General features: G+C 67.1%; 39 protein-coding genes, 1 tRNA gene and 1 riboswitch. Of the genes, 30 read left to right on the forward strand and 10 right to left on the reverse strand.

Features of this window, described 5'->3' with window-relative positions:
• Positions 1 to 916, reverse strand: a 916-nt coding sequence (locus QM569_RS09505; RefSeq protein WP_414986989.1) for a FecCD family ABC transporter permease, incomplete at its 3' end; no start/stop codon positions are given.
• A 32-nt stretch (positions 917 to 948) separates the two neighbouring features.
• A complete protein-coding gene (locus tag QM569_RS09510) occupies positions 949 to 1,977 on the reverse strand; it encodes an ABC transporter substrate-binding protein (RefSeq protein ID WP_414986990.1) in 1,029 nt (342 codons plus the stop codon).
• A 134-nt stretch (positions 1,978 to 2,111) separates the two neighbouring features.
• A riboswitch (cobalamin riboswitch) is annotated at positions 2,112 to 2,295 on the reverse strand.
• A gap of 68 nt (positions 2,296 to 2,363) precedes the next feature.
• Between QM569_RS09510 and QM569_RS09515 the strand changes: the two genes are divergently transcribed.
• The 4 genes from QM569_RS09515 (at position 2,364) to QM569_RS09530 (ending at position 5,091) form a co-directional block, all read left to right on the forward strand.
• The gene (locus tag QM569_RS09515; protein WP_414986991.1) at positions 2,364 to 2,879 is read left to right on the forward strand and encodes a GNAT family N-acetyltransferase; all 516 of its coding nucleotides are present in this window, start codon (positions 2,364 to 2,366) and stop codon (positions 2,877 to 2,879) included.
• Positions 2,880 to 2,955: 76 nt separating this feature from the next.
• Positions 2,956 to 3,306: a hypothetical protein gene (locus QM569_RS09520; protein WP_414986992.1), complete on the forward strand. Its 351-nt coding sequence runs from the start codon at positions 2,956 to 2,958 to the stop codon at positions 3,304 to 3,306.
• Between the two features lie 40 nt (positions 3,307 to 3,346).
• On the forward strand, positions 3,347 to 4,300 hold the full coding sequence (locus QM569_RS09525) for a homoserine kinase (RefSeq protein WP_414986993.1): 954 nt from the start codon (positions 3,347 to 3,349) through the stop codon (positions 4,298 to 4,300).
• Positions 4,297 to 5,091: a BPSS1780 family membrane protein gene (locus QM569_RS09530; protein ID WP_414986994.1), complete on the forward strand. Its 795-nt coding sequence runs from the start codon at positions 4,297 to 4,299 to the stop codon at positions 5,089 to 5,091. Before QM569_RS09525 ends, QM569_RS09530 begins: the two co-directional genes overlap by 4 nt.
• 2 nt (positions 5,092 to 5,093) lie before the next feature.
• Here the strand turns inward: QM569_RS09530 and QM569_RS09535 are convergent, their stop codons facing one another.
• Positions 5,094 to 6,746: a hypothetical protein gene (locus tag QM569_RS09535; RefSeq protein WP_414986995.1), complete on the reverse strand. Its 1,653-nt coding sequence runs from the start codon at positions 6,744 to 6,746 to the stop codon at positions 5,094 to 5,096.
• Positions 6,747 to 6,961: 215 nt separating this feature from the next.
• Between QM569_RS09535 and QM569_RS09540 the strand changes: the two genes are divergently transcribed.
• The 7 genes from QM569_RS09540 to QM569_RS09570 all read left to right on the forward strand — a co-directional run bounded on the left by QM569_RS09540 (position 6,962) and on the right by QM569_RS09570 (position 15,725).
• Positions 6,962 to 8,404 (forward strand): alkaline phosphatase, encoded by a 1,443-nt coding sequence (locus tag QM569_RS09540; RefSeq protein ID WP_414986996.1) that lies wholly within the window; start codon positions 6,962 to 6,964, stop codon positions 8,402 to 8,404.
• A 17-nt stretch (positions 8,405 to 8,421) separates the two neighbouring features.
• The gene (locus tag QM569_RS09545) at positions 8,422 to 9,897 is read left to right on the forward strand and encodes an alkaline phosphatase (RefSeq protein ID WP_414986997.1); all 1,476 of its coding nucleotides are present in this window, start codon (positions 8,422 to 8,424) and stop codon (positions 9,895 to 9,897) included.
• 142 nt (positions 9,898 to 10,039) lie between these two features.
• Positions 10,040 to 10,774, forward strand: a complete 735-nt coding sequence (locus QM569_RS09550; protein WP_414986998.1) for a hypothetical protein — start codon at positions 10,040 to 10,042, stop codon at positions 10,772 to 10,774.
• A gap of 128 nt (positions 10,775 to 10,902) precedes the next feature.
• Positions 10,903 to 12,108 carry an imelysin family protein gene (locus QM569_RS09555; protein WP_414986999.1) on the forward strand — a complete coding sequence of 402 codons (1,206 nt, stop codon included), beginning with the start codon at positions 10,903 to 10,905 and terminating at the stop codon, positions 12,106 to 12,108.
• An 11-nt stretch (positions 12,109 to 12,119) separates the two neighbouring features.
• Entirely contained in the window at positions 12,120 to 13,568 is a 1,449-nt protein-coding gene (locus QM569_RS09560; RefSeq protein WP_414987000.1) for a di-heme oxidoredictase family protein, read from the forward strand.
• Positions 13,565 to 14,635, forward strand: coding sequence for an imelysin family protein (locus QM569_RS09565; protein WP_414987001.1), 1,071 nt, complete (start codon positions 13,565 to 13,567; stop codon positions 14,633 to 14,635). The genes QM569_RS09560 and QM569_RS09565 overlap by 4 nt, the downstream gene beginning before the upstream one ends.
• Positions 14,619 to 15,725: a DUF1513 domain-containing protein gene (locus tag QM569_RS09570; RefSeq protein WP_414987002.1), complete on the forward strand. Its 1,107-nt coding sequence runs from the start codon at positions 14,619 to 14,621 to the stop codon at positions 15,723 to 15,725. The genes QM569_RS09565 and QM569_RS09570 overlap by 17 nt, the downstream gene beginning before the upstream one ends.
• Before the next feature lie 103 nt (positions 15,726 to 15,828).
• Here the strand turns inward: QM569_RS09570 and QM569_RS09575 are convergent, their stop codons facing one another.
• A complete protein-coding gene (locus QM569_RS09575; RefSeq protein ID WP_414987003.1) occupies positions 15,829 to 18,225 on the reverse strand; it encodes a UvrD-helicase domain-containing protein in 2,397 nt (798 codons plus the stop codon).
• A 162-nt stretch (positions 18,226 to 18,387) separates the two neighbouring features.
• Between QM569_RS09575 and QM569_RS09580 the strand changes: the two genes are divergently transcribed.
• A complete protein-coding gene (locus QM569_RS09580) occupies positions 18,388 to 19,365 on the forward strand; it encodes a GMP reductase (protein ID WP_414987004.1) in 978 nt (325 codons plus the stop codon).
• Between the two features lie 3 nt (positions 19,366 to 19,368).
• Here the strand turns inward: QM569_RS09580 and QM569_RS09585 are convergent, their stop codons facing one another.
• A complete protein-coding gene (locus QM569_RS09585) occupies positions 19,369 to 20,253 on the reverse strand; it encodes an alpha/beta hydrolase (protein WP_414987025.1) in 885 nt (294 codons plus the stop codon).
• A gap of 104 nt (positions 20,254 to 20,357) precedes the next feature.
• Between QM569_RS09585 and QM569_RS09590 the strand changes: the two genes are divergently transcribed.
• The 3 genes from QM569_RS09590 to QM569_RS09600 all read left to right on the forward strand — a co-directional run bounded on the left by QM569_RS09590 (position 20,358) and on the right by QM569_RS09600 (position 22,690).
• A complete protein-coding gene (locus QM569_RS09590; RefSeq protein ID WP_414987026.1) occupies positions 20,358 to 21,260 on the forward strand; it encodes an NAD(P)-dependent oxidoreductase in 903 nt (300 codons plus the stop codon).
• A 73-nt stretch (positions 21,261 to 21,333) separates the two neighbouring features.
• Positions 21,334 to 21,409, forward strand: a tRNA-Lys gene (locus QM569_RS09595).
• A gap of 63 nt (positions 21,410 to 21,472) precedes the next feature.
• Positions 21,473 to 22,690, forward strand: a complete 1,218-nt coding sequence (locus QM569_RS09600) for a multidrug effflux MFS transporter (RefSeq protein WP_414987005.1) — start codon at positions 21,473 to 21,475, stop codon at positions 22,688 to 22,690.
• Between the two features lie 15 nt (positions 22,691 to 22,705).
• Here QM569_RS09600 and QM569_RS09605 read toward each other — a convergent pair whose 3' ends face one another.
• The 3 genes from QM569_RS09605 to orn all read right to left on the reverse strand — a co-directional run bounded on the left by QM569_RS09605 (position 22,706) and on the right by orn (position 26,765).
• Positions 22,706 to 24,202, reverse strand: a complete 1,497-nt coding sequence (locus tag QM569_RS09605) for a diguanylate cyclase domain-containing protein (protein ID WP_414987006.1) — start codon at positions 24,200 to 24,202, stop codon at positions 22,706 to 22,708.
• A 63-nt stretch (positions 24,203 to 24,265) separates the two neighbouring features.
• On the reverse strand, positions 24,266 to 25,957 hold the full coding sequence (locus tag QM569_RS09610; protein WP_414987007.1) for a DEAD/DEAH box helicase: 1,692 nt from the start codon (positions 25,955 to 25,957) through the stop codon (positions 24,266 to 24,268).
• A gap of 241 nt (positions 25,958 to 26,198) precedes the next feature.
• Positions 26,199 to 26,765, reverse strand: a complete 567-nt coding sequence (gene orn, locus QM569_RS09615) for an oligoribonuclease (protein ID WP_414987008.1) — start codon at positions 26,763 to 26,765, stop codon at positions 26,199 to 26,201.
• Positions 26,766 to 26,802: 37 nt separating this feature from the next.
• On the opposite strand from orn, the gene QM569_RS09620 reads away from it, so the two are divergent.
• The 4 genes from QM569_RS09620 to QM569_RS09635 are packed head-to-tail and all read left to right on the forward strand — an operon-like array spanning position 26,803 to position 29,797.
• Complete coding sequence (locus tag QM569_RS09620; protein ID WP_414987009.1) at positions 26,803 to 28,083, forward strand: M48 family metallopeptidase; 1,281 nt, start codon at positions 26,803 to 26,805, stop codon at positions 28,081 to 28,083.
• Entirely contained in the window at positions 28,080 to 28,418 is a 339-nt protein-coding gene (locus QM569_RS09625) for a 4a-hydroxytetrahydrobiopterin dehydratase (protein WP_414987010.1), read from the forward strand. Before QM569_RS09620 ends, QM569_RS09625 begins: the two co-directional genes overlap by 4 nt.
• The gene (gene rsgA, locus QM569_RS09630) at positions 28,418 to 29,347 is read left to right on the forward strand and encodes a ribosome small subunit-dependent GTPase A (protein WP_414987011.1); all 930 of its coding nucleotides are present in this window, start codon (positions 28,418 to 28,420) and stop codon (positions 29,345 to 29,347) included. Before QM569_RS09625 ends, rsgA begins: the two co-directional genes overlap by 1 nt.
• Positions 29,348 to 29,374: 27 nt before the next feature.
• Positions 29,375 to 29,797, forward strand: coding sequence for a VOC family protein (locus QM569_RS09635; RefSeq protein ID WP_414987012.1), 423 nt, complete (start codon positions 29,375 to 29,377; stop codon positions 29,795 to 29,797).
• 75 nt (positions 29,798 to 29,872) lie between these two features.
• On the opposite strand, the gene QM569_RS09640 is transcribed toward QM569_RS09635, so the two are convergent.
• Positions 29,873 to 30,812 (reverse strand): IS630 family transposase gene (locus QM569_RS09640; protein WP_414987013.1). Its coding sequence is split into 2 segments (ribosomal slippage): positions 29,873 to 30,481 and positions 30,483 to 30,812, totalling 939 coding nucleotides; the frame shifts between segments, so codons are not numbered across the junction.
• 376 nt (positions 30,813 to 31,188) lie between these two features.
• On the opposite strand from QM569_RS09640, the gene QM569_RS09645 reads away from it, so the two are divergent.
• Genes QM569_RS09645 through QM569_RS09665 form a run of 5 tightly spaced genes read left to right on the forward strand, consistent with a single transcriptional unit; the run spans position 31,189 to position 35,943 of the window.
• Positions 31,189 to 32,589, forward strand: a complete 1,401-nt coding sequence (locus QM569_RS09645; RefSeq protein WP_414987014.1) for a PLP-dependent aminotransferase family protein — start codon at positions 31,189 to 31,191, stop codon at positions 32,587 to 32,589.
• Positions 32,590 to 32,606: 17 nt separating this feature from the next.
• Positions 32,607 to 32,858, forward strand: coding sequence for a putative toxin-antitoxin system toxin component, PIN family (locus QM569_RS09650; RefSeq protein WP_414987015.1), 252 nt, complete (start codon positions 32,607 to 32,609; stop codon positions 32,856 to 32,858).
• A 1-nt stretch (position 32,859) separates the two neighbouring features.
• Entirely contained in the window at positions 32,860 to 33,096 is a 237-nt protein-coding gene (locus QM569_RS09655) for a hypothetical protein (RefSeq protein ID WP_414987016.1), read from the forward strand.
• 59 nt (positions 33,097 to 33,155) lie between these two features.
• Positions 33,156 to 34,232 carry a hypothetical protein gene (locus QM569_RS09660; RefSeq protein WP_414987017.1) on the forward strand — a complete coding sequence of 359 codons (1,077 nt, stop codon included), beginning with the start codon at positions 33,156 to 33,158 and terminating at the stop codon, positions 34,230 to 34,232.
• A gap of 25 nt (positions 34,233 to 34,257) precedes the next feature.
• Positions 34,258 to 35,943, forward strand: coding sequence for an SEL1-like repeat protein (locus QM569_RS09665; protein WP_414987018.1), 1,686 nt, complete (start codon positions 34,258 to 34,260; stop codon positions 35,941 to 35,943).
• Between the two features lie 26 nt (positions 35,944 to 35,969).
• Here the strand turns inward: QM569_RS09665 and serA are convergent, their stop codons facing one another.
• Positions 35,970 to 37,202, reverse strand: a complete 1,233-nt coding sequence (gene serA / locus QM569_RS09670) for a phosphoglycerate dehydrogenase (RefSeq protein WP_414987019.1) — start codon at positions 37,200 to 37,202, stop codon at positions 35,970 to 35,972.
• Positions 37,203 to 37,477: 275 nt separating this feature from the next.
• Here serA and ugpB point away from each other — a divergent pair, with 275 nt between their 5' ends.
• The 6 genes from ugpB to QM569_RS09700 form a co-directional block, all read left to right on the forward strand.
• Positions 37,478 to 38,794: a sn-glycerol-3-phosphate ABC transporter substrate-binding protein UgpB gene (ugpB, locus tag QM569_RS09675; protein ID WP_414987020.1), complete on the forward strand. Its 1,317-nt coding sequence runs from the start codon at positions 37,478 to 37,480 to the stop codon at positions 38,792 to 38,794.
• 68 nt (positions 38,795 to 38,862) lie between these two features.
• Positions 38,863 to 39,744, forward strand: coding sequence for a sn-glycerol-3-phosphate ABC transporter permease UgpA (ugpA, locus tag QM569_RS09680; protein WP_414987021.1), 882 nt, complete (start codon positions 38,863 to 38,865; stop codon positions 39,742 to 39,744).
• 2 nt (positions 39,745 to 39,746) lie between these two features.
• On the forward strand, positions 39,747 to 40,598 hold the full coding sequence (gene ugpE / locus QM569_RS09685; RefSeq protein ID WP_414987022.1) for a sn-glycerol-3-phosphate ABC transporter permease UgpE: 852 nt from the start codon (positions 39,747 to 39,749) through the stop codon (positions 40,596 to 40,598).
• Between the two features lie 63 nt (positions 40,599 to 40,661).
• The gene (gene ugpC / locus QM569_RS09690) at positions 40,662 to 41,666 is read left to right on the forward strand and encodes a sn-glycerol-3-phosphate ABC transporter ATP-binding protein UgpC (RefSeq protein WP_414987023.1); all 1,005 of its coding nucleotides are present in this window, start codon (positions 40,662 to 40,664) and stop codon (positions 41,664 to 41,666) included.
• A gap of 74 nt (positions 41,667 to 41,740) precedes the next feature.
• Positions 41,741 to 42,487: a glycerophosphodiester phosphodiesterase gene (ugpQ, locus tag QM569_RS09695; RefSeq protein ID WP_414987027.1), complete on the forward strand. Its 747-nt coding sequence runs from the start codon at positions 41,741 to 41,743 to the stop codon at positions 42,485 to 42,487.
• 36 nt (positions 42,488 to 42,523) lie between these two features.
• The coding region (locus QM569_RS09700) for a DUF3772 domain-containing protein (RefSeq protein WP_414987024.1) at positions 42,524 to 43,151 on the forward strand (628 nt) is incomplete at its 3' end.

Here is a 43,151-nt window from a genome sequence, read left to right on the forward strand (position 1 = left end):
CCGCCGCGATCAGGAACACCGCGCCGATCAGCGCGCTGGCCGGCAGCAGCCGCTGGTGGCGCACGCCGACCAGAAAGCGCGCCGCGTGCGGAATCACCAGTCCGACGAAGCCGATGGCGCCGACGATCGAGACCATCACCGCCGTGGCCAGCGCCGCCGTCAGCAGCAAGGCTAGTTGCACGCGCCGCACCGGCACGCCCAGCGCCAGGGCCGACTCGGCGCCGAAGGTGAAGGCGTCGAGCGCCCGCGTGTGCAGCAGGCAGATGGCCAGTGCCGCGCAAGCCACGCCAGCGGCCAGGGCCGTGTCGGGCCAGCGCACGCCGCTCAGGTTGCCCAGCAGCCAGAACATGATGCCGCGCGCCTGCTCGGCGCTGCCCGACTTGGTGATGATCAGCGAGGTCAGCGCGTTGAACAGCTGCGATCCGGCGATCCCGGCCAGCACGATCTGCCCGCTGTTGCGCAGCCCCCCGCCGCCTGCGGCGTGCGCCAGCAGGGCGACGAGCGCGAACGCGCACAGCGCGCCGAAGAAGGCGCCCGTGGTCATGGACAGCGCGCCCGCGCCCAGCCCGGCCACGGTGACCAGCACCGCGCCCGTGGATGCACCCGCCGAGATGCCCAGCAGGTAGGGCTCGGCCAGCGCATTGCGCAGCAGCGACTGCAGCACCACGCCAGAAATCGCCAACCCCGCGCCGCAACTGGCCGCCACCAGCGCGCGCGGCAGCCGGTAGTTCCAGACGATGCCCTGGTCGATAGGGCTCACCGCGTGGCCCGCGTCCCACAGCTTGTTGGACAGCGCCTCGTACACCAGGCGCAACGGGATTGGCGTCTCGCCGATGGCAATGCCCAGCAACACTGCCACCAGCAGCACCGCCAGCGCGGCAGCCAACCGCCCGCCGATGCGCAAGGCAATGCGCATGGCCGTGTGGCTGCCGGGGGCGGGACCGCAGCTCACTTGGCGGCGGCCTGGAGCTTGAGCACGGCGTCTGCGATCTGCTCCATGCCGTCCACCATGCGGATCGAGCCTTGCAGCGCGTCGGCGTCCACGATGACGATGCGGTTGTTCTTCACCGCGTCCATGTGCTTGGTCACCGGGTCGGACTTCAGGAATTCCAGCTTCTTCACGTGGTCATCCGCCGGGAAGCGGCGGCGGTCCATGCGCGCGATGAGCAGCACCGAGGGATTGGCCTTGGCGATGGTCTCCCAGCCCACGGTGGGCCACTCCTCCGCCGAAGTGACCACATTGCGCAGGCCCAGCGTCTGCATCATGGTGCCTGCCACGCCCTTGGCGCCCGCCATGTAGGGGTCGATGGCCAGGTCGGCGCTGGAGAACCACAGCGCAGCGCTCAAGTCCTTCAGGCCCGTGGCCTTGACCTTGGCGACGGCCTGGGCCTGGCGCTCGGTCAGGTCCTTGACCAGCGCCTCGCCCCTGGCTTCGACGTTGAAGATCTGCGCCAGCTGGCGCACGCTCTTGTACAGCGCATTCACGTCGTACTTGGCGGTGCGCGTGCCGTCGGCGCCGCTCAGGTTGTCCTTGCCCTCGCAGTCGGACGGCATGGCGTAGGTGGCGATGCCCAGGTCATGGAACTGCTCGCGCTTGCCGACCACGCCTTCCTTGCCCACCATCCACTCGAACTGCGACACCACCAACTGCGGGCGCTTGCCGATCACGGCCTCGAAGCTGGGGTCGTTGTCCGCCAGGCGCGGCACCTTGTCGTTGACGGCCTTGAACCGGGGCTGCACGGGGTTGAACCACAGCGCCGTGCCCGCCACCTTGTCGCCCAGGCCCAGGGCGTACAGCATCTCGGTGCCCGCCTGGCCGATGGTGACGACCGAGGTCGGCGCCTGTTTGAAGGTCTGCTGGTAGCCGCAGTTCTCCACGGTCAGCGGGTAGCTGGTGGCATGGGCCAGGGGCGCTGCGCAGAAAGCGGCGGCCAGCAGGGCCGGGAGGGCAAGGCGGAGTGTGGTGCGGGCGGGCATGAAGTCGTCTTTCGAAAAACGCCGACGACATGCGGAAAGAAACCGGCAGCCCGCGTGCAGCCGCGCCGACAAGGTTGCGGCCCGGCTGGCTTGCGTGAAGCCGTTCACTTTCCGGACACCCCGCCGGCAATGAAATGAGAAAGGTGCGCCAAGGCAGGTCTCCTGACTGGCAATTCATCGCGGGGCTTCACCTTCCCGGAAAACATTCCAGTGGTCACTCGAAGCCTGCTCGTTGCCTACAGTTGCGGGGGCAGTTCCATTTCGTGGATTCCCTGGAAAGCTGGCCCAGGGCCAGCTTCCTTCCTTGCGGAGCCAAAGCGCCGCCAATGTAACCGAGGACCTTCATCTCCGTCAAAACCCAGCGGTGGAATCGCTACAGTCGCCCCATGCGCGGCGACATCCCACCGGTCTCCATTCACGGCGTTGACGTGCTCGATGCCGAAGTGCTCGGCTTTCTGCTGCAGGCCCGCGCCGCCCTGTTCGCGGGCCGCATGGACCTGGACGCCATGCCGCCGGACCTGCGCCACTTCGCCCAAAGCTACGGCACCGCGCCGGGCCGCATGCTGGTCGCCCGTGGCGCAGAGGGCCGCGTGGTGGGCAGCATCGCCTGCCGCGCCTATGACCACCGCTTTGCCCACCTGCACTATCCCAACGGCGGCGTGGTCGAAGTCGTGCGCCTGTACGTGGCCCCCGGGCAGCGCCGCCAGGGCCTGGCCCGCAGGCTGTTCCTGACCCTGAAGGCCCATGCCCTGGCACAGGGCGTGAACACGCTGTATCTGCACACCCACCCGTTCCTGCCCGGCGCCATCGATTTCTGGAGGGCGATGGGCTTCAGGCTGCTGTGCGTGGACGATGATCCGCCGTGGCGGACCACGCACATGGAATGGGTGGCGCGAGCGTGATCCGCCCCCTGCCGGGCCATGCCCGCGCCCGGTCGGTGGGTTCACGCCTTCCGGGGCGCCCCGGTAAAATCGCCGCATGCGCGCATCCCACCTCCTCCTGCTGCTGGCCCTGGCCTGCGGCCCTGCCCTGGCCCAGAATACAAGCCAAAATGCCCCGCAGCCCTTATTGGACAAGCGCGAGCAGCTATCAAATGATGAGCAGCGCAGCACCCAGCGCGTAGAGCGCATCCAGATCGAAGACGCGGGCAGCCGTGTCGATGAACTGCGCGTGGGCGGCCAGACGCGCAGCATCGCCGTGCAGCCCAAGACCGGCAGCCTGCCCGCCTACGAGGTGCAGCCGCCCGACGGCGCGCGCAGCCGCGCGGGCAGCAACAACGGTGCCGAGACCACCACCGCGCCGCGCGTGTGGAACGTCCTCAAGTTCTAACCAACCCTTCCCCCCGGGGCGCGCTGGCGCCCGTCCAGCCATGGCCGTTTTCACCGAAGTCTCCAACTCCGAGGCGCAGGACTTGCTGCACCGCCTGCAACTGGGCGAGCTGATCGAGCTGCGCGGCATCCAGGGCGGCATCGAGAACACCAACTACTTCCTCACCAGCAGCCAGGGCGAGTACGTGCTGACGCTGTTCGAGCGCCTGACAGCCGAGCAGCTGCCCTTCTACCTGCACCTGATGAAGCACCTGGCGCACGGCGGCATCCCCGTGCCCGACCCGCAGGCGGACGCCAATGGCGACATCCTGCTGACCGTGTGCGGCAAGCCTGCCGCCGTGGTCAACAAGCTGGCCGGCAGGAGCCAGCTCGCGCCCCAGGGCACGCACTGCGCCGCCGTGGGCGCCATGCTGGCGCGCATGCACCTGGCGGGGCGCGACTACGACCGCCGCCAGCCCAACCTGCGCGGCCTGCCGTGGTGGAACGAGACGGTGCCCGTGGTGCTGCCGCACATCGACGCCGCGCAGGGCGCGCTGCTGCGCTCCGAACTGGCCTACCAGAACCACGTGGCCGCCAGCAGCGCCTACGCCGCGCTGCCGCGCGGGCCGGTGCATGCGGACCTGTTCCGCGACAACGTGATGTTCGAGGGCGAGGAGCTGACGGGCTTCTTCGACTTCTACTTCGCGGGTGTGGACACCTGGCTGTTCGACCTGGCCGTGTGCCTGAACGACTGGTGCATCGACTTGGCGCAGGGCACGCACGATGCCGGGCGCGCCCGGTGCATGCTCGACGCCTACCAGACCGTGCGCCCGCTCACTGCGCCCGAGCGCGAGCTGCTGCCTGCGATGCTGCGCGCGGGCGCGCTGCGCTTTTGGATCTCGCGGCTGTGGGATTTCCATCTGCCGCGCGAGGCCAGCATGCTCACCCCGCACGACCCCACCCACTTCGAGCGCGTGCTGCGCGAGCGCGTCGCGCACCCGGTGCTGTTGCCATGAAACTGCGCATCGTCCCCGCCCGCACGGGCATGGCCTGGGTGCGGCTCGGCATTCAGGCGTTCTGGCGCCAGCCGCTGGCGCTGGCGGCGCTGTTCTTCATGGCCATGGCGGCCATGTCGCTGGCCACCATGATCCCGCTGGTCGGTCGTGCCGTGGCGCTGGCGCTGCTGCCCTCGGCCACGCTGGCGATGATGTTGGCGGCGGCGCAGGCCGCACAGGGGCGCTTTCCCACGCCCGCCGTGCTGCTGGCGGCCCTGCGCAACGGGCGGTGGCGGCTGCGCGACATGCTCACGCTGGGCGTGATGTACGCCGTGGGCTTCCTCGCCGTCATGGGCCTGTCGGCCCTGGTGGACGGCGGGCAGTTCGCCCAGGTCTATCTGGGCGGCGCGCAGCTGACGCGCGAGATGGCCGAGCAGCCCGCCTTCCAGGGCGCGATGTGGCTGTCCATGCTGCTGCACCTGCCGCTGTCGCTGCTGTTCTGGCACGCGCCGGGACTCATGCACTGGCACGGCGTGCCGCCGGTGAAGGCGCTGTTCTTCAGCATCGTGGCCTGCGTGCGCAACTTCGGCGCCTTCTTCGTCTATGGGCTGGGCTGGACGGGGGTGTTCCTGGTCGGCGGCATGGCCCTGACGCTGGTGTCGGCGCTGCTGGGCACCGAGGTGGCGAGCGCCATCATGCTGGGCACGGCGATGATGCTGGCGGCCATGTTCTTCACCTCGGTGGTGTTCAGCTTCCGTGACTGCTTCGAGCCGCCGTCCGCTTCCGCCGGGGCAGGCGGCACCCTGGAATAGCTTCAGTCCGCACCCGCGCGCCATACGCGCCCGAGCGCGGCCAGCTTGCCGCGCCAGGTCTGGCGCCGGTCGGACAGCGCGTCGATGAAGTCCGACAAGCGCTGCGACTTGACGAGCGTGTAGAACGTCAGCAGGGTAAAGAACACGCCCACGGCGGCGAACATGGCCAGCTTGCGCCACCACGGCGCGCCCGCCTCGTCCAGCAGGTTCATGCCCAGAAAGCCCGTGGTGACCGAACCGATCAGCCCGAACAGCGTGACCACGGTCAGCCGCATCACGGTGTTGGCCTGGCGGCGCAGGCTGTCGGTTTCGAGGTAGTCGTTCATGTCGGCGATGCGGTCGCGCACCTCGTGGTAGAGCGCGTCGGTGTCCAGGTGCTGCGCGCACAGCGCCCACAGCGCGCGCACCTGCGCCTGGTCGGAGATCTGGTGGAACCAGTAGCGGTGCGTGAAGCGCAGGAACCGCTCGAACGCGGCGCGGATGGAGCGCTTGAAGCCCTTGACGCTCTGCACGTCACGGATGTCCAGGTGCTGCAGCGCCTCGACGAGCTGGGCCGAGAACATCAGCAGCGCGGCCTTCTGGAAGTGCGCTATCACAAACAGCAGGAAGTGCTGGTGCCTGAACTGCGCCAGCACGCCGCGCAGCGGGCAGCGAAAGAACTCCGAGCGCGCATCGCCCACCACGACGAGGGCATGGCCGCTGCACAGGTAGCGCGTGTAGGGCGCGGCGCCGCCGGGGGCCCAGAAGCGGTCGTAGCAGTAGCGCTGCTCGAAGCCGTCCAGGTGCTGTTCGGCGAACGGCAGGTCGCCTTCGGCGCCGCCCGGGCCGGTGACCAGCCCCAGGCGCACGAATTCGGCGCGCGACAGGCGCTCGGGCCCGTCCACCGCCAGGTAGGCCATCATGGGCATGCGGTGGTATTCGATCTGCCGGTAGCGCAGCTGCCCTGACGCGCCGGAATGGTCGCTGACCAGCGGCTGCATCACGTAGTCCCAGTGGCTGGCCACCCTCGGCGCGCGATGTTCGGACACGTGGGCCAGGAAGACCTCGCGCTGCTGCGCGTCGGATGCGGCCAGCACCGCGCCCTGCGCGTCCAGCCATTCGACGCTGTGCATGCTGTGCAGCGCGGCGCCGTCGGGCTTCCAGCCTCCGGGGTAGGCGCGGCCAAAGCGGTAGAGCTGGTCGTGTACCTGCGCCAGCGTGAGGTTGTCGGCGCCGACCTCGACGTTCAGGATGACCACGTCCACGTCGTAGAAGAAGTACAGGTCGATGTGCGCCACCTGCAGCGTGACGGGCGCCGCGCCCGCGCGGGCCACCACGCGCAGCGCGGCGATGTCGCTGCGGCGGAACACGCGCATGGGCGAGTCGGCACCGTGCTCGGCGCGGGCGCCCGTGCGGCCCTCTCCGTACAGAAAGCGCTGCACGTAGGGCAAAAAGCTCACGAACTCGTTGTAATGCCGCTCCTGAAAGCGCCCGCCCCCGCCGCCGTATTCGTCCACCACCTCGCGCCAGGGCGATGCGTCTTCGCCCATGGCCTGCAGCACCTGCCACGGCGGGGCGGTGTCGGGGCCGCGCTGGTCGGGGCGCATCAGGCGCACGGGCCAGAGCAATACCTGGCGCAGGTGGCGGACGGTGGGGGCGTCGTCGGTGCGTGTCATGGCAAGGCGCGGCTGTGGAGTTACCGGTCAGTGTAGGGCGATCCTGGCGCGGTGCGTCTGCTATTGATTACATAGCTGAACCCCTTTGATGGACGTGCGCTGGATGCCAAAAAGGCATTGAAGAGCAACGAAACCGTCACAGTGCCGTCACGGCGCCGTCACGCGCGGCTCCTAGATTCATCGGGTTCCCACCAACGACCCAAGAGGGCAATTCCATGAAACTGAAACTGTTGTGCGCGGCGCTGGCAGGCGCATCGGTGCTGGTCACGGCCTGCGGAGGCAGCGGCGGCCACAGCACGCCCGATACGCCCGCCATTTCCACCCCCAGCAAGAACGTGATCTTCTTCCTGGGCGACGGCATGGGCATCACCACGCTGACGGCTGCGCGCATCTACAGCGTGGGCGAAGACGGCGAGCTGACCATCGACCAGCTGCCCGAAACGGCCTTCGTCCACACCTACTCCAACGACGGCCAGGTGACGGACAGCGCGCCCTCGATGGCCGCCTACATGACCGGCGTGAAGATGAACAACGAGGTCATCTCCATGTCCGCCGACACCCAGGCCACCGACGCCGACGGCAAGCCCTACCACGTGAAGTACGACAGCACCTGCCCCACCACCAACGGCGCGCCCGTGGAGACGCTGCTGGAGCAGATGAAGGCCAAGGGCTACGGCACCGGCGTGGTGACGACCACGCGCGTGACGCACGCCACGCCCGCCGCCACCTATGCGCACGTGTGCCACCGCGACGCCGAAAACACCATCGCCGCCGCCCTGGTGCCCGGCGGCGCGGGCTACAACGCCAGGCTGGGCGACGGCGTGGACGTGGTCTTCGGCGGTGGCACGAGCTACTTCACGCCCACCTCCGCCGCAGGCGGCAAGCGCAACGACGGGCGCGACCTGATCGACGAGCTGAAGAAGGCCAGGTACAGCTTCGCCGCGAACAAGGCGGAGTTCGACAAGCTGCCCGCGGACGGCAGCACCAAGATCGCGGGCCTTTTCACCAAGGACCACATGGCCTACGACCTGGACCGCGACGCCAGCAAGGAGCCCAGCCTGGCCGAGATGACCGGCAAGGCCATCGACGCGCTGGCCGCGAAGAAGAAGGGCTTCTTCCTGATGGTGGAGGGCGGGCGCATCGACCACGCGCTGCACGCCACCAACGCCCGCCGCGCGCTGCAGGACACCGTGGCCTTCGACAACGCCATCCAGGCCGCGCTGGACAGGATGCAGGCCATAGACCCCGGCCTGAAGAACACGCTGGTCGTCGTCACCGCCGACCATGACCACACGCTGCAGATGAACGGCTACGCCAAGGTCACCGGCAAGACCGCGCCGGGCAACCCCGGCGTGCTGGGCCTGGTCAAGGACTACGTGAAGGGCCAGCCTTCCAAGGATGTGGATGGCAACCCCTACACCGTGCTGGGCTTCGGCAACGGCCCCGGCCACAAGGCCACGCGCGGCGCCATCAGCGATGCCGAGCTGGAAAGCGCCGACTACCTGCAGGAGTCCGTGGTGCCCATGCCCGCAGGCGGCGAGACGCACGGCGGCGGCGACGTGTTCCTGGGCGCGACCGGCCTGGGCGCGGACAACTTCAGCGGCGTGCTGACCAACAACGAAGTCTTCGGCCTCATCAAGAAGTCCATCGGCCTGTGAACCAAGGAACCCACACCATGAACACCACCCTCCGCAAGACCGCACTGGCCATGGCGCTGCTCGCATCGGGCGCGGCCCAGGCGCAGCAGGCCAAGAACGTCATTTTCTTCCTGGGCGACGGCATGGGCCCCGTCACCGTGACCGCCGCGCGCATCTACAAGGGCGAGAAGGAAATCGCCGCAGGCAACGCCAACAAGCTCGTCACCAGCGAGCGCGCCAGGCTCGCCATGCAGTCGCTGCCCTACGCCGCGCGCATCAAGACCTTCTCGCGCGACGCGCAGACCACCGACAGCGCCCCGTCGATGGCCGCGTACATGACCGGCGTGAAGATGAACAACGAGGTCATCTCCATGAGCGCCGAGACATCGGCCTACAAGAGCGACGGATCGCAGTACGTCAGCGGCGAGGACACCACCTGCCCCGCCACGGGCAACGGCACGCCCGCCGTCACGCTGCTGGAGCTGTCCAAGGCCAAAGGCCGCTCGGTGGGCGCGGTCTCGACCACGCGCGTGGGCCACGCCACGCCCGCCACCACCTACGCCCACGTCTGCAACCGCAACGCCTACAACACCATCGCCGAGCAGTCCGTGGACGCGGGCCTGAACGTGCTGATGGGCGGCGGCCAGCGCAACTACCTGCCCAAGCCGCTCAACCCGTCCAGCAAGCGCTCGGACACGCGCAACCTGGTGCAGGAGATGCAGGCCAAGGGCTACACCTACGTCAGCCGTGGCAGCGAACTGGCCGCGCTCGACACCAGCCGCACCGACAAGCTGCTGGGCCTGTTCGCGCAAAGCGAGATGGCCTACGAGCTGGACCGCGTGAACCAGAAGCTCGACCAGCCCAGCCTGAGCGACATGGCCACCAAGGCGCTCGATGTGCTCAGCCGCAACGACAAGGGCTTCTTCCTGATGGTCGAGGGCGGCCGCATCGACCACGCGCTGCACGGCACCAACGCCAAGCGCGCGCTGGAGGACACGCTGGCCTTGGACAAGGCCATCGAGAACGTGCGCGCCTACATGGAGAAGAAAGACCCGGGCCTCCAGAACACGCTGATCGTGGTGACGGCCGACCACGACCACTCCATCGCCTTCAACGGCTACACCAGGATCGGCTCGCCCATCCTGGGCAAGGCCATCAACTACCAGACCGGCACGCCCGCCCTGGCCGCCGACGGCAAGCCCTACACCACGCTGGTGTTCGGCAACGGCGGCCGCCCCACCACGGCAGCCGCCACCCAGGTCAACGACGAAGACGGCGGCAAGCCCTGGGTCGCCCCCGCCCGTGGCGCGGGCCGCGAAGACCTCACCCACGTGGACACCACGCAGGACAACTTTTTGCAGGAGGTGAACATCAACCTGGGCGCGCCCGGCTCCGAAACCCACGGCGGCGGCGACGTGATGCTGTTCGCGGGCGGCGCGGGCGCACGGCTGTTCAAGGGCACGATGGACAACACCAAGGTGTTCGGCAAGGTGAAGGAAGCCGCTGGATTGTGAACACCCCCCTGAGCCGCTTCGCGTCTGCCCGCGCCTGGGCAGCGCCCGCAGCGTGCGCAGCTCTCAGAATGAAATTTAAGTGAAATTGGCCGCTAGCGCTTATGCAGCAAGCGCTGGCAGCTATTGTTTTAGTAGTATTACCATGAAGCAATACTCCCCTCTCCTGCTGGCCGCCGCCCTGTGGCTGCCGCTGGCCGCGCCCGCGCAAGACACAGCGGGCAAAGTGCAGGCCGCCACCGCTGCCATGAAAGCCGCCCCGCCCGTGGACCTGCGCGTGACCTACCACACCCGCACCATTGGCCGCGACGGCGTGCTGCGCCAGACCACGCACACGAACCGCGTGTACCGCCGCCCCGGCATGGTGTGGACGGAGCGCGAACTGCCCGCCGCCCTGCTGCACCGCCAGGGCCACGGCCACAGCCATGAACATCCGCACGACCACGGCCACGCCCACGACGAGGCCCACGGCGCCCCCCTGCGCGTGAGCCGCAGCGACGACGGCCAGGAGAAGGTCGAGGTCGTCCTGAACGGCATGCGCCGCGTGATCGAGGTGGACCGCGCGCACCACGGCAACGTGGGCTACGGCGGGTCGTGGGACACGCAATACTGGCTGGTGCCGCCCGCCGCGCTGGCCCGCATGGAGCGCGTGGGCCCGCCCAAGGCCGGGGTGCAGCGCTATCGCAGCGTGAAGGACGAAGCCACCACCACCGTGGACTGGGACGTGGCGGGCCAGTACCCGCACAGGATAGCCCGCGCCGACGACCACGGCACCGAGTCCACGCAGGTCACCGTGACGCGCCTGCCCGCCCCGGCGGTGGCGCCGTGGAAGGCCAGCGAGTCGTTCGAGCGCGGCGATTATTCGGACCTGCTGGATTGACCTATTCCCTGCGGCCAGGCAGGTAATAACAATCACTCGCATCCATATAATCGCAGCGGCCAGCGCCCGGGGCATTCCGGGGCTGGCCGCTTTTTTTGCCCGTGCAACCACCGCAGGAGAGAACCCGCATGAGACAGCCCGCCCTTGCCCCCGCCGCCATCCTTGCCGTGGCCCTGCTGACCGCAGGCGCCCTCGCGCCGCAAGCCCTGGCCCAGACGCCCGGCGCGGCGGCCACGGCGGCAAGCCCCGCCACCGCCAATGCAGTGGCCGCGCACTACGGCGCGCTGGTGCATGCCAACTACGAAGACGCCCTGAACGCCGCCCGCGCCCTGCAGGCCGCCATCCAGGCGTTCACCGCCAAGCCGTCCGCCGAAGCCTTGTCCGAGGCGCGCAAGCAATGGCTGGCGGCGCGCGAGTTCTACGGCCAGACCGAGGCTTTCCGCTTCTACGGCGGCCCCATCGACGACGACAACGGCCCCGAAGGCCGCATCAACGCCTGGCCCATGGACGAGTCCTTCGTCGATGGCGTGCAGGGCAAGCCGGGCGCGGGCCTCATCAACAACCGCAAGTTCGCCATCACCAAGAAGTCCCTGTCGGGGCAGAACGAGCGCGGCGGCGAGGAGAACATCGCCACCGGCTGGCACGCCATCGAATTTTTGCTGTGGGGCCAGGACCTGTCCGAAACAGGGCCGGGCGACCGCAGCTTCGAGGACTTCGTGGACGGCAAGAAGCCCAACGCCGACCGCCGGCGCCAGTACCTGAACGTGGTGACGGAGCTGCTGATCGACGACCTGACCACGCTGGTCAAAGCCTGGGCGCCCGACGCCAAAAACAACTACCGCGCCAGGTTCGCCAAGGGCGGGCAGGAGTCGGTGCGCAAGATCTTCGTGGGCCTGGGCTCGCTCTCGCGCGGCGAACTGGCGGGCGAGCGGCTGGAAGTGGCGCTCAACAGCCAGGACCAGGAGGACGAGCACTCGTGCTTCTCCGACAACACGCACCGCGACGCCGTGACCAACGCGCGCGGCATCCAGAACGTGTGGCTGGGCGAGTACAAGCGGGCCGATGGCAGCGTGGTCAAGGGCCCGTCGCTGCGCGACCTGGTGGCCGCAAAAGACGCCGCCCTGGCCGACAAGACCACGCGGCAGATCGCCGCATCGGTGGCCGCCGCCGAAGCCATCCAGGCCCCGTTCGACCGCGAAATCATCGGCGGCAAGGACGCCCCGGGCCGCCAGCGCATCCAGAAGACCATCGACAGCCTGACCAGCCAAGCCAAGGACCTGGTGGCCGCTGCCAACGCCGTGGGCATCACCAAGCTGACGCTGGTGCAGCCCTGATGCCGGCCGCCATGCCAGCCACACGCAGCCTGCGGGCTGCGGCAGCCAGCATCGGCCTGCTCGCCCTGGGCACCCTGGCGGCAGCCCCCCAGCCCGACCCGCTGGGCGAGAAGGTAGGGGGCGAGACGACCGTGTTCGCCACCGGCCGCAACGCCTTCTCGTTCCCCGCCGCCAACCTGACGGACGCGGAACGCACGCGCTTTACCATCGGCAACTCGTTCTTCCGCCGCAACTGGGTGGAAGCGCCCGCGTCCACCCAGGCCCGCGACGGCCTGGGGCCGCACTTCATCGCGCGCTCGTGCGGCGGCTGCCACGTGCAGGACGGGCGCGGCGAGCCGCCTGCCATCTTCAACCGCCTGGGCGAAACGAAAGACCCGACGGTGGCGCTGCTGATGCGCCTGTCCATCCCCGGCACCGACGCACACGGCGGCCCAAAGCACGAGCCCGTGTACGGCGACCAGTTCAACAACGCGGCGGTTCAAGGCGTCAAGCCCGAGGGCCGCGTCACGCTGCGCTACGACACCGTCAAGGGCCGATTTGCCGACGGCACACCCTACGCGCTGCAAAAGCCCGTCTATGGCTTTGCCGACCTGGGCTACGGCCCCCTGCACCCCGACGTGATGTTCAGCCCGCGCATCGCGCCGCAGGTCATCGGCGTGGGCCTGCTCGAAGCCATCGCCGAGGCCGACATCCTGGAAAACGCCGCCGCCCAGGCCGCCGCGCCCGGCCCCATCAAGGGCGTGCCCAACCGCGTGTGGGACGCACCCTCGGGCCGCATGATGCTGGGCCGCTTCGGCTGGAAGGCCAACGTCGCCACCATCGCGCACCAGACGGGCGGCGCGTTCCAGGGCGACATCGGCATCACCTCGCGGCACTTCCCGCACGAGACCTGCACGCCCGCGCAGAAGGACTGCCTGGCCGCGCCGAGTGGCAAAAGCGGCGGCAAGAACGGCGCCGAGGGCCTGGAGATCGACGACAAGACCTTCAACGACGTGGTCTTCTACCAGGCCACGCTGGCCCCGCCCGCCCGCCGCAACGTCAAAGACCCGCAGGTGCTGCGCGGCCAGGCGCTGTTCAGCGCCGCGCAATGCGCCACCTGCCACCGCCCCAGCTACGTCACGCAGCAAGGCCCCTTCCCCGAGCTGACCAGCCCGGCCCTGAGCGGCCAGCGCATCCACCCCTACACCGACCTGCTGCTGCACGACATGGGCGAGCGCCTGGCCGATGGCCGCCCCGACTTCGGCGCCAATGGCCGCCAGTGGAAGACGCCGCCGCTGTGGGGCACGGGCCTGATCAAGGACGTGAACGGCCACACCCGCCTGCTGCACGACGGCCGCGCGCGCGGCGTGCTCGAAGCCATCCTGTGGCACGGCGGCGAGGCCGAGGACGCCAGGAACCAGGTGCTGAAAATGAAGAAGGCCGACCGGGACGCGCTGGTCAAATTCGTGGAGTCGCTATGAAGAACCCCGCAACCCTTGCAGCCGCCGCGCTGCTGACCCTTGCCAGCGCCGCCTCTGCACAAGACTGGCAGCGCAACGCCGTGCCCTACTACGACACCGTACACGCGCTGCAGGGCATCTACGGCCACTGGGCGCTGCCCCGCGCGCAGGACTTCGACCGCGCTGCCGCCGCCCTCGCCCCCGCCGTCGCCGCGCTGTGCCAGGCCAAGGACGGCAAGCCTGCGCTGGATGCGGCCCGCGCCGCGTGGCAAGCCACGGCCCGCGCCTGGGAGCAACTGGCGGCGGTATCGGTCGGCCCCGTCATCGCCCGCCGCAGCCAGCGCGCCATCGACTTCACGCCCACCCGCCCCGCCCTCATCGAGAAAGCCATCGCCGCCCAGCCCCAGGGCGCGAAAGCCTTCGAGCGCATCGGCACCCCCGCCAAGGGCCTGCCCGCGCTGGAATGGCTGCTGTGGACGCGCCCCGTGCAGCCCGCCCCCCCCGCCTGCGCCTACGCCCACGAGGTCGCCCAGGACGTGGCCCGCGAATCCGCCGCGCTGCAAAAAGCCTTTGCCGACGCCGCCGCCACCGACTGGGGCGCCGAGGACGAGCAGGAGCAGTCCACCCAGGCCATGGGCGAGTTCGTGAACCAATGGGTGGGCGGCATCGAGCGCCTGCGCTGGGCGCAGATGGAAAAGCCCCTGCGCGCAGCCCAAGGAACACACCCGCCCGACTACCCCCGCACCGCCAGCGGCAGCACCCTGGCCGCCTGGGCCGCCACCTGGGCCGGACTGCGCAGCGTGACGGTACTGCCCGCAGGCGCCGCCACGCCCGCGCCCGGCGAAGCCCTGGTGCCGCTGGAGACCTACCTGCGCGGCAAGGGCCTGAACCCGCTGGCCGACAAGCTGCGTCAGGCCGCCGACAAGGTGGACGCATCCATGGCCCGCGTGCAAAAAGCAGGCACCCGGGACAAGGCCGCCATCCAGCAAACCGCGCGCGACCTGGCGGCCCTGAAGTTCCTGGCCGAATCGGAAGTAGCGCCCGCGCTGCAGGTCAGCATAGGCTTTTCGGATGCCGACGGTGATTGACCGCCGCCAGGCCCTCATGGCCCTGGGCGCCTGCGTGCTGGCGCCGGGCGCGGCCAATGCCCGGGCGGGCGGCGGCATCGAGCTGGCCGCCGCGTGGGAACAGGCGGGCGGCTTCCACATCGGCCTGCTGTCGGCGCGTGATGGCGCGGGCCAGCCCGTGCAGGTGCGCGCGTCGCTCGACGTGCCCACGCGCGCCCACGGCCTGGCCGTGCTGCCCGACGGCTCCGTGCTCGCCACCGCACGCCGCCCCGGCGACTGGCTGCTGCGCTGGCGCCCTGGCCGCGCGCCGCAATGGCTGTGGCAGGACGGCGAGCGCAGCTTCAACGGCCACGTGCTCGCCAGCGCCGACGGCCAGCGCCTGTACACCACCGAGACCGACATCGAGACCGGCGCAAGCTGCATCGCTGTGCGCGACGCCCGCACGCTGGAGAAGACTGCCGAATGGCCCACGCACGGCATCGACGCACACGAGCTGGTGTGGGACGGCACAGCGTCGCTCATCGTCGCCAACGGCGGCGTGCCCACCGCGCCCGAGACGGGGCGCGTGAAGCGCAATCTGGACAGCATGGACTCATCCCTCGTCTGCCTCGACGCGCGCACCGGCGCGCTGCGCGGCCAGTGGCGCCTGCCAGACAAGCGCCTGAGCCTGCGCCACCTGGCCTGGAGCCCCGACGGCACCACGCTCGGCATCGCCCTGCAGGCCGAGCACGACGACCCGGCAGCCAAGCACGCCGCGCCCGTGCTGGCCCTGTTCGACGGCAGCGCGCTGCGGGCCATGCCAACGCCGGGGCAGATCGCCCAGGGCATCCAGGGCTACGGCGGCAGCATCGCCGCCACGCCCGCAGGCTGGGCCGTGAGCTGCCCGCGCGCGAACGGCATCGCCACCTATGCGCCGCACGGCGAATGGCGGGGCCTGGTACACCTGCCCGAGGTCTGCGCCCTGGCCGTGCAAAACGGCGCACTGTGGGCGGGCGGGCTGCAAGCCAGCCTGCAGGACGCCCAGGCCCGCGCGCCGCTCGCGCACCCGCACGGCAAGGGGCTGGGCGGGGCGCGGCTGGACAACCATTGGGTGCCGCGCCGCGCGGGTTGATTTAAGGCCCAATTGGCCTCTAGCGCTTATCCAGCAAGCGCAAGCAGCTATCTTCCTGATAGCAATAGCGGCAAGACTTGCACGCCGCCGCGTGCTGCTGGCCCTACTCCACCACCGTCAGCTTGGCCACCGACAGCGCCAGCCACTTGGTGCCGTGGCGCGGAAAGTTGACCTGCGCACGCGCGTCGTCGCCCGTGCCTTCGATCGCCAGCACCTTGCCCTCGCCGAACTTGGTGTGGAAGACCGCGAGGCCCACGCGCAGGCCGTGCGCAGGTTCGGCCTTCTGCACGGGCACGGGCGGGCTGGCGAAGGTTTCGGGTTTGTTATAGCCAAATGAGCCTCTAGCGCCCGCCCCGTAAGCGCTACCAGCTCCGAAACCAGGAGCAAAAGAGCCAAAACCAGGCTGCTTGGGCGTGATCCATTTGAGCGCCGCCTCGGGCAGTTCGTCGAAGAAGCGGCTCTTGATGTTGTAGCGCGTCTGGCCGTGCAGCAAGCGGGTCTGCGAATGGCTCAGGTACAGGCGCTTGCGGGCGCGGGTGATGGCGACGTACATCAGGCGGCGCTCTTCTTCCAGGCCGCCCTGGTCGCTGGCGGCGTTCTCGTGCGGGAACAGGCCCTCTTCCATGCCGCCGATGAACACGCAGTCGAACTCCAGGCCCTTGCTGGCGTGGACGGTCATCAGCTGCACGGCGTCCTGCCCGGCCTGGGCCTGGTTGTCGCCTGCCTCCAGCGCGGCGTGGGTGAGGAAGGCGGCCAGCGGCGACAGGGTTTCGCCGGTGTCGGCGTCCACGATGCCGGGCGCGGTGGCGGGCGCATGCGGGTCGAGGCCCTGGCTCACGGGGCTTTGCGTCAGCACAGCCGCGCCGTGCTCGTCCAGCGGCAGCGCCACGGCGTCCTTGCCGAAGCCTTCTTGCGTGACGAAGCTCTCGGCCGCGTTGACGAGTTCTTCCAGGTTTTCGATGCGGTCGGCACCTTCTTTTTCGGTGCGGTAGTGATCGACCAGGCCGGACGATTGCAGCATCTGCTCGATGATGCCGCGCAGGTTTAGCCCCTCGGTCTGTTCGCGCAGCACGTCGATCATGGCGACGAAGGCGCTCAGGTTGGCGCCCGCCTTGCCAGGCACGGTGCTGACGGCGTCGTGCAGCGAGCAGCCAGCGCCCCGCGCCGCGTCCTGCAGCACCTCGATGCTGCGCGCGCCGATGCCGCGCGGCGGGAAGTTGACCACGCGCAGAAAGCTGGTGTCGTCGTGCGGGTTCTCCAACAGGCGCAGGTAGGCCAGCGCGTGCTTGATTTCGGCGCGCTCGAAGAAGCGCAGGCCGCCATAGACGCGGTAGGGCACTGACGCATTGAAGAGCTGCGATTCGATGACGCGGCTTTGGGCGTTGCTGCGGTAGAGCACGGCGATCTCGCGGCGCTCGTAGCCGTCGTTCTTCACCAGTTGCTTGATCTCGTCCACCATCCACTGCGCTTCGGCGATGTCGGAGCTGGCCTCATAGACGCGCACGGGCTCGCCGGGGCCTTGGCTCGTGCGCAGGTTCTTGCCCAGGCGGCGGCTGTTGTGGCTGATGAGGGCGTTGGCGCTGTCCAGGATGTTGCTGTAGCTGCGGTAGTTCTGCTCCAGCTTGATCTGCTGCGTGACGCCGAATTCGCGCACGAAGTCCTGCATGTTGCCCACGCGCGCGCCGCGAAAGGCGTAGATGCTCTGGTCGTCGTCGCCCACGGCGATGACGCTGCCGCGCGCTTCATACCGGCCATCGACCTCGTTGCCCGCCAATGTTTTCAGCCACAGGTATTGCAGCCTGTTGGTGTCCTGGAACTCGTCCACCAGGATGTGGGCGAAGCGGCGCTGGTAGTGCGCGCGGATGGGGTCGTTGCCCTGCAGCAGCTCGTAAGAGCGCAGCATGAGTTCGCCGAAGTCCACCACGCCCTCGCGCTGGCATTGGTCTTCGTACAGCTGGTAGATCTCGACCTTGCGACGACTGTCGCTGTCGTGCGTGGGTACGTCGCCGGGGCGCATGCCCTCTTCCTTGCAGTGGGCGATGAAGTAGGCAAGCTGCTTGGGGGGAAAGCGCTCCTCGTCCACGTTGTGCTGCTTGCACAGGCGCTTGATGGCGGAGAGCTGGTCTTGCGTGTCCAGAATCTGGAACGCCTGCGGCAGCCCCGCCGCCTTGTGGTGCGCGCGCAGCAGGCGGTTGCACAGGCCGTGGAAGGTGCCGATCCACATGCCGCGCACGTTCACGGGCAGCATGGCCGTGAGGCGCGCCACCATCTCCTTGGCGGCCTTGTTGGTAAAGGTGACGGCCAGGATGCCGCCGGGCGTGGCATAGCCGTTTTGCAGCAGCCAGGCGATGCGCGTGGTGAGCACGCGGGTCTTGCCCGAGCCCGCACCCGCCAGGATGAGCGCGTGGCCTGCGGGCAGGGTGACGGCGGCCAGTTGTTCGGGGTTCAGGTTTTGCAGCAGGGGGGAAGCAGCGGCTTCAAGGAGGTCGGGTGACGGCATCGCGCGATTGTAGAAAGCCGCCCCGGCGGTGCCGGTAGAATCAATCACCGGGCCCAAGTTTTCTTGGCCCGGTTTTTTTGTGCCCGAACAGCGGCATACGCAAGAACCGGCGGCCAGGCCAAGCGCTCATCCCTACCCCTTCCGCATGGAGCTTGGAATCTCATGGAAATCTTCGACTACGACAACATCCTGCTGCTGCCGCGCAAGTGCCGCGTGGAAAGCCGCTCTGAATGCGACGCCAGCGTGACCCTGGGCGCGCGCAGCTTCCGCCTGCCGGTGGTGCCCGCCAACATGAAGACGGTGGTGGACGAAAAAATCTGCGCCTGGATGGCGAAGAACGGCTACTTCTACGTGATGCACCGCTTCGACCTGGACAACGTGCAGTTCACCCGGGACATGCACGCGCAGGGCTGCTACGCCTCCATCTCGCTGGGCGTGAAGCAGCCCGACTACGACACGGTGGACCAACTGGTGGCAGAGGGCATCGCGCCCGAATACATCACCATCGACATCGCCCACGGCCATGCCGACAGCGTGAAGAACATGATCGGCTACCTGAAGGACAAGCTGCCCAGCGCCTTCGTCATCGCGGGCAACGTCGCCACGCCCGAGGCGGTGATCGACCTGGAGAACTGGGGCGCGGACGCGACCAAGGTGGGCGTGGGGCCGGGCAAGGTGTGCATCACCAAGCTCAAGACGGGCTTTGGCACGGGCGGCTGGCAGTTGTCGGCGCTGAAATGGTGCGCACGCGTCGCCACCAAGCCCATCATTGCCGACGGCGGCATCCGCAGCCATGGCGACATCGCCAAGAGCATCCGCTTTGGCGCGAGCATGGTCATGATCGGCTCGCTGTTCGCGGGGCATGAGGAATCGCCCGGCCAGACCGTCGAGGTGGACGGCGCCCGCTTCAAGGAGTACTACGGCTCGGCCAGCGACTTCAACAAGGGCGAGTACAAGCACGTGGAAGGCAAGCGCATCCTGGAGCCCATCAAGGGCCAGCTGGCCAACACGCTGATCGAGATGGAGCAGGACGTGCAAAGCTCCATCAGCTACGCGGGCGGCAAGAAGCTCATGGACATCCGCAAGGTGAACTACGTGATCCTGGGCGGAGACAACGCAGGCGAGCACTTGCTCATGTAAGCCTCACAGGGCCCTGAGCAGGTTCAGGGCCATGTGGTGCAGCTCGTGCCCCTGCTTGGCAAAGGCATCGACGATGCTGAAATGGTGCAGCCCCGGCAGCACCTGGCTGCGCGGCACGCGGGCGCTGCCCCAGGCGTCCTGCATCAACTGGTTCTGGCGGATGAACTCGGGGCTTTCATCACTGCCCACGGCGCAGTACAGCATGCCGCGCTCCGGTGCAGGCAGCCGCGCCGGGCTGGCCTGCAGCACCTGCTGATCGGTCAGGCGCAGCGTCTCCTGGTAGAGCGGCGTGTACATCACCGGCTCCAGGTCGTGCAGGCCCGAGATGGACAGCGCGTTGCGCACCAGCCCGTCGGGCAGTTCCGCGCCGATCAGCGGCCACACGCTGGTCAGCAGCATGGCCGCCAGTTGCCCGCCCGCCGAATGCCCGGCCACGGTGATGCGCCGCCGGTCGCCGCCATGGTCGCCAATGTGCCGCCACACCCAGGCCAGCGCGTGCTCCATCTGCCGCACGATGTGCGGGACGGTGACAGGCGCATCGGGCGTGCCCGGGCACAGCGCGTAGTTGACCACCACCACGCAAAAGCCCGCCAGCGTGAAGGGCGGCGCGATGAACGAGTGGTCGGACTTGTCGAGCGAGCGCCAGTAGCCGCCGTGGATGAACACCAGCACCGGCACGCGGTCTTCGCGCGGCCGCACGGGCGGGAAGATGTCCAGCACCTCGCCCGGCCCGTCGCCATAGGCCAGGTCGATGGAGCAGGCCATGTTGGCGCGCACCTGGGCCGAATCGGCGGCCCAGCGCTGCAGGTAGTCCATGTGGTCGGGCACCAGGGCGCGGTTGTTGTACATGCGCTCCAGCCAGGCGGGGTCGTGCAGGGGCAGGCTCATGGAAACGTCTCCTTCCTTCTCGGGCTGCGGCATCATCTTGCCAATCGGGTCGCGCCGCAAGCTCTGCGACAGGATGGCCCAGGAAAGAAACACAGATGGATTCCATGAACGACGCCATGACCACCGCCACCCCGCCGCTTCGCATCGCCGTCCTGGGCATCGGCATGATGGGCCGCCCCATGGCCCGCCGCCTGCGCGAAGCAGGCCACGAGGTGCATGCCTGGAACCGCACCCGCGCCAAGGCCAAGGCCCTGGCGGAATTCGGCATCGCCATCCACGACACGCCCGCCGACGCCGTGCGCCACGCCGACGTGGCCGTGAGCCTGCTGGAGAACGGCCCAGTGGTCGGCCAGGTGCTGTTCGACGCGGGCGCCGCACAGGCCATGCAGCCGGGCGCGCTGTTCATCGACATGGCGTCCATCCAGCCCCGCGAGGCGCGCGACCACGCGGCGCGGCTGGGCGCGCTGGGCATCGCCCACCTGGACGCGCCCGTCTCCGGCGGCACCGTGGGCGCGGAAAACGGCACGCTGGCCATCATGGCGGGCGGGCAGGCCGAGGACTTTGCCCGCGCGCAGCCCGTATTCGCCGCCCTCGGGCGCGCCACGCACGTGGGGCCGCACGGCGCGGGGCAGTTGGCCAAGCTCGCCAACCAGATGATCGTGGGCATCACCATCGGCGCGGTGGCCGAGGCCCTGCTGCTGGCCGCCAAGGGCGGCGCGGACATGGCGAAGGTGCGCGAGGCCATTGGCGGCGGCTTTGCCGACAGCCGCATCCTGCAACTGCACGGTCAGCGCATGGTGGAGCGCGACTTCGCGCCCCGGGGCCGCATGGCGGTGCAGCTCAAGGACATGCGCAACGCCCTCGCCACGGCGGGCGAAATCGGCTTCGACGCGCCCATCACAGCGCTGTTCGAGAGCCTGTACGCCAGCGGCGTGGCGCATGGCCTGGGCGAGCTGGACCACAGCGGCCTGTTCGTCGAACTCGCCCGTCGCAACGCCATGCAATAATTTGGGGCGCCAGTTGCCAAGCGGCAAAAAACTGGTGCATAATGCGAGGCTCTGCGGCAACGCAGACTAGTTTGGGTTCTTAGCTCAGTTGGTAGAGCAGCGGACTCTTAATCCGTAGGTCGAGTGTTCGAGTCACTCAGGACCCACCAAACACCCGATAAGCCCCGGTATCCCGCAGATACCGGGGCTTTTTCTCTTTCCTGCCTGACGACATGAACCCCAACGCCCACACGCTCTGGCGCGCTCCCCAATGGGCGCTGGCCGTTTTGCTTGCCGTGCTGGGCATGCTGGGGCCGTTCTCCATCGACACCTACATTCCGGCCTTCACCGGCATCGCCCAGGCGCTGGATGCGACGCCGCTGCAGATGCAGCAGACGCTGTCGGCCTATCTGTTCGGCTTTGCGTTCATGAACCTGTTTCACGGCGCGCTGGCCGACAGCTTCGGGCGGCGGCCCGTGGTGCTGTGGGGCATTGCGATGTTTGCGCTGGCCTCGGCGGGCTGCGCGCTGTCGCAGAGCATCGGCCAGTTCATCCTGTTCCGGGCGCTGCAGGGGTTTTCGACCGGCGCGGGCATCGTGGTGTCGCGGGCGGTCATCCGCGACATGTTTCCGCCTGCCCGCGCGCAGCAGGTGATGAGCCAGGTGACGATCTACTTCGGCGTCGCCCCGGCCATCGCGCCCATCGTGGGCGGCTGGCTGTACGAGTACGCGGGCTGGCACAGCATCTTCTGGGTTCTGACGGCGGTCGGCGTGGTGCTGTGGGTGGCCAATTTCAAGCTGCTGCCCGAGACGCTGCACGCCGACCTGCGCCAGCCCTTCAACGTGCCGCACCTGATGCGCGGCTACTGGCAGTTGGGCTCCAGCCCGCGCTTCGTGCTGCTGGCGCTGGCTAGCGGCGTTCCGTTCAACGGCATGTTTTTGTACGTGCTGTCGGCGCCCACGTTCCTGGGCGAGCACCTGGGGCTGGCGCCCACGCAGTTCTTCTGGCTCTTCGTGCTCACCATCGCCGGCATCATGGGCGGCGCGTGGCTCAGTGGCCGCCTGGCGGGCCGCATTCCGCCCAAGCGGCAGATACGCCACGGCTTCGTCATCATGTCCGCCATGGTGGTGCTCAACCTCGCGGCCAACCTGCTGTTCACGGCGCACGCGGCCTGGGCGCTGCTGCCGCTGGCTGTGTTCGCCTTCGGCTGGGCGCTGATGGTGCCCGTGGTCACGCTGCTGGTGCTGGACCTGCACCCCGAGCGGCGCGGCATGGCCTCGTCCATGCAGGCTTTCGTGGGCTCCACGGCCAACGGGCTGGTGGCGGGGGTCATCGCGCCGCTGGTCATGCATTCCACCGTGCTGCTGGCGCTGGCGTCGCTGCTGATGACGGCCGTGGGCATGGTGGCCTGGGTGTACCTGCACCACCGCTGGCCCGAGATCGGGCGCTGAGCTGCGGTCGCGCCCTCAGTCCGGGTGCTGCCGCCGGTTCAGACCCCTGTCCTGGTAGTAGCGCACCTTCTCGGCGTACATGAGCTGGTCGGCGCGGTGGATGGTCGCATCCACCATGTCGCCCGAGCTGCATGAGCCAACGCCCATCGCCAAGGTGATCGGCTGGCCCGGGTAGAACTGGTTGTTCAGGTCCAGCATGGACAGGATGCGCTCCTGCAGCGCCAGCGCGCTGCGCTCGTCCATGCCGGGAAGCAGCACGGCGAACTCGTCGCCGCCGATGCGGGCGGCACAGGCGGGCGCGTCCACGGCCTTCGCCAGCACTTCGCCCAGGCGCCGCAGCATCGAGTCGCCCGCCGCGTGGCCATGCTCGTCGTTCACGGCCTTGAGGCCGTTCATGTCGATCACGATGACCGACAGCGGCCACGGCCCCTTGCGCTTGATGCGGTTGAGTTCCTCGACGTAGAAGGCGCGGTTGCGCAGCTGGGTCAGCACGTCGTGCTTGCCCAGGTATTCGAGGTAGGCCTCGGCCTTCTTGCGCGCCGTGATGTCCACCAGCGACAGCAGCACCAGTCCCCAGTCGGCCAGGTGGTCTGCCAGCACCGCGAACTGCATGTGGATGTGTACCGTGTCGCCCGTCAGCGAATAGTTGACCACCTCGCGCTGCTGGACGGTCTTGCCGTCCCACAGGTCGATCAGTTGCTCGGCGAAGGACTCGTGCATCTCGCCCCGGAACACGCGACCGATGTTGTTCAGCAGCGTTGCCTTGCTGTCCGCGCCGAACATGCGCAGCGTCTGCTGGTTCACGTCGATGACGCGGATCTCCTGCATGCAGCGCGTGACGAACTCCGGGTGTACGGCCAGGAAGGTCTTGAAGTCCTCGATGCCCTGGGCGCGCAGGCCGTCCAGCAGGCTCTTGACGGCGCTGAAGTCCTCGACCCACAGGGACACGGGCGAGTGCTCGAACAGGCCCCGGGCGTATTGCTCGCTGCGCTGCAACTGGCGGGCGGCGCGCACCTGGGCCGTGATGTCTTCCAGCGACAGCAGCACGCGGCTCCAGTCGCCCTCGTGCCCGGGCAGGATGCGCGCGCGGATCTGCACGTCCAGGCGGCGCCCGTCCAGCGCGTAGTTGACCGTCTGGTTGGAGAACTCCAGCTGGCCCGACCAGAGCTGCCACAGCTCATGGGCCGACGTGCTGTGCATGTCGTCGCGGAACACCTTGTCCAGGTTGCTCTCCAGCGCCTGCTGGCTTTCAGCGGCGAACAGGTCGAGCGTGCGGCGGTTGACCTTGAGCACCTTGAGCGCCGCGCTGCACTGGCGCAGCCGGTCGGGGTCTTGCGCCAGGTGGGCGCGGATGTCCGTCACGCCGTCGGCACGCCAGCGGTCGAACAACTGCTTGAGCGCGCTGAAGTCTTCGAGCCAAAGCGAAACGGGCGCCAGGTCGAACATGTGCTCGAACTCAGCGCCCGTGGGCAGAGAAGAAGACGGTGACAATGACACGGCAGATTCCCCCATCGCTTCTGAAATGATAGCTGCCAGCGCTTGTCCAGCAAGCGCTAGCGGCCTAAAAGGCTTATATCATCGCACAGTGCGCTTGCGGGCGTCGTGGGGCGTGAAGTGCTTGCCGCCGCCTGCGGGCTTGGCAAAGCCCGGCTTGCGCGGGGCGAAGTCGCCGCGCGGCGCGTCGCCAAAGCGGGGCGCGTCGCCAAAGCCGGGCTTGCGGCCATAGCCGTCGCCGTCACGGCGGGGCGCAGCGCCACGGCTGTCACGGCCCGCGAAGCCGCCGCCGAAGCCGCCACGCCCCGTGCCAGGGCGGCGGTCGCGCGAGGGGCCTTCGCGGTCGCCACGGCCTGCAAAGCCGCCACGGGGCGCCTGCGGCGGGCGCTGCACGGGTTCCATGCCGGGGATGACCTCGGCCTTGAACTGCTGGCGGCTGTAGCCCTCGATGTCGAAGATCTTGCGGCGGTCGCGGAACTCGGCAAACGTGACGGCCAGGCCGTCGCGCCCGGCGCGGCCCGTGCGACCGATGCGGTGCGTGTAGTCCTCGGCCTTCATGGGCAGGCCGAAGTTGAACACGTGGGTGATGGTGGGCACGTCGATGCCGCGCGCGGCCACGTCGGTGGCGACGAGGATCTGCACCTGGCCGTTGCGCAGCGCCATCAGGCGGCGGTTGCGCAGGCCCTGGCTCAGCGCGCCGTGCAGGGCGACGGCGCTGAAGCCGTCCTGCTGCAGGTCGTTGGCGAGGCCGTCGCATTCCACCTGGGTGCTGGCGAAGACGATGGCCTGGTTGATGCCGGTGTCGCGCAGCCAGTGGTCGAGCAGCTTGCGCTTGTGCTGGGCGTTGTCGGCCCAGTGCAGGATCTGCTTGATGTTGGCGTGCTTTTCTTGCGGCGAGTCGATCGTCACCTTCTGCACCGATGCGCCGCCGTCGTGCATCACGCGCATGGCGAGTTGCTGGATGCGCGGCGCGAAGGTGGCGCTGAACATCATGGTCTGCTTGCGCTGGGCGGTGAGCTGGTTGATCTCGGCCAGGTCGTCGGAGAAGCCCAGGTCGAGCATGCGGTCGGCCTCGTCCACCACCAGGAACTGCACCTTGTCGAGCTTGATCTGCATGGAACGCTGCAGGTCCAGCAGGCGGCCCGGCGTGGCAACCACCAGGTTGGCGTTTTGCAGCTTGGCGATCTGCAACTGGTAGGGCATGCCGCCCACCACGTTGGCGATGCGCAGGCCACGGCAGTGCTTGACGAGGTCGATGGCATCGTGCGCCACCTGCTGCGCCAGTTCGCGCGTGGGGCACAGGATCAGCGCGCCGGGCACTGCGGCCTTGAAGTTGCGCGCGTTGGTGGGGTCCTTGCGCTTGGGGCGCTTGGGCGCTGCCTCGCCGCGTGCAGCGGCTTCTGCGGCGGCGCGCTCGAAGGCGGCGCGTTCTTCGGCTTCTGCCGCTGCCTGCTGCTGGATCAGCGTGTGCAGCACGGGCAGCAGGAAGGCGGCGGTCTTGCCGCTGCCGGTCTGGCTGGAGACCATGAGGTCGATGAACTTGCCAGCATCGCTACCGCTAACCATGGCGAGCGGAATGGCCTTGCGCTGCACGGCGGTGGGCTGGGTATAGCCCAGGTCGGCCACGGCCTGCACCAGGGGGGCTGCCAGGCCCAGTTCGATGAAGCCATTCGGCTCGGGCGTGGCGGCTTCGGCAACGGAAGCGTCCACGGCGGGGACAAAAGAAGTTTCGGCAGGCGCGAAGTCGCCCTGCACCAGTGCGGTGTCGGTCATGAATTTTTTTCTCTCGCGGAGACGATCGCGGGCGCTGCCTGCGATGGGCTTCCGTTCATGGTTAAAAAACATCAACCATCAAACGAAACCTGCGGGGGCGCTGAGTAAGGCCGGTGCGGGTGGGCGTTGTTCGCCAGCTTGGGGGGCTGGCAGCCCGGTGTGTGAGGGGAGATGCACAAATTGCGCGGCGGTGTTTCCACGCAAGCCCGCAATTATGGCACGCTACGGGTTTTCCCGCAAATTACACGTTCAGCAGGTGCGTGCGGTAGTGCGCCAGTTCGTCGATGGATTCGTGTACGTCCGCCAGCGCCGTGTGCTTTTGCGCCTTCTTGAAGCTGGTGTACGCCTCGGGCTTCCAGCGCTTGGCCAGTTCCTTCAGCGTGCTCACATCGACATTGCGGTAGTGGAAGAACGCCTCCAGCTTGGGCATGTAGCGCACAAGAAAGCGCCTGTCCTGCCCGATGCTGTTGCCGCACATGGGCGCGACGCCCTTGGGTACGTATTGCTTCAAGAAGTCGATGAGGGCCTGCTCGGCCTCGGCCTCGGTCACCGTCGATGCCTTCACCTTGTCGATGAGGCCGCTGCGCCCGTGCGTACCCTTGTTCCAGGCGTCCATGCCGTTGAGCAGGGCGTCGGACTGGTGGATCACGAACACCGGGCCTTCCACGCGCACCGCCAGGTCGGGGCTGGTGACGACCACGGCGATCTCCAGCAGGCGGTCGGTGTCGGGCTCCAGGCCGGTCATTTCACAGTCGAGCCAGACGAAGTTCTGGTCGGATTTGGCAAGGGTGGGAGTGTTATCAGACATGGGGGGATTTTCGCCGATGGCCTAAACTCGTCGGCCCATGCTCTCCGCTTCCCTACTTCTTACCTACGCCTTTGCTGCGGCGCTGGTCGCGGGCCTGATGCTGCGCCTGTGGCTCGCTTCGCGCCAAATCCGCCACGTGGCACGCCACCGCAGCGCGGTGCCCGCGCCGTTCGCTGACCGCATCCCCCTGGCGGCGCACAAGAAGGCCGCCGACTACACCATCGCCAAGGCCCGCCTGGGCCTCATCGACACGGCCCTGGGTGCCGCCGTGTTGCTGGGCTGGACGCTGCTGGGCGGGCTGGACGCGCTCAACCAGGCGCTATTGGACTGGCTGGGCGGCGGCATGGTGCAGCAATTGGCGCTGCTGGCGGCCTTTGTGGCGATTGGCGGGCTGATCGACCTGCCCCTGTCGCTGTACCAAACCTTCGTGCTCGAAGAACGCTTCGGCTTCAACAAGATGACCTGGCGGCTGTGGCTGGCCGATGCCGTCAAGGGCCTGCTGCTGGCTGCGGCCATCGGCCTGCCCGTCGCCGCGCTCATCCTGTGGCTGATGGGTGCCACCGGCCCGCTGTGGTGGCTGTGGGCCTGGGGGTTCTGGATGGGCTTCAACCTGCTGCTGATGGTGATCTACCCCAGCTTCATCGCGCCGCTGTTCAACAAGTTCCAGCCGCTCGAAGACGAATCGCTCAAGGCCCGCGTCACCGCGCTGATGCAGCGCTGCGGCTTTTCGGCCAAGGGCCTGTTCGTGATGGACGGCAGCCGCCGCAGCGCGCATGCCAATGCCTACTTCACGGGCTTCGGCGCGGCCAAGCGCGTGGTGTTCTACGACACGCTGCTGCGCCAGCTCGCGCCCGGCGAGGTCGAGGCCGTGCTGGCCCACGAGTTGGGCCACTTCAAGCACCGCCACATCGTGCAGCGCGTGGTGATGATGTTCGCCTTCTCGCTCGCGGGCTTCGCGCTGCTGGGCTGGCTGTCCACACAGGGCTGGTTCTACACGGGCCTGGGCGTCATCCCCAACCTGTCGCTCGAAGGCTCCGCGCCCAACGACGCACTGGCGCTGCTGCTGTTCATGCTGGCCGTGCCCGTGTGTACGTTCTTCATCTCGCCGCTGTTCTCGCAGCTCTCGCGCCGCCACGAGTTCCAGGCCGACGCCTACGCCGTGGCCCAGGCCAGCGGGGCCGACCTGTCGTCCGCGCTGCTCAAGCTGTACGAGGACAATGCGTCCACCCTCACGCCCGACCCCGTGTACGTGAAGTTCTACTACTCGCACCCGCCCGCCACCGAGCGGCTGGCCCGCATGCAACCCACCGCACCATGACAACCACCATGCTCAAGAAAAAAGACTGGTCAGCGCTTACCCGGCGGGCGCTGACAGCTACTGAAATCGTAGCAAACCTGGCCAAGCTGGATGGCTGGAGCCTGAGCGGCGACGGTGCCAACGTGGCCATCGAGAAGACCTACCGCTTCGCCAACTACTACGAAACCATCTCCTTCGTGAACGCGCTGGCCTTCATCGCCAACGCGCAGGACCACCACCCCGACCTGTCCGTCCACTACAACCGCTGCGTCGTGCGCCTGAACACGCACGACGTAAACGGCATCTCCGCCACCGACTTCGAGTGCGCGGCGCAGTTCGACGCATTGGTGGCCTGATGGAAGGCTTGGTGGTCGCCAGCCACGGCCGCCACTGCGTGGTGGAGACGCCCGATGGCGAGCGCCGCATCTGCCACCCGCGCGGCAAGAAAAGCCAGGCCGTCGTGGGCGACCGCGTGCTGTGGCAACCCACGCAGGACGAGGGCACGATCGAGAAGGTGCTGCCGCGCCGCAACCTGTTCTACCGCCAGGACGACATCCGCACCAAGTCCTTCGCCGCCAACATCGACCAGGTGCTCATCCTCATCGCCGCCGAGCCGGTGTTCTCCGAAAGCCAGCTCGCCCGGGCCCTCATCGCCGCCGAGGCCGAGGGCATCACGCCGCTGATCGGACTCAACAAAAGCGACCTCACCGAACCCTTCGCCCGCGCCTGGCAGCGCCTGCTGCCCTACCGCCACATGGCGGGCAGCAGCGGGCCAGACAGCCGCCATTACGGCGTGCTGCCGCTGTCGCTGGCCGAATCGGGCGAGGTGGACCGCACCGCGCTGCTGCAGCACCTGCACGGCAAGGCCACGCTGGTGCTCGGCCCCTCGGGCGCGGGCAAGAGCACGCTCATCAACCTGCTGGTGCCCGGTGCCACGGCGCAGACGGGCGAAATCTCGCAGGCCCTGAACTCCGGCAAGCACACCACCACCAGCACCGCGTGGTACTGGGTGGACGCGGCGCGCACCACCGCGCTCATCGACTCGCCGGGCTTCCAGGAATTCGGCCTGCGCCACCTCGCGCCCGCCGACCTGGCGCGCTGCATGCCCGACATCGGCGCGCACGCGGGGGAATGCAAGTTCTACAACTGCACACACCTGCACGAGCCGGGGTGTGCGGTTCAATTACAAGTGGAATCAGCCTCCAGCCCAGGAACGATCAGCGCCAGCCGCTACCGTGTCTATAGCGAATTGTTTGCGGAACTGAGTGAAGCACCGCGCTATTGAACAATTCACTTCAAGGAGCGTCATTGGATGAACCCGCGCATTACCGTCATCACCCTCGGCGTGGACGACCTTGAAGCCGCATTGCGCTTCTACCGGAATGGACTGGGCTTTTCCACCGAGGGCATCGTGGGCCAGGAGTTCACGCATGGGGCTGTCGTGTTCATTGACCTGCAACCCGGCTTGCGCCTGGCGCTGTGGCCGCGCAAGAGCATCGCGCATGACACGGGGCTGCCCGCAGGTATCGGCAACCCCACCGAAATGACCCTGGGCCACAACGTAGCGTCGAAAGCCGAGGTGGACGCCGCCATGGCGCTGGCCCGCTCAGCGGGCGCCACCATCGTCAAGCCAGCGCACGACACGTTCTGGGGCGGCTACGCGGGCTATTTCCAAGACCCGGACGGGCATCTCTGGGAGGTTGCCTGGAATCCGCATTGGGCTGCGAACTCCTGATTTGATAGCTGCTGGCGCTTGCTGGATAAGCGCCTAAGGCCGATTTGGCTTGAAGAAGATTAGAGCATTTTTGATTTATGTGCTGACATACCCAGCCGATGCGAAGTAGTTCGCGCACTCCTGGGGCGAGAACTGCTCGAGCAACTGGCCGATGTGCTCCCAAAGCGCATCGACGGTGCGCTTGCCCGCTTTGCGTAGCAGCGCCTTGAGCTTGGCAAACATCTTCTCGATCGGATTGAGATCGGGCGAGTACGGCGGCAGATACACGATGCTGGCGCCCCTGGCAGCAATGGCCTGGGCAACGCCAGTGACCTTGTGGCTGGCCAGGTTGTCGGCAATGACGATGTCTCCAGGGCTGAGCGTGGGGCACAGGAATTGGCGTACCCAGGCCAGGAACATCTGGCCGTCCATGGGGCCATCAATGACCAAGGGGGCTGTCACGCCGTCATGGCGCAAGCCAGCAACGAAGGTGGTGGTTTTCCAATGTCCATGCGGCACTGCCGCCACACAGCGCTGGCCGCGCCGAGCGCGACCATAGCGGCGTGTCATGTTCGTGCTGGTTGCCGTCTCATCCAGGAAGACCAGCCTTTGCGGCTGCAGGCTGGCCTGCGTGGCTCGCCACTGCTGGCGCGCCTGCTGCACGTCGGGCCGATCTTGCTCGCTGGCGTGCAGCGTTTTTTTTAAAGCTCAACCCCCACTTGTCCAACTGGTGCCACAGCGCCGCCGCCTTGATCTCGATCCCTTGCCCAGCCAGCCGCTCGCACAGTTGCGCCAGCGTCAAATCCGGCTCCAGCATCAACCACTTCATCAGCGTCGCTTGCATATCGGCAACCCTTGAGCGACGGTAGCCCCCGACCTGATGGCTGGTGCGCTCGCCTGTGGTTTGCAGCCGCTTGCGCACTTGGTACACCCACATGCGGCTGACTTCATACCTGCGCGCTATCTCTGTCGGACGATCTCCACGCTCGATCGCCCGTAATACCCGCTCTCGCAAATCTGGGGAATACGCCTGCATTTGTGGGCCTCCTGCTCGGAGGGGGCATCATACAGATCGTAAATAATTAAATCAAAAATGCCCTAGTGCATCATTTGAATGCAAAAATTAATCTTCATTGATTTCTACCCCAGATAACATGGAGTGCCAAGCCATTGAGATACCCCAAGATAGTCTTACCTTCTTAACTACGGATTCCACGGATGCCCTTGTTTTTGATGATTTGTATAGCCCTAGATCGGTATCTAGCCATGACGAGTCGTTCAGTTGATCAAATGCTGGATTTCAGTGAACGTCTATCAGACTGAGGACTTTATTCCTGCATTCAATCTGTGGCTATATACAGAGACTCCCTTTATGTTGTATAACAGATGCGTCCTACCCTTCACCGGCGATGATGGCCTCACTTCCCCAATACCAGTTGATCGCCGGAGTCCTTCGTCGCTCCATCCAGGCGGGAACCTTGCCGCAAGGGAGCAAGCTACCCTCGGTCCGCGCATTAGGGACGACGCACGGGGTCAGTGTGTTGACCGCCCTTCAGGCGTTGCGCTTGCTGGAGCAGGAACGCTGGGTAGAGGCACGGCCACGGTCTGGCTTCTTCGTCACGCGGCGGGCAGATGCTTGTTGGGTCGAGCCTGCGGCCATGGAGGTGGCCGCTCTTGATGAACAGGCGGCAACGCACCTCTCCATTGTGGGCACCCCGTGTCGGGTGCGGCTTGATCTGGCGAATGGTGAATCGGCACTCTATCCCATCGAAAAGCTCGGCATTCTGATGCGTCAGCTTGTCTATCGAGACCCGGATTTACTAGGGAACCACATTCGCGGCACAGGGTATCCCGCGCTCAAGCAGCAAATTATCCGGCGTGCCGTTGAATACGATTGCACGATGCATCCCGATGAATTACTAATTACCAATGGATGTGTCGAGTCAATCGCCTTGGCTCTCAGAGCAGTCACTCGACCTGGTGATGGCGTGGCAGTGGATTCGCCCACTTATTTTGTCATTTTGCAGATGCTACACAGTCTGGGATTGCGGGCGGTGGAGATACCGCAACTCAACGGCGGAATCAATCTTGAAATGCTTGAGAGATGTCTGAAAAACAGGCAAATATCTGCTGTCATAAGTCTCGCCAACATGTGCAATCCCACAGGTATCACACTTTCTGCGGATGATAAGAAGAAGCTGGTGCGCTTGGTAGAGAATAGCGAGGCGGTGTTGATTGAGGATGATATTTACGGCGATACCTATTTCACTGGTTCACGACCAACACCTCTGCGGGCGTTCAGTGACAAGGTCATTCTGTGCAGCAGTTTTTCAAAAACTTTGGCACCAGGGATTCGAGTGGGGTGGGTTGCCAGCGGGCGTTGGTCTTCGACCATTGCGTCGATGAAATACACGTCCACTATGGGCACGTCGATTTGCCCCCAGGCTGCCATTGCCGAATTCATGCGGACAGGCGGGTACGACGCCCACTTGCGCCGCCTGCGACGCACGCTACAGCATCAAGTCCGCAGCATGCGCAATGCGATTGTTCGGTATTTCCCGGAAGGGACGCACGTTTCCGACCCATCGGGCGGATATGTGTTGTGGGTGGAATTGCCACCCGGAATGCGCAGCACGCGCCAGCTTTTCGAGGATGCCCGCCGTGAAGGGATTGGCATTGCGCCAGGGCATTTGTTTGCAACCGATGACCGGTTTAATCATTGCTTTCGGTTGAATGCTGGATTTGGTTGGAACGACGAGGTTGAGAGTGCCATAGCGCGGCTGGCGGAGCTCTCAGCGCCCGTTCGCGGTTGAGCCGCCCCGGCAAAGCCATGGTCGATGCCATGCTGGATGCGTTCTGCCTGCATGCCCGGCCCGTGCATCTGCACTACCTGTGGCGCCCGCAGACCCGCGACGCGTGCGACGAGATAGTGCTGGAGACCGCGCTCGATGGCCAGGCCGATGTACTGGTCGCCCTGAACATCGCGGACTTTCACACTGCGGCACAACGCTTTCGCCTGCGCCTGCTGGCGCCCGGCGACTTTTATCGGCAACACCTGCTCCCGCAGAGCCTGGAGGATTGACATGGCCAACTACGCACTGCGCGTTCCCGAATCGCTGTTTGAATACGCCCGCCACGTGGCGGAAGAAGAAAAGGTGTCGATGAACCAGTTCTTCGTCACCGCCATCGCGGAAAAGGTCTCGGCGCTCAAGACCGAAAGCTATTTCCGCGAACGCATGGCGCGCGGCGGCGATGCGGCTTTCGACGCCTGGCTCGACGCCAGCCCGGCCACGCAGCCCGACGCGGGCGACGAACTCTAGGGATGCCCGGAATGTATCATCTTGATACACTTTGACGACATTCCCCCAAAGTTCCGCCCATGCCCACCCCTTTCCGCCGTCTTGTCCTGTGCCTTCTGCTGTGCATGGCTCCCGTCAGCGGCACTTTCTCCTCCACGCTGGACGACCTGATGAACATGACGGAGAAGCTCGACAGGATGGACAAGGCCGACTTCGACAATCTGGTCGGCAGGGCCAATATCTGCATCCGGGGCCGCGACTTCGACTGCGCCGAAGACCGGCTGAACAAGGCCGCCAAGCTGGTCAACGGCAACCGCGACAAGCAGGCGCTGGCCAGCGCGCACCGCCGCCTCGACAACGAGCGCGAAGCCGCCCGGCGCGAGGAAGCAGAGCGCGTCGCGCAAGCCGAACGCCAGCGTCGCGACGAGGAACAGCAGGCACGAGAGAGTGAATGCAATGCGCGCTGCGCGCACAGCGGCCAGCGCATGCAGTGCATCTGGGGGAACATCAACCCCTGGAACTGCAACCGCAGCGACGATGACGACACCCCCTCGTTCAACGCGGGCCTGGCCGTGCTGCAAGGCATCAACAACAGCCTGTCGGGCTACCGCCAGCTCCAGCAGATCCACAACCAGAGCATGGCCAACATCCAGGCCCAACAGGCGCAGCGCATTGCCCTGGAGCAGGCGCAGCGCGAGCGGGAGCGCGCGCGCCAGCGGGAAGAGAACGAACGCACCCGCGAGGCACAGGCCGAGCGGGCACGCGCCCAGCAGGCCCAGGCGCAGCGGGAGCGCCAGGAACAAATGCAGCGCGAACGGGAACGCGAGCGCCAGCAGGAAGAAAACGAACGTGCCCGTGAGCGCGATCGCGCCGTTCAACTGGCGCAGGCCGAACAGCGCGCGACCTCCAGCACCGCAACACGCACCATCGTCGTGGAAGGCAAGACCGAGGCTTGCTACAGCCGCGATATCGCGCTGAACCTTGCCTACACCAGGGCCCAGAACGCGGGCAACAAGAAATGCAACGAACTCGGGCCGCAATGGCGCTGGCAAGGCATCGAGTTCAAGGGTTACGAGCAGTGCAAGCAGTGCGGAACGTCCAACGAATACCGCTGCGCCGTCACGCAGGCCGTGCACGTCTGCATTGCACGGCGCTGACCAACAACTCCCTTTTCCCCATTCCATGATCCATCGCCCCTTCCCAGGCCTCGCCCTGCTGCTGGCCGCCGTGCTGGCTGCGCCAACCCATGCCCAACCCGCCGGCAAGGCCGCGCTGCGCTTTCGCTGCGATGGCGACAACGTGGGCGCGGCGGTACACATCAACGGCCAGTTCAAGGGCGAATGCCCGTTCGACGTGGGCGTAGCCGAGGGCACGCTGAAGATCCGCGCCGTCAAGCCGGAAGGGCCGGAGCACGAGCGCGTGTTCGAGCAGGAAGTGCGCGTTGGCGCGGACACGGTGAAGAACGTCGAGGTGCAGCTGGGCCCGCAACGGCTCACGGCCGAAGGCCAGCGCCTGCGCGACGAGCGCGCCGCCGCCGCGCGCCGCGCAGAAGAAGCACGGCAGGCCGAGGTGCGCCGCCAGGAAGCCGAGCGCGCTGCCCAGGCCGCCGAGGCCGAGCGCCAGCGCCTGGCTCAGTTGGAGCGCCAGCGCGCCGCCGCCGAGGGCGGCGATGCCGAGGCCATGGCGACGCTGGCCCTGCGCTATGAGAAAGGCCGCGACGGCGCGCCGCGCGACCGCGTGCAGGCGTTCGCCTGGTACAAAAAGGCGGCAGAGGCGGGCAGCGTGGCGGGCATGGGCGGGCTGGGGGCGATGTATTTCAATGGCTGGGGCGTTGCCCATGACTACATCCAAGCAGAGCATTGGTGGCGCAAGGCCGCACAGACGGGCGACGGGCGGGCGATGAATGGGCTGGCCCAGCTGTACTACTGGGGCTATGGCGGGTTGCCGGAGGACCCAGCCGAGGGCCTGCGCTGGCTCACGGCCGCATCCGATACGGGGTACACCCTGGCCCAAATCAATCTGGGCAATCGGCTGCTCCAGGGCACGGGCGCCACAAAGGACCCAGCCAGGGGCATGGCCCTGCTGGAGCAGGCAGCCCACCAGGGCGAACCGGATGCGTTTTCGATCATTGGCTACGCCTACGAAACGGGCGCTGGCGTTGCGCAGAGCGACGCGCAGGCCCTGCGCTGGTACAGCCAGGGGGCGGAGCAAGGGTGTGCCACTTGCATCAACAACCTAGGAGCTTTCTACGGCGCGGGACGTGGCGGCTTGGGCCGCGACCAGGCCGAAGCCGTGAAGCTGTACCGGCGCGCGGCCGACATGGGCAGCGGGATAGCGATGCGGAACATGGGGCTCGTGAGCCTTTCCGGCGACGGCGTCCCCCTGGACCGCATCGCCGCGCTGCGCTGGTTCCGCAAGGCTGCCGAAGAAGGATTCCAGCAGGCGGCAGCCCTCGTGTACCAGTTGGAAGTGGAAGAGGGCGTGCAGCCCGATGGCGGGCCGCAAGGCCTGTTTTGCTACGCCATGGTCAGCAACACCGCTGGCCGCCAGGGAGCCGTCATGTCACCCGTATGGCAGAACGCCCGGCCCGACAAGAGCGCCGCCGCGCAGCAGGCCACGCTGGCGCAGTTCTCCTCCGCCATGCACAAAGCCTCGCCCGAGAAATGGAACGACCTTGCCAGCGTACCAGCCCAGTGCGTTGGCAATGGCTTTTGCAGCCAGCAGGAGAAAAAACTGTTCGGCACCGCGCAGGTGGCTTTCCAATGGTGCCACCCTGTGGCTGCGGTGATGCACAGCGCCCGCGCGAAACTCATGAAGCCGGGCATCGAGACGACGCCCTGGGTGCCTGGCGGCGCATCGGCCCGCTGACGCAGAGGCACCAGCACCCGCCCTGCTCAGAACAGCACCCGGCTGCGCAGCGTGCCCTGCACCTGCGCCAGCTTGTCCAGCGCCAGCTCAGACGACTGCGCGTCGATGTCGATCACCACGTAACCGATCTTCTCGTTGGTCTGCAGATACTGCGCCGACACGTTGATCTGGTTGTCCGAGAAGATGCGGTTGATTTCCGACAGCACGCCCGGCACGTTGCGGTGGATGTGCAGGATGCGGTGCTTGCCGGGGTGCGCGGGCAGCGCCACCTCGGGGAAGTTGACCGACGAGGTGCTGGTGCCGTTGTCGCTGTACTTCACCAGCTTCTCGGCCACTTCCAGGCCGATGTTGGCCTGCGCTTCCATGGTGGAGCCGCCGATGTGGGGGGTCAGGATCACGTTGTCCAGCCCGCGCAGGGGCGACAGAAACTCGTCCTTGTTCGTGCGCGGCTCCACCGGGAACACGTCGATGGCCGCGCCCAGCAGCTTCTTGGCGCGGATGGCCTCGGCCAGCGGTTCGATCTCCACCACCGTGCCGCGCGCGGCGTTGATGAGGATGCCGCCGGGCTTCATGGCCGCGATCTCGGCCGCGCCGATCATCCATTGGGTGGAAGACAGCTCGGGCACGTGCAGGCTCACGATGTCGCTTTGGGCCAGCAGGTCGTGCAGCTTCTGCACCTGGCGGGCGTTGCCCAGGGGCAGCTTGTTGACCACGTCGTAGAACGCCACGTGCATGCCCAGCGCCTCGGCCAGCACCGAAAGCTGCGTGCCGATGGAGCCGTAGCCCACGATGCCCAGGGTCTTGCCACGGATCTCATAGGCGTTCTCGGCGCTTTTGAGCCAGCCGCCGCGGTGCGCCACGGCATTCTTTTCGGGGATGCCGCGCAAGAGCAGGATGGCCTCGGCCAGCACCAGCTCGGCCACGGATCGGGTGTTGGAATACGGCGCGTTGAACACGGCGATGCCGCGCTCGCGGGCCGCGTTCAGGTCCACCTGGTTGGTGCCGATGCAAAAGCACCCCACGGCCACGAGCTTGTGCGCATGGGCGAACACGTCCTCGGTCAGCTGCGTGCGCGAGCGGATGCCGACAAAGTGAACGTCGGCGATCCTGCTTTTGAGTTCATCGTCCGGCAGCGCGCCAGAGACGGTCTCGATCTGCGTGTAGCCCGCGCCCCGCAGCACCTCCACGGCGGACGGGTGGATGCCTTCGAGCAGCAGAAACTTGATCTTGTTCTTGTCCAGCGAGTTGGTAGCGGCCATGGCGATGAAGAAAAGAAGAAAGGTTGGTGGAGAAGAAACCGGGACGCGGCACTATGCACCAAGTCTGCTGCGACGCACAAAACCTTGCCGCGCTCGGAAAATACCCCCAAGAGAACGTCACAAAAAAAGCGTCACAATCGCAGCCTTTCGCGGCACCCCACGGGGTTTCCCCGGTTGTTGCATCCGGGAATGCCATGCGACAACGACACACCACCGTCACACAGGCCGCGCAGCATGCGGCCTGCGTGCTTTTCGTCATCCTTGGAGGAATATTCATGCAGATCAAGCATCTGGCCCTGGCCGCCACCGTGGCCGTCACCAGCCTGGGCGCGCACGCGCAGACCGAGATCCAGTGGTGGCACTCGATGACCGCCGTGAACAACGAATGGGTCAACGACCTGGCCAGGCAGTTCAACGAGAGCCAGAAGGAATACAAGGTCGTGCCCACGTTCAAGGGCTCGTACCCCGAGAGCATGACGGCCGCGATCGCCTCGTTCCGCGCAGGCAATTCGCCGCACATCCTGCAGGTGTTCGAAGTGGGCACGGCCACGATGATGGCCAGCAAGGGCGCCACCGTGCCCGTGGGCAAGGTGATGCAGGACGCGGGCATCGCGTTCGACCCCAGCGCCTACATCCCCGCCGTGGCCGGCTACTACACGGCGCCCAACGGGCAGATGCTGAGCTTCCCGTTCAACAGCTCCACGACCATCTTCTATTACAACAAGGACGCCTTCAAGAAGGCCGGCCTGAACGCCGACAAGGCGCCCGCCACCTGGCCCGAGGTGTTCGAGGCGGCCAAGAAGCTCAAGGCCAGCGGCCACAGCTGCCCGATGACGCTGGCCTGGATGGGCTGGACGCAGCTCGAATCGTTCTCGGCCTGGCACAACGTGGAGTTCGCCACGCAGCAGAACGGCCTGTCCAAGGACGGCTACAAGGCGCGACTGAAGATCAACTCGCCGCTGCACGTGCGCCACATCGAGAACCTGGCGCAGGCCGCGAAGAACGGCGAGTTCGTCTACAAGGGCCGCAACTCCGACGCGCAGGGCTCGTTCACCTCGGGCGAGTGCGCGATGATCCAGACCTCCTCCGGCTACTACGGCGACGTCGCCAAGAACGCCAAGTTCGCCTACGGCCTGGCGACCATGCCCTACTACCCCGACGTGAAGGGCGCGCCGCAGAACACCGTGATCGGCGGCGCGTCGCTGTGGGTCATGTCCGGCAAGAAGCCTGCTGAATACAAGGGCGTGGCCAAGTTCTTCGAGTTCATCTCGCAGACCAAGGTGCAGGCCGCCAGCCACCAGCGCACGGGCTACCTGCCCGTCACGATGGCCGCCTATGACCTGACCGACAAGTCCGGCTTCTACCAGAAGTACCCCGGCACCGACGTGGCCGTGACGCAGATGATCCGCAAGGTGACCGACAAGTCGCGCGGCATCCGCCTGGGCAACTACCTGCAGATCCGCACCATCGAGGACGAGGAACTCGAACTCGTCTGGGCCGGCAAGAAGTCACCCAAGGACGCGCTCGACACCATCGTGAAGCGCGGCGACGAGCTGCTGGCCCGTTTCGAGCAGGCCAACAAGGGCAAGTAAGCCACCTAGCGCATCAGCCTCCGCGGCCCCTGGGACGCGGAGGCTTTTTGCCGTTTTCTGGAACCGCCATGGAAAAACGCGTCCTCTTCCGCTCCAGCTGGCTACCCTGGGCATTGCTGCTGCCCCAGCTCGTGATCGTCGGCATCTTCTTTTTCTGGCCCGCCAGCCAGGCCGTGCTGCAATCGGTGCAGATGGAGGATGCCTTCGGCATGAGCCGTGAATTTGTGGGCCTGGAGAACTTCCAGCGCCTGTGGGACGACTCGTCCTATCTCGACTCGTTCAAGATCACCGCGCTGTTCTCGGTGCTCGTGGCGGGCGTCGGTATCGCGCTCGCCCTGGTGCTGGCGATCTTCGCCGACCGCATCACGCGCGGCGCGATGGTCTACAAGACGCTGCTCATCATGCCCTACGCCGTGGCGCCGGTGATCGCCGGCGTGCTGTGGATGTTCATCTTCTCGCCCTCCATCGGCGTGCTGGCCTACGGGCTGGGCCGGCTGGGCTACACCTGGAACCACCTGATGAACGACAACCAGGCGATGACGCTGATCGTCATCGCCTCGGTGTGGAAGCAGATCTCCTACAACTTCCTGTTCTTCCTCGCGGGGCTGCAGTCCATCCCCAAGTCGCTGATCGAGGCCGCGTCCATCGACGGCGCGGGGCCGTGGCGCCGGTTCTGGAGCATCCAGCTGCCGCTGCTCTCGCCCACCACCTTCTTCCTTCTGGTGATCAACATCGTCTATGCGTTCTTCGACACCTTCGGCATCGTGGACGCGACCACGCACGGCGGGCCGGGGCAGTCCACCTCCATCCTCGTCTACAAGGTGTACCTGGACGGCTTCAAGGCGCTGGATCTGGGCGGCTCGGCCGCGCAGTCGGTGATCCTGATGTTCATCGTCATCGCGCTCACCGTCGTTCAGTTCCGCTACGTAGAAAAGAAAGTGCAGTACTGACCATGATCGACCGCCGTCCCTGGCTCACCATCCTGTCGCACGCCGTGATGATCCTCGGCGTGGCCGTGGTGGCCTTTCCGCTCTACCTGGCGTTCGTCGCCTCCACCCACACGCCCGACGCCATCGTGCAGGCGCCCATGCCGCTGCTGCCCGGCGGCCACATGTGGGAAAGCTACGAGGCCGCGCTGTTCGGCTCCGGCAAGCTCGGCTCCAACACCACCGCCGCGCACATGATGTGGGTGAGCTTCGTCGTCGCGATGGTCATCACCGTGGGCAAGATCGCCATCTCGCTGCTCTCGGCCTTCGCCATCGTGTACTTCCGCTTCCGGTTCAAGATGCTGTGCTTCTGGGCCATCTTCGTGACGCTGATGCTGCCCGTGGAAGTGCGCATCCTGCCCACCTACAAGGTGGTGGCCGACCTGGGGCTGCTCAACAGCTACGCGGGCCTCACGCTGCCGCTGATCGCCTCGGCCACGGCCACCTTCCTGTTCCGCCAGTTCTTCCTCACCGTGCCCGACGAGCTGGTGGAGGCCGCGCGCATCGACGGCGCCGGGCCCATGCGCTTCTTCAAGGACGTGCTGGTGCCGCTGTCGCGCACCTCCATCGCCGCGCTGTTCGTGATCCAGTTCATCTACGGCTGGAACCAGTACCTGTGGCCGCTGCTGATGACCACGTCGGAGGACATGTACCCCATCGTCATCGGCATCCGCGGCATGGTCGCCACGGGCGGCGAGGCGGCCATCGACTGGAACATCGCCATGGCCACCGCCATCCTCGCCATGCTGCCGCCCACTGCCGTCGTGATCCTCATGCAGAAGTGGTTCGTCAAGGGCCTTGTGGATACGGAAAAATAAGCATCAAATTGGCCTCCAGCGCTTATCCATCAAGCGCTGGCAGCTATTAAAATACTAGCAATCATGGCATCACTCTCCCTTCGCAACGTCATCAAGCGCTACGGCCATGGCCCGAGGGCCAACCAGGTCATCCACGGCGTCAACGCCGAAATCAAGGACGGCGAGTTCATCGTCATCGTCGGCCCCTCGGGCTGCGGCAAATCCACGCTGCTGCGCATGGTCGCGGGCCTGGAGGAAATCAGCGGCGGCGAGATCGCCATCGGCGACCGCGTGGTCAACGACCTGGAACCCGCCCAGCGCGACATCGCCATGGTGTTCCAGAACTACGCGCTCTACCCGCACATGACGAACTTCGAGAACATGGCCTACGGCCTGAAGATCGCCAAGGTACACAAGGACGAGATCAAGGCGCGCGTGGACAAGGCCGCCAAGATCCTCGAACTCTCCCACCTGCTGGAGCGCAAGCCGCGCGAGCTGTCGGGCGGCCAGCGCCAGCGCGTCGCCATGGGCCGCGCCATCGTGCGCCAGCCGCAGGTGTTTTTGTTCGACGAGCCGCTGTCCAACCTGGACGCCAAGCTGCGCGCCCAGACCCGCCTGGAGATTCAAAAGCTGCACCGCGAACTGGGCATTACCAGCCTGTTCGTCACGCACGACCAGGTCGAGGCCATGACGCTCGCGCAGCGCATGATCGTGATGAACGCAGGCAACATGGAGCAGTTCGGCACGCCCGAGGAGGTCTATCACACGCCCGCGTCCACCTTCGTGGCGAGCTTCATCGGCTCACCGCCCATGAACCTGCTCAAGAACGCGCCGGGCGGCAAGCCGGGCACCATCCTGGGCATCCGCCCCGAGCACCTGGACGTGCGCGCCGAGGGCTGGGAAGTCACCGTCGATACTGTGGAGCTGCTGGGCGCCGAGCGCCTGATCTACGGTCGCATCCACGGCGAGCAGCTCATCGTGCGCGTGGAGGAAGGCACGCACGCCCCCGCGCCCGGCACGGTGATCCACGTGCAGCCGCGCACCGACCGCCTGCACGCCTTCGACGCTGCGACAGGAAAGCGCTTGTGACTGCGCCGTCGCCGGGCCGCCCCAAGGCGGCGCAAGCCCCCTCGGGGGGCAGCGAACCACGCGCAGCGGAGAGCGTGGGGGCCTTGCCCCACTGGCCCTACCCGCGCTGGATCGCGCACCGGGGCGCCGGGTACCTCGCGCCCGAGAACACCCTGGCCGCCTTTCGCCTGGGCGCGCAGCACGGCTTTCGCATGTTCGAGTGCGACGCCAAGCTCAGCGCCGACGGCGTGCCCTTTCTGATGCACGACGCCACGCTGGAACGCACCACCAACGGCAAAGGCACAGGCGGCGATCTGCCCTGGAGCGCACTGGCGCAGCTGGACGCGGGCGGCTGGCACTCGCGCGCCTACGCGGGAGAGCCGCTGCCCACCCTGGAAAACCTGGCCCGCTGGTGCATCGCCAACGGCTTCCTGCTGAACATCGAGATCAAGCCCACGCCCGGCGTCGAAGAAAAGACGGGCCGGGTGGTGGGCGAGCACGCGGCCCGGCTCTGGCAGGGCCAGGCCGTGCCGCCCCTGTTCTCGTCCTTCAAGCCCGAAGCCCTGGCGGGCGCCCGCGCCGCCGCGCCGCACATTCCGCGCGCGCTGCTCATCGACGCGCTGTGGGACGGCTGCCTCGACCATGCCCGCAGCCTGGGCTGCGCAGCCATCGTCTGCAACCACGCGCTGTGGGACGCGGCCCTCGTCGCCCAGGTGAAGGGCTGGGGCCTGCGCGCGCTGAGCTACACCGTGAACGACGACTGGGCCGCCCAGCGGCTCATCGCGCTGGGCACGGACGGCATCATCACCGACCGCGTGGACCTGTTCAGCCCCGCCGTCTAGCACGGGCGCGGGGAGAAGCCGAGAGAAAATCGGCCCATGCGTGCGACTCTCCCTCTCCCACCCGCTGCGCGCCGCGCCCTGGCGTGCTGGGCTGCAGCTTTCTTTCTCTGCCTGGCGCTCCCGGCCCAGGCCGTCCCCGCCAGCGGCGACGGCCCGCCCGCCACGTCCACCGAAGCCGCGCTACCCAGCGTGGACGAGCTGCGCCGCCAGCTCGATGCCATCGCGACCAAGCCCGGCGAGGACGACGACCGGCGCCAGCTGCTGGCCGATGTCAACGCCATCGGCAAGGCCGCCGAGCAGTTGACCGCGCGGCGCACCGAGGAGCTGGCCGACATCGACTCGCGCCTGGCGGGCCTGGGCCCGGCGCCCGAGAAAGGCGCCACGCCCGACGCCCCCGACGTGGCCGAGCTGCGCGCCAGCCTGGGCAAGCAGCGCGCGGCGATCGACGCCGAACTCAAGCTCGCGCGCCTGATCGCGGTGGACGCCACGCAACGCGCCACCGAGCTGGTCCGCCAGTGGCGCGAGCAGTTCCGCACCGCGCTCACCACCCGCACCGATTCGCCCCTGAGCGACAGCTTCTGGCGCGCGCTGCGCACTGCGGCGCCGGGCGACCTGGCGCGGCTGCGCGCCCTGGCGGGCGAGCTGCGCGTGGCCCTGGCCGCCG

Source organism: Acidovorax sp. (genome assembly GCF_047607405.1).
Classification (GTDB): Bacteria; Pseudomonadota; Gammaproteobacteria; order Burkholderiales; family Burkholderiaceae_C; genus Acidovorax.

Bases quoted from the DNA above. Each gene is read 5' to 3' on its own strand.
- QM569_RS09510 (WP_414986990.1), bottom strand. From the start codon at position 1,977: ATGCCCGCCCGCACCACACTCCGCCTTGCCCTCCCGGCCCTGCTGGCC.
- QM569_RS09515 (WP_414986991.1), top strand. From the start codon at position 2,364: ATGCGCGGCGACATCCCACCGGTCTCCATTCACGGCGTTGACGTGCTC.
- QM569_RS09520 (WP_414986992.1), top strand. From the start codon at position 2,956: ATGCGCGCATCCCACCTCCTCCTGCTGCTGGCCCTGGCCTGCGGCCCT.
- QM569_RS09525 (WP_414986993.1), top strand. From the start codon at position 3,347: ATGGCCGTTTTCACCGAAGTCTCCAACTCCGAGGCGCAGGACTTGCTG.
- QM569_RS09530 (WP_414986994.1), top strand. From the start codon at position 4,297: ATGAAACTGCGCATCGTCCCCGCCCGCACGGGCATGGCCTGGGTGCGG.
- QM569_RS09535 (WP_414986995.1), bottom strand. From the start codon at position 6,746: ATGACACGCACCGACGACGCCCCCACCGTCCGCCACCTGCGCCAGGTA.
- QM569_RS09540 (WP_414986996.1), top strand. From the start codon at position 6,962: ATGAAACTGAAACTGTTGTGCGCGGCGCTGGCAGGCGCATCGGTGCTG.
- QM569_RS09545 (WP_414986997.1), top strand. From the start codon at position 8,422: ATGAACACCACCCTCCGCAAGACCGCACTGGCCATGGCGCTGCTCGCA.
- QM569_RS09550 (WP_414986998.1), top strand. From the start codon at position 10,040: ATGAAGCAATACTCCCCTCTCCTGCTGGCCGCCGCCCTGTGGCTGCCG.
- QM569_RS09555 (WP_414986999.1), top strand. From the start codon at position 10,903: ATGAGACAGCCCGCCCTTGCCCCCGCCGCCATCCTTGCCGTGGCCCTG.
- QM569_RS09560 (WP_414987000.1), top strand. From the start codon at position 12,120: ATGCCAGCCACACGCAGCCTGCGGGCTGCGGCAGCCAGCATCGGCCTG.
- QM569_RS09565 (WP_414987001.1), top strand. From the start codon at position 13,565: ATGAAGAACCCCGCAACCCTTGCAGCCGCCGCGCTGCTGACCCTTGCC.
- QM569_RS09570 (WP_414987002.1), top strand. From the start codon at position 14,619: ATGCCGACGGTGATTGACCGCCGCCAGGCCCTCATGGCCCTGGGCGCC.
- QM569_RS09575 (WP_414987003.1), bottom strand. From the start codon at position 18,225: ATGCCGTCACCCGACCTCCTTGAAGCCGCTGCTTCCCCCCTGCTGCAA.
- QM569_RS09580 (WP_414987004.1), top strand. From the start codon at position 18,388: ATGGAAATCTTCGACTACGACAACATCCTGCTGCTGCCGCGCAAGTGC.
- QM569_RS09585 (WP_414987025.1), bottom strand. From the start codon at position 20,253: ATGAGCCTGCCCCTGCACGACCCCGCCTGGCTGGAGCGCATGTACAAC.
- QM569_RS09590 (WP_414987026.1), top strand. From the start codon at position 20,358: ATGAACGACGCCATGACCACCGCCACCCCGCCGCTTCGCATCGCCGTC.
- QM569_RS09600 (WP_414987005.1), top strand. From the start codon at position 21,473: ATGAACCCCAACGCCCACACGCTCTGGCGCGCTCCCCAATGGGCGCTG.
- QM569_RS09605 (WP_414987006.1), bottom strand. From the start codon at position 24,202: ATGGGGGAATCTGCCGTGTCATTGTCACCGTCTTCTTCTCTGCCCACG.
- QM569_RS09610 (WP_414987007.1), bottom strand. From the start codon at position 25,957: ATGACCGACACCGCACTGGTGCAGGGCGACTTCGCGCCTGCCGAAACT.
- orn (WP_414987008.1), bottom strand. From the start codon at position 26,765: ATGTCTGATAACACTCCCACCCTTGCCAAATCCGACCAGAACTTCGTC.
- QM569_RS09620 (WP_414987009.1), top strand. From the start codon at position 26,803: ATGCTCTCCGCTTCCCTACTTCTTACCTACGCCTTTGCTGCGGCGCTG.
- QM569_RS09625 (WP_414987010.1), top strand. From the start codon at position 28,080: ATGACAACCACCATGCTCAAGAAAAAAGACTGGTCAGCGCTTACCCGG.
- rsgA (WP_414987011.1), top strand. From the start codon at position 28,418: ATGGAAGGCTTGGTGGTCGCCAGCCACGGCCGCCACTGCGTGGTGGAG.
- QM569_RS09635 (WP_414987012.1), top strand. From the start codon at position 29,375: ATGAACCCGCGCATTACCGTCATCACCCTCGGCGTGGACGACCTTGAA.
- QM569_RS09645 (WP_414987014.1), top strand. From the start codon at position 31,189: ATGGCCTCACTTCCCCAATACCAGTTGATCGCCGGAGTCCTTCGTCGC.
- QM569_RS09650 (WP_414987015.1), top strand. From the start codon at position 32,607: ATGGTCGATGCCATGCTGGATGCGTTCTGCCTGCATGCCCGGCCCGTG.
- QM569_RS09655 (WP_414987016.1), top strand. From the start codon at position 32,860: ATGGCCAACTACGCACTGCGCGTTCCCGAATCGCTGTTTGAATACGCC.
- QM569_RS09660 (WP_414987017.1), top strand. From the start codon at position 33,156: ATGCCCACCCCTTTCCGCCGTCTTGTCCTGTGCCTTCTGCTGTGCATG.
- QM569_RS09665 (WP_414987018.1), top strand. From the start codon at position 34,258: ATGATCCATCGCCCCTTCCCAGGCCTCGCCCTGCTGCTGGCCGCCGTG.
- serA (WP_414987019.1), bottom strand. From the start codon at position 37,202: ATGGCCGCTACCAACTCGCTGGACAAGAACAAGATCAAGTTTCTGCTG.
- ugpB (WP_414987020.1), top strand. From the start codon at position 37,478: ATGCAGATCAAGCATCTGGCCCTGGCCGCCACCGTGGCCGTCACCAGC.
- ugpA (WP_414987021.1), top strand. From the start codon at position 38,863: ATGGAAAAACGCGTCCTCTTCCGCTCCAGCTGGCTACCCTGGGCATTG.
- ugpE (WP_414987022.1), top strand. From the start codon at position 39,747: ATGATCGACCGCCGTCCCTGGCTCACCATCCTGTCGCACGCCGTGATG.
- ugpC (WP_414987023.1), top strand. From the start codon at position 40,662: ATGGCATCACTCTCCCTTCGCAACGTCATCAAGCGCTACGGCCATGGC.